Genomic DNA, 49,848 nt, shown 5'->3' on the forward strand with positions numbered 1-49,848 from the left:
TAAAGTTTCACTTGTTATTATGGGATAAATTTCGAAGGTGGGATATTGTGCTTCGTAGAAATGGAAGTGGGTCGTCCCACCTAAATAGTGCCTCAACTTTTTTCCCCTTCAACCCTTCAATCCATTTTCCAAAAGTCATTTCTCCCCTACTTCGCTTTTGAAGAAATGAGATGAAATCACGAACTAGATACACCCATTTGACACCTTCCCATTGACTAGTGACAGGTGTTGGATTTTGTCCTGTAAGAGACAGATAATACAAGTAAGCTAAATCTACGCCACACGCGATTGATAACCGCTGAGTTAGTCCAATTCGAGAATTAATCTCTATAAACTTCAACTCTCCATCCCTTTGATCTCTTTTGAATTCCGTAATGGCCAAGCCTTTAAATTGAAGTTGTGAGAGGAAAGATACAGCCTTTTGAATCACTTCTTCATCTCTTACACTTACGACCATTGCTGAGGAACCATAGTCTGGAGGGAATTGATGGATTTTTTGATTCATATAAACGCCTATCAAATTCATTTGTTCATCAAAAAATGTTTTGACTGAGTAAATGCAAGTCTCATCTCCAGGAATGATTTCCTGGATCATCAATTCACCATACGGCAGGTAAGTAAGGTATTTTTCCCGTAATTCTGATGCCTTCTCCACTACAATCGCTTTCTTGTACAGTCGATGACTGATTCGCTTACGGAAAGCTGAAGAATTGATAGGTTTTAAAATACATGGAAAGCTAATATCATCGATGATTTCTTCAAGATACTCCTCATCATATATCGTGAAAACTTTAGGGCATGGAACGTTATTTTTTGCGGCGAGATCATATGTCAGCCTTTTATCCAATACTGCGTCTACTAGTGATTTCGCTGGAAGTAAGAAGCGGTAATACCGGGACAATATATTTCTATGATTCGATATGAAATGGACAAAGTCATCTGACCCTGCATAAAGTACCGGACTTTCACTGAATTTCTCACCGAGCTGGATAAGGAATTTCAATAATTCTTTTCTTTCTGTGATGGGGTTCGGACAAATACCACAATTGGCATGACGGGTTTTGCCAATTGCATATTTCCCTTCCACATCGTACGCAAAGACATTAATCTTTTTTTCTTTCAAACTTCTCACGATTCCAATGCCAGTTGCACTTAAATCAAGAACAACAGCGTGAATATCATGTCTCATCCTTTCGCCCCCTTAAGAAAAGAATGATAAATCGCTTCGATTCGTGTAACCATTGTTGAACTCCGTAAATTCTTTTCGGCATAACTCGTAGCATTTGCAGCTATTCTTTCTCTTAACGCCGGGTCGCCAAGAAGGGATAGAATTTTTTCAGCTAATTGCTTCGAATTCCCAGGATCAGTTAGTAATCCGGTATGGTTATTTTGAATAATTTCCGGAATGCCGCCAATTTTCGTTGAAATAATTGCCTTATTTGCAAACATCGCTTCGATAATTGCAAGCGGCAGTGTATCGCTCGTAGTCGGTAATATGAAAATATCGGACTGACTTAATAGCTTATTTATATCTTTTCTTTCGCCAAGAAATTTGACTTCTTTTAAATTCAAAGCTTCCACTTGATCTTCCAGTTCTTCTCTTACTTCTCCATCACCAACAATCCATACTTCAACATTTGTTAATTTGCCTTTTATTGAGGCAAGCGCCTCAAACAGGTATTTATGGCCCTTGCGTGGACGAAGACGAGAAATACAAGTGATAACGGTTTTATCCTTTTTTGTTATTTTTGATGTTTTTTTAGTTTCCAATTTAACATCGATACCCGTGTAAACCGTTGTAATTTTGTCATCCTTGGCCCCTAATTTCTTCAATACGGGGCGGAAGACTTCACAAAGTGTAATGACTTTGTCCGAAACTTCTATAGCTTTTCGATCCAATGATAAGAAATATGTCTCTTCCACCGTTCCTTGTTCAAGCATCCCTAAATCGAGTCTTCGTTGTGTCATAAAACCATGTGGAGTAAATAGTAGCGGCTTTTTGTACTCTTCGTTTACTCTCCCTACTACAATTGCTGTAAAACGATCCTGTGCGTGGAAAATATCATATTTCTCTAAATCCAGTTCCCTTAAGTTCATCTCGTAAAGAGAAAGTCGACAATTTTCCTTTACGATCTTGTTACTGTAGGTTTGATAACGATTCTTGTAAAATCGTTTGGTCTCCTCGGTAATTCTCTTTCTCAGTCCCTTTGAGTTATCTGAAAAACTATTCGAAGAAAAAACATCAACAATATGGCCTAACTTTTCTAAGCCTTTTTTAAGCGTTGTTATATAATTTTGAAGACCACCGACAACTGGGTAATCCCAGTATGTCGTTAGTAAAATCCGTAGTTTTTTTTGTTTCCCACTTTCGAACTTTTTCCTGTTTTTCTTCTTGTTCCTTATCTGTTTTCCATCATCGCTAAAAGTCACGCCATAGTATTTATCAGTTGCAACAACAAGGTAAGGATACGGAATCGACATTGAATCGATATCGGTCATTTCCATACTCTCCTAATGATTTCAAATGCTTCAGCATACTCGACTCCGATGGTCATGCCACGCATTCGGGCTAAATATTCGACACCTTTATAAGATCGCGGATGGGGAAACAGCCTCATTTCAACATCATAAAACTTTAGAGCCTCTATTTTTTTATCAATGGTATCTGTAATGTCGACAAAATAAGTCGGTTTAAAATTCTTGTTATCCGACTGTTGACCCCATTCACTGGAGGAGACTGTTTCGAAACAAATAAGTTCAACAGGTTTTTTTCCTGGTAACGGCCGGGTTGCCGTTAGGACAGCTTGGAACAGGATTTGGTGATCCCTGTTCACATCGCCATAATGATGGGTGAAAATTATTGAAGGATCATATTTTTCGATTAACTCTTCGATATCTTTAGTAAGAACATGTAATGGCATCATTTCTAACAATAGATTTGGATGTTCAAGAAATATTACTTCGTCTATCCCTATGTGTTTATTTGCATTTAACACAATCTGATCCATATGATGTTCTTCTTCCTTACGTCCTTTGGCAACAATAACGGTGATAACGTTATATCCTTCATTCATTAATTTCTTCAATGTTCCACCGCTCCCGAGTAGCTCGTCATCAGGGTGTGCTGCTATGACTAATACATTTCCTTTCATTTTTTTCACCTCTCAATATGATTCACTCATTTCTCAACTCCTTTTATGTATATGAAACTACTTTCTTGTTCCGATAGACAGAAGCGGATTCTGCTAAAATGAAGTGGCATCAAAGTGGTTCTACATACCAAAAAACCTCCTAACCATCGCTGAAATGTGATCATCACATTACACGAAAAAGGTTAGAAGGCGTGTCCGACGCATACCTGTAGGTTTTGATGAAAAATTCCTTTCAATCTAGGAGCTTAAATTCAAAGGTTTTGTAAATAATCTACAAAAAGTGAATTCTACTTAATAATTATCCAAGTGTACCTTCTTCAAAGTGTGGAAGAACCCTTTTAGCTTCGAACTTATATTGTTGGACTTGTAATACTTTTAAATATAGATCCATGACGATTTTTTCCCTTAGTCTATTGAAACTTGCCTCTGGGCCCACCGCAACCGGTGAAAAATCAAGTTCATAGAAGTTAGCACCAAGTAGCTCGCCATATGGTTGCTCGTTGTATTTCACTTGGTTCTGGAAGAAATACTTATCTAAACGCGGAACCGTTTCGTTATGATCGTTAAGGAATTGCGCTTTACTACTATCGGAAATTCCAATTACAGGATAAACGAGAAAGTCATCCTTAGTAAGTTCGGTAAATCCTGAGAATCCTACATCTGCAATTCGATCACGGATCGCTCCATTGCAACTGCTGGAAGAGTATTCAATATTCTTGCGGATGTACCCAGATACATACAACTTGGCTTTTCTTACTTCGAAATAGCCTGTATCCCCAATCTCCTTGAATTTGACCGGAACCAGTTTTACCTGATCCAAGAATACGTTCTTGGTGACCCGCTTAATTTCCGTTGCGGCTGGAGTCAACAAAATGTCGGATTCTAAAACAATTTGAATCTTCCTTTCCGCTAAAACAACGGGTACTTTAATCGTTGGATGACGGGTATCTTTTCTAAAATCTATATCATCATCGTGAAAAGGTATTTGTTGATAGGATGTCACCTCACAGGCAGGGACAACAGGCAATTGTTCAGAGTTACCGCTCATTAAAGATCATCTCCTTGAATATTTGTAACTTACATTACTACATTATGCTTGCTCGACACCCTGGTACGGGCAAACTGGCATATTAGCATGTATTTACAGACATTCTTATGGATGTCGATTTATCCAAGGAGATTTCTGTTTTTGATAGAGGATTAGGTGAATTGCGGAATTTATTTGTTTCACCGAACAATGACAATTTTGGAATCCAGATGTCTTCTTGCTCACTTCTATTTCAACATTCTAGGCTTATACATTTTTGCGGTGCTAGATTTCCCTACAATTCACTTGAATTCCCTGTTCCTGCAAGAGCTGGACAACCAATTCTATTGTCATTATTTCATGTAATAGATTCCCTGTTCTTTTTTGAGAACTCTCGTTTCCATTTGATATCGCAGTATACTCGATATTTTGTACGATAAGTCCTTCTATTAATAGCATTCCATTGGTGACTAAACGAGTCCCTTCCTCTTGCGCTTTAGCATATCGGTTTGGGATAAAATCGCAATTTGTTAAGACAACATCTTTGGAGACTTCTTTAATTCTAACAGCCTCATCTCCAAACAAAACCTCTTCTTCTATACATATCTCGATTTTATATTCTCCCACTACAACCGGGACTCTAATCTTAATGGACTCATGAGGTTGTTTTGATTTCCTTTTTTTAGCTGAACGGTGTAAAGGATCAATTGAAGATTTGGCGATAGTAGTATTTTTTCGGGATCGATAGCCTGCAGATTTTTTTGTTAAATAAACGATCTCATGGATGGTAGATTTTATTAGCTGGCAAGTAGGCTTATGCGGGTAATAGGCGGTCGTACTTATGAATTTTGAATCAATTTCAAAACTTTGTGCTTTCGGGTCGTGAAACTCAATTGTATTTTGGCTGACTTCACCAGATAGAGGTACATGCAGAAAATCATCAATTTCTATATAGGTTGAAAACGGAGTTTCAGTAACCTTACGAAAAACACTGTCGTCTTCCGAAAACAGATCTGCGTCATCCGACGTTCCTTGCCCATCGACTTCGTCCCTTTCCAATCTTTCATTTGAATTATCAATTGTATCTGGGGTTAAAAATTGCTCTGTTTCTGATTTTGGTTGATCAATCTTATTAGATGCCTCTATTAGATTGCTTTGGACTTTCGTCAATAGATTTACCAACTGAACGATACCGTCTTGTTTGGCAACCCGATTTCTTTCTTTTAGATTAATACTGCTGAGAATATCAGCTTCTTCAAGAATTTTTTTCTCTTTGTCCAATTCAATTTGACTAGAAGCAGCGTCAATTACATGAATCTCCCCCATCTCGTGATCGTTGAATGCAACAGGTTCATGATTCATCTCAGTAGCTGGAGCCTCTTCAATTTTCGGCAATTCAGGAACAAGTGATAACTCAAATGGAAGATTCGACCGGATTTCTTCTACCAGTTGAGATAGGCCGAACTTTATGAACACCTCCCTATCCTTTTTCAGGCCTATACATTTTGTGATGTCTAAATTACCCGGTAAATCGGTTTTAGATTTATACTCTATATAGTAATTGGCGATAGTGGATTGCGAGCGAATCGCTGAATTTAATTCTTCCACGATTTGATGAATCGTTTCTCTATTCATTTCATCAGGTATGTTAGGAAGATCTTGCTGGGTTCCAATTGAATTGCCAATCTTCGGTTTTACTTCATTTGGATCAGCAGGACTAGGAGATGCATCTAATTTGCTGTAATCACAATCTGTTTCTGTTTGTATAGCTTCGTTTGTACCTTTAGATTGTAGTTTACTTCGTTCGAAAGGCGAGGTGAAAGAAAATGTGGTCTGTCGCTTTCGATCAAATTGATCGATCCCCTTATAATTAATCCACGGAGTTTTCATAACATTCACTCCCAATTAAACTAATATCTATAGTAATTTATGCAATTTTTTCGGTATGGGTGACCATTGCCGTCGCATTATGTCTAGACTCCCGCACAATTAAAAAATAAAATAGAAAGCAAACAGATAAACCTTCAGTTAACTCAGCGTATTCAATAGATAAATCTCCATATTCAATAGATAACCCACCTATCCCAACAAAAAAACCGGTGAGCCGGCCACCCCACATCTAATCGACTCACCGCTCTACTTATATAATTAACAAATTAACATTTCATTTCCCTTCCACAGCTTCCCAAATCCTGGCTTCCAACTCTCCCCAATGCATTTCCTTTTCCTCAGCCGTCCACCCCATAATGACCGACATGTACTCGACGACTTCTTGTTTCCATTTATTCACCCAATCGATATCAAAGAATACAGCCCCTGTTCGCCGTATGAAAAAGTCGACTGGAGTCACGGCCATTTCGTAGTCAATCGCATATTGCAAGACGAGTTTGATAGATAGAGGCAACGGCGAGTCTGATAGTACATTATCCACCAAGCCGGCAATAATCCGTGTATTGGTTCCGTACATAGCTGCAATGCTTGTAGCATCCTCTAATGAAATTTCAAGTTTAGAGAGCTTATTTGACTCATCTATTATGAAACTTTTATAGTCGCGCGGATCACGAAAATCACCTCCGGACAATCGAAGTTCTTTTGTAACAGAGTTCTTGCTGCTGATTCCTTCAGTTCGTAATTGTTCACATAATAGATCCGTGATTGTTTCGGCCATTTTTCGATAGCCGGTCAGCTTGCCGCCTGCGATGGTGATCAGGCCGGTTTCAGAAGTCCAGATTTCATCTTTTCGCGAAATTTCGGATGGGCCTTTCCCTTCCTGGCGGATGAGCGGTCTGACGCCAGCCCATGTTGACTCCACATCTTGTCTTCCTACTCGAACTTGCGGGAACATGAAGTGGATGCTGTCGAGTAAATAGTTAATGTCCTCTTCAGTTGCCTGTGGTAGTTGAAGATCTCCTTTATATTCCGTATCCGTTGTTCCAATATATGCTTTACCGTTCCGCGGGATAGCAAATACCATTCGTCCATCGGGTGTATCGAAATAGATTGCTTGCTGTAGCGGGAATTTGCTTCCATCTATAACGATATGGACACCTTTGGAATGAAACAGGCTCTTCCCTTCAATTTTGCGGTCCATGCCAATGACGCTCTCCACCCAAGGTCCAGTCGCATTGACAATCCTACTCCCCCTCACTCGGTATTTCGATCCAGAAACCAGATCTTTGAAATAAAGGCCATTCACCTTGCCAGAAGCATCGTATGTGAAGGATTCAGCTTTTGCATAATTAATTAATGCAGCTCCATGTTCGAAAGCTTTCTTCGCCACTTCAATTGTTAGCCGCGCATCATCGGTACGATATTCGACATAATATCCGCTGCCGATTAAACCTGTCTTGTTCAGCAACGGCTCCCGCTGTACCGTTTGTTTACGGTCTAGCATTTTGCGGCGCTCATTCTTTTTGACGCCAGCCAAGAAATCATATACTTTCAAGCCAACTGAAGTGGAATACTTGCCAAAAGTCCCTTTTTTGTAAATCGGAAGCAGCATCCATTCAGGATGTGTCACATGGGGAGCATTCCGATAGACAACTTCCCTTTCTTTGCCGACTTCTGCCACCATGCCAACTTCAAATTGCTTTAAATAACGTAAGCCCCCGTGCACCAACTTTGTGGATCGACTTGAAGTGCCCGCAGCGAAGTCCTGCATTTCAACAAGGACGGTTTTCAACCCTCTTGTGACACAGTCCAGCGCAATCCCGACGCCCGTAATCCCCCCTCCAACGATGACAACATCATAGTGTTGGTCGTCCAACTTTTGTAAAATGACTTCACGATCTGTAAAAGAAAAAGTCTTCATTAGTAACACTCCTCCATAGAAAATGGCCATTACAAGAGCCCTGCATAGTTGCAGGGGTTGCAATGGCCTTCTCTGTGATCTCTGACCTTATTAATTATATTTTTTCGCACTTTCCTTGTGGTAGTATAGATTTATGTGACGTACTAGAAAGGATGAACAAAATGAAGTTAGTCGATATGGTCGAATCTCAAATGATAGCCTCTGTAAAAAGCGAAGCAGACTTACAACCCGCCCTAAATTCCAATGCAAATATCGTTTTTCTCTTGACTGGTAATCTGATGACAATCGCTGATTATATTCAACAGCTTCGCGCTGCGGACAAGCATGTATTTCTCCATCTCGACTTTATTGACGGGCTTTCCAATTCCAAAAATGCGCTTAACTATGTCGCAGAATACTGGAATCCGACAGGTATCATCACAACGAAAAGCCATATTGTGAAAATGGCCAATGAAGTTGGCTTAAAAACGATTCAGCGGATTTTCCTGCTGGATTGGGGCGCTATTAATAAAGGAATCGAAATGGTTAAATCGTGCAAGCCGGATGCAGTGGAAATCCTGCCTGGCATCATGCCGAAAATAATTGATCAGTTATCGCGGGAGCTTGACTTCCCAATCATTGCCGGAGGGCTCATCACCGATATTTCAGAAGTCCATGCTGCCCTTGAAGCGGGCGCATTGGCCGTCTCTTCAGGCAACCCCGACATGTGGAACTTTGATTTATAAGGAAGCGATATCTTTTACGCTCTCCAAGACAAAGTCGGGTTGATGTGCAGCACTTTCCAACATTCCTTCAGTCGTAATGCCTGACAGGACAAGGACTGAATGGATTCCAGCATCGTTTGCCATTTTAATATCCGTTTCCAAACGATCACCTACCATATAACATTGATCCGCCTTCATACCTAACACATTGCCCAAGACGTATTCAGCCATTAAGGATGAAGGTTTTCCAGTAATCATTTTCACTTGTTCACCAGTAGCTCCTTCAAGGGCACCAATCATAGCGCCGCAATCCGGGATTTCACCATCCTTGACCGGACAAGTCCGGTCAGGGTTGGTCGCCAGAATTTCGGCCCCATTTCGCCATGCTTGGAAGGCATTATTCAATTTGTCATACGTGAATTGCCGATCCCATCCCAATACAACATGAGTGGCGCTGGCGGGATTATCCGCCAGCTTTATATTTTCATTCGCCAGTTCTTCGAATAAAGGGCCTTCGCCGATTACGTAGACGGAATCGTTCTCGTCCATAACTGTTTTTAAATAATGTGCAGTAATGTAATTGGAATTAATGACTTCGCTAAGCTCGACGTTAATCCCCATAAGATTCAATTTCTCAACATACTCTTTACGATTCGCAATTGATTTATTCGTCAGGAAAACCACTTTATCCCCACGCTCTTTCAGCGTTTTTATCGCTTCCGAGGCTCCATCGATAATATGATCGTCAAGATATATCGTTCCATCCAAGTCAAAGATAAAACCTTTCAACACCCTCACCCCAAGTCAATTATGCCAAAACATAAGTTGTTCTGAACTTTCTCTTCGCTCTTTAAATTAAAGCCGTTGTTTTTTCCCAATCAGATTGGCAATACCTTGTAAGATCAGCACCAAAGCGACGAGAACGACAGACATCGCTGCTGCTGAATAGTACTCTGCCCGAAGAATGTTTTGGAAGATCGCCAAACTCATCGGCGCCCATTCAGGCGGTGCAAGCAAGATCGAAACACTCGCCTCTTTAATGACCGTAATGAATACGAGAACGGATCCCGCTGCAATTCCCGGCAGCATTAACGGTCCTACAATGGTTATTGCCGCAGTCAAAGGGGTAGCCCCGAGATTCACTGCTGCTTCTTCAATATCCTGTTTGATTGCCCGCATCGATCCCATTGTCGAGCGGACCATATAAGGAAGTCGTCGAATTGTATAAGCGATGATCAGTAGCACAGCAGTCCCTGTCAATTGTAGAGGTGCCGTATTGAAAGTTTGGATTAACGCAATCCCGAAAGCGATGCCCGGGACGACTAATGGAATAGAAGCGACGAAATCCAATTTCGCGGAATTCTGTCGGACAACAAAATACGATACGAACGTTGCGACAATAACACTTAACACCAATGCGCCCGTTGCGAGCATAATACTGTTTTGAATATTACCCATGGACGTTGAAAAGATTGTTTTATAGTGGTTCAATGTATAGCCGCTCGGCAATAAGTCTTTCCCCCATGTTGTTGCAACGGATTGAAGTGCTACAGAAAGCATCGCCAACACCGGAATTAAGACGACAATAAGGGAATAGCCAGATAGGACACGCGTCAATAATTTATTTTCAATCAATTTCTGCTGCTTTGGCTTTCCGGAAACGGAGCCATAGTTTTTCCCTTTCGTAAACAAGTGCTGGAGATAGAAAAAGAATGCAGCCACTATGACCATTACAACAGTAAGAATTGCCGCCCCGCCCCAGTTGAAGAAACCTGATATTTCTCGATACGCTTCAACTACAAGCAAATTCAATTCTTTTGGTGCAAGAACGATCGGGCTTCCGAAATCCGAGAAGCTTACCGTAAAGATGAGCAATGCACTCGATATGACGCCTGGCAATGCAAGCGGGAACGTCACAAAGATAAAGGTGAACCAGTTTTTCGCCCCCAGATTCTGAGAGGCCTCTTCCAAACTGATATCACTCACTTTGAACGCTGCCACTAACGGCCATAATGCATAAGGGAAAAAGAAGAATACTTGCACGGCAACGACCCCCGCCATCGAATAGGGGTTCAATAGCATGCCTTCCCCGCCTAGCGCGTTATAGATTTGTGTCACCCATCCGGCCCGGCCGAACATGATGATAAACGCATATGCAGAAATGAAAGTCGGTACGATCAATGGAATCATGCATAGTGCAGATATCGTCTTTTTGAACGGCATTTTCGTCCTTGCAATCCCATATGCAAGGGGAATACAAATAAGGATGATGATGATTGTAACCGTAAACGCCAACACAAGGCTGTTTTTCAAAGCATAAAAGTAGCCAGCCCCCGAGAAAATCCTTTTATAATTATCCATTGAAATGTTCTTGAACTTTTCTAGTGTTGAATTAAAAATCGCTGGATCTGTCAAGGAGCCTAGTAGATTGGTCGGTTCACCGGTAAAACTAACAACGAAAACAGAAAAAAGCGGAAGCAACATGAACAGACCGAAGAATGCATAAATGAGGACTTTTACGACCGTCAAACCACTGAAGCTGTTTTTAATGCGGTTCATATTAACAGCACCCTCTCGTGATCTACAGTTAACTTGACTTTCTTCCCTTCCTCAAAAATATTAGCGCCTGAGGAATAAGTTGTATCGACAATTAATTGATAAGAACCGACTTGAACATCGTATCGGACAATCGATCCTAAATACGTAGACATGATGACAGTTCCTTCAATTACATTCGTATGTGCATGATCAATCACACTGTCCGCGGCTTCCACTTTCACGTGCTCCGGGCGGATGATGACATCGACTTCTTGTTTCTTCGCTTTATTTGAAGAACGGAGTAAAAACCCTTCTCCTTTGACGATAGTGAATCCACTCTCTTCTCCTTCGACAGTACCTTTCAAAATATTTGAAGTACCTACGAAATTCGCGATGAATGGCGTAGAAGGATTACTGTATAGATCTGTCGGCGTGCCGATTTGAACAATATGGCCTTTATCCATAACCGCAACCCGGTCCGCCATACTCATCGCCTCTTCTTGATCGTGCGTGACGAAAATCGTTGTGATGCCTAAATCCTGTTGGATCGATCGAATCGTGTTCCTCATAGAGTGACGCAATTTCTGATCCAAGTTGGATAACGGCTCATCCATGAGAAGTACAGCGGGCTCCATGACTAAAGCCCTTGCCAAGGCTACCCTTTGCTGCTGGCCGCCCGATAACTCGCTCGTCAGACGATCCGCATGATTTTCCAATTCAACATACTTTAATATTTCCATCACTTTGTTTTTCAGTTCGACCGGATACTTTCCAAAACGCCTCGTCAACAGACGTGTGTATATCCCCATTTGTTTAATCGGATTGCTCGCATTGAGTTCCTTGATATTCAAACTGTAAGCAACGTTTTCAAACACATTCATATGTGGAAACAGTGCATAGCTTTGAAAGACCATACCGCAATTCCGACGATTTGCCGGAATCTTTTCCACTTCACGATTCCCTATGTAAATGGATCCCGACGAAGGATTTTCAAATCCTGCGATACACCGCATCGTTGTCGTTTTCCCACATCCCGAAGGACCGAGAAGAGCGAAAAATTCGCCCTCCTCGATATCAAGGTTAATGTCGTGAAGAGCAGTAAAGTCCCCAAACGTCTTTGTCATATTTTCAATTTTTACTGACCCCATACATATCACCCTTACTTATTGAAATTTGTCTTTCCATTCGTTACGAACGCGATCGTAGTTTTCATTCACCCAATCGATATCTAAATCCACCGCGTGTTCTTTTACCTTTTCAAGCGTCAATGGAGTTTTCGACTCTACTTTCGGATTGATTGGAATATGGTACCAATCTGCCATGATTTGTTGAGCTTCCTCGGACAAAAGGAAATCGATGAACTTCTTACCGCCTTCAGCATTCGGGCCACCTTCAATCAATGTTGCAGGGTTGACGAGCACCGGTGTCTTATCAGGTACGACGAAGTCTACAGTTTCACCTTTCGCTTTTTGCTCATATGCCATGAAGTCGAATCCGATGCCGATATGCGCTTCACCCATCGCTACCGCTTTTGTAGGCGCAGAGCCTGAGTCAGGAATCGAGTTCGCTTGCTTCACGAGCTTCTCAAAATACTCCCAAGCTTCCTCTTCACCTTGCTGCATCATCTGATCCATAACCATTAGAGTGGCTGTACCGGACGCTGCAGGATTCGGGAACTGGATCTTCCCTTCCCATTTCGGATCAAGCAAGTCTGCCCACGTCTTAGGAGCTTCCTCTTCAGTAACCAAATCCGTGTTATAAGAGAAACCTAATACGAATAGTTCAACGCCGACATATTTACCATCTTCATGCTTCAATTTAATACCGTTCTCTACAACATCCCAGTCCGCCGCAAAATCCGGTATGTAAGAAGCTAGGATTCCACGATCTACTGCAGCTTCAAACGGCAGAATGCCTCCTCCGCCATACCAAACATCCGCTTGAGGGTTGTCCTTCTCAGCCATCATCCGATTGACAAGGATATTCGTTCCCGCGTATTGTACGTCGACTTTCTCATCGTACAATTCCTCATATTTCTGAGCCAATTCCTTCGTGAAATCAGGTGTTTCCGGTGAATAAAGAGTAATCCTGTCCCCTTTTCCACTTCCGCCTTCTGATGCTCCCCCTGCACAACCGGCCAACAATCCTGTTGCCAATAAGATACTAGCAGCTATTCCACCAAATCTTTTCATGAAAATCCCCCTAATATTTTTTTAGGCAAGAAAAAAGAGAAGAACGCCAAATGAACCCCTTTTTCAAGAAAGGGCTTACATTTTAGGCTTTCATCTCATCGTCTCTGCCTATATTTAACTATCCATAGTATACAGTAGATTCGTATAATTGCAATAGATTATTTTGTTTTTCAACCTACTATTTGCATCGTTCATTCATTTTCTTCTTTTCTATTACCTCTGAGACTGTCACCCTAGTAGGCAAATTAGTTCATAGGAAATGGATATTGTTGTGATTCAGGTAGAAAAGAATTGTTTTTACTCCTTTCCAATATTATAACCTTCAAATAATTTTAAAAACATGTATACTTCTAACCGATTGCTTTCTAGATTGCTAGAGTGGCGGTCTAATTCGAAAGGGGGAATTGGGATGATATACGGTAAAAACAGATTTACAAAGTGGGTCATCATTGGCGTTGTCGCAATAACGGCAGGCATAAGCTATTTGGTCGGCACATGCAATGTGGCGAGTGCGGAACAGACAGTGCTTGTCGAAGAAGATTTTGAGCAATTGGAAGGCGTGATGCCAGAGGGATGGAAAGTCATTCAAGGAGAAGCATCAATCGAGGATGGAGCACTGAAGTTAACCTCGCCCTCGTCCGCTTTACCGGCGAGAGTGCTTGTGCCACTCCCTGATAAGAACGGAAACATCGTTTTCGAGGCAGATATGACTTTCGTTTCCGCAGTCGAAGATACTCGATGGGCATCGATGATGTTCCGTGTGCAATCAGCTGATTACCCGTACTATCAATTCGCAATTCGTAGAGGAACGACAGCATTGAATGGGGCGGAATTTGCAGAACGGAATGCTCAAAACAAATGGGTCGTACCAGAAGCGACATTCTTCACGGAAAAGTTCGAGTACAACAAGCCTTACCGCATTAAAATCATAGCAAGTAATAATCGCGTCCAGCAGTTCATCAACAACAAGCTTGTCATCAATACAGACCAAGCATCCAGTTTACTGAACGGCGACATCGGTTTCCAAGCGAACGGAGCCACTGTCCTATACGATAATGTAAAAGTCTCAACTCTCGAGCAGGAATTGCCACCAGTTGAAAATGCAGGTGTGTTCCTTCCAGAAGAACCGCAAACAACTATTGTAAACGCTCCTACACTTATCGGGCAAAACCTGTCTGCTGCCGAATCTTCAAATACGGCATCTGTCCTACTAAAAGTTGAACAAAATAGCGCAGGTGAGTTAACGACGAACGGCTTGCCATTACATGATGCGCTCGCCAATGTCAAAAACAAGCATATTCCAATCTTGCAAATTGAAACCAAAGGCATTGAAGAAGCAATCATAGATATCTTGGATGCAGCACAGACGGTCGATGTACATATTGTCTCCTCTCATCCGGAAATCGTAAAAACAATCACTAACCTCATGCCGACAGCTAGAGGGGGAATCGTTTACACAAAGAATTCATTCAACAAGCATGACCTGAACGAGTTAGCCCAAACAGTCCACTCAAGCAATGCAAAAGTTGCTTTGATTCCTGAAAAACTAATTGATGCTGAAAAAGTCCACTTCTTGCATACAAGAATGGTGGCCGTATGGGGATTCGGTGCCATAGATGAAAACGGGGCGCATGCACTCATCCATACTGGAGCAGATGGCATCATTACGACGAATCCTGTTGCTTCCATAGAGGCGCTCGGAAAGTACCCTGCAAATACAATCGTTAAACGACCAATCGTCGCCGCTCACCGTGGAGTACCTTCGCTCGCCCCTGAAAACACAATGGCAGGATACCGACTAGCATACGAGCTTGGCGCGGACCAAATCGAAACGGATTTACAATTGACGAAAGACGGTCACCTTATCATCATGCATGATACGACGGTAAACCGGACAACCAACGGGACAGGCGCAGTCAGTGATCTGACATTCGAAGAAATCCGTCAGCTTGATGCAGGCATCAAGTTCAGTGATGAATTCACGGGCGAGCAAGTGCCGACGTTCAAAGAATTTCTTAAAGAATTCAAAGGAAAAGACGTCATCCTTCTCGTTGAATTAAAAGGCGTCGGCATTGAACAACAGGTGATCAAAGAAATTGAAGATGAAGAAATGGTAGACCAAGTTGTCATGCAAAGCTTCGACTTAGGCAGTATGATTGATTCGGTTGAATTAAAACCGGAAATCCCTGCTGGCTATTTGTATTCCGCATCAGTGCCAGGAACAACAGACGCAAAGATTAAAAACGCCCAAAAGATGATGGATTATGGAACATCTCATAATGTCACATTGAATGCAAGCTACGGCAGCACATACGAGGAATTCATCACATATATGCGCCAACGCGGCATGCTGACAATGCACTGGACATTCCGCGATGAAGAGCCTTTCCGCGATAAACTCGCACAAGGACTCGTCGGCCCGATCACCGACTATATGCAATGGCTGACAGATGCACCGATCAGGCTCGAAACACCCATCAAGAAAATCAATCTGAAGCCAGGAAAAACATCCACTGTACAAGCCAAAGCCTTTGTCAATTACCGTACAGCGAAAAAGGAAAATATCGCCTCAGAACTTTTCGTTGCGGAAAACAATGGTGTCGTCAGGCTAAATGGCAACACGATCGAAGCTGTTTCACCGGGAACAGCCCAAGTGTTTGTGAAACACACATTCACAATGCTTGGAACGGAATGGAATATTGTCGGAGAGCCGATTGAAGTGAATGTGAAGTAGAATGGATGCCTGTGCAAGACACATTTAAGTTTATAAACAAACACTATTTGTATATAAACATCAGCCCTCATCTTTCAGTGGACGAGGGCTTTAGGTCTTGTTGCGACTGGGTGTACTTCATTTTAGGAATCCGATCTGCCTGTGTACATAATCACTAATATCCATAATAGCCTGCGTTGGATTCTTGATAGATTCTTCCGTTTCCTCTTCGAACATGATCCAGCCGGTATAACCTGCTTTCACTAGTTCCTTTACAATTCCAGGGAAATCCACTTCACCTGTCCCCATCTTTCTCCATTCAGGCGTAGCTACGGCATCTTTAATATGTACGTGCCTGATTGCGTGCATGTACTTCTTGAATATTTTCATTACATCCATGCCTCCATAGGCAATGTGGCCTGCATCTGGTGTATAGCCGATGTATTCTGTAGCCAATCCGGCAAACAGGACTTCGTAATCTTCCTCTGTCCTGAAGAAGGACGTCGGAGGGGAACTTGGATGGAAAGAGCAGATGATGCCATGATCGCTCGCCCTTTTCCCTAATGCATTTGCGCAAGTAATGATTTCTTTTTGCCTCTGTACTAAATGATTGCGGTTATTTCCAACGCGGGGTGCTACGTTCATAATAGCGTCCGGGAAGTGTTTCAAGTAGTCGATATAGTGTCTTGATAATGCAATTTCCTCTTCTGTTTCTTGTTGACCGCTCCAACTAAATGGGATTGTCAAGGCTGCAAGTTCGAGACCTCTGTTATCCAGTTCCTCTTTTAGCCGCTCGGGGGCTTGTTTAAATCTCCCTAATAACGAAACTTGAACATCGATACCTTGGAATCCACTATTTTGAACGACATCCATAATCCCCACTAAGTTATCGGTTTCTTTATCATAGTCAAGCTCCCATGTCGATCCGTGGCATCCGTATTTCATGTCCATCCATCCTCCTTAACCGAAAAGACGATCTCCCACCGTGCGGAACATCGTCTAATCATTCTCTATTCTTTTGTATAAAAATAATAATTCTACTGCAGTTCTTTTACGATATTCGGTGGTGTCTGACCTGTGACGCCGGCCACTAAATTCTCCGCAGCCTTCATAGCCATATCGAACCGAGTATCCTCTGTACAAGAACCGATATGTGGCAGTGTAATGACATTATCCATTTTCAACAGTGGGTTATTGTTTAGTACAGGCTCGATTTCAAATACATCTAGACCCGCAGCAAGAATTTCCTTGTTTTCCAAAGCAGCAATCAAAGCGACTTCATCCACCACTTGCCCTCTTGAGCAATTGATGAAAACGGCATCGCGTTTCATGGACTTGAACTGTTCTTGGCCGATTGCATGGTAAGTCGCCTCCGTTAAAGGCAACATCACCACAACGAAATCGGATTCTTCCAATAAAGCGTTCATATCACGGTACAGAACGCCATACTCCTCTTCCAATTCCAACTTCCGTGATCTGTTGTGATAAAGAACATTCATCCCAAAACCCAACTTCGCTCTTCTTACCACTTTTTCACCGATACGCCCCAATCCGATAATGCCCAAAGTGGCATGATGGACATCTTTTCCGAAAAACTCCTGGCTGTCTAAATGATGATTCCACTTACCTTCTTTTACATACTGATTAAACTCCACAATTCTTCTGGATGTAGCAAGGATCAGCCCAAATACCAGATCTGCAACAGAATCGTCAAGTACGTACGGCGTATGCGTACCAATAACGTTTCTTGCCTTCATCGCCTCAATATCAAAGCCATCGTAACCAACGGCAATATTGCTGACCACTTTTAACTTAGGAGCATGACCTAGAAAGTCTTCTGTTATCATGCCTTTCGGTGTCATGATCCCTTCCACATCCGCTATTTCCTTCCACAATTCACTCTCCGGAATCGGTCCGTTCCCCTTCCAGATTTTATAGTCGCAATGCTCGGCTATGAAGTCTTCAACCTCTTGCGGAATCGGCTTCGCTATAAATACTTTTGGTTTCATATACATCCCCCTCAAGTTTACCAGTTACCATTCAGCAATACTGCCATCCTTATGTCTCCAAACAGGATTCTTCCAATTATGTCCTTCCTTCGCTTTCTCTCTGACATAATCTTCATCAATCTCAATTCCGAGACCAGGTCCGTGCGGAATGGCGACGTAGCCATCTTTATAGTCAAATACGGATTTGTCTGTAATATAGTCTAATAGATCGCTGCCTTGATTGTAGTGGATTCCTAAGCTTTGCTCTTGGATAAATGCGTTATGTGAAGTGGCATCCACTTGCAAACAAGCGGCGAGTGCGATTGGACCTAGTGGACAGTGAGGAGCTAATGCAACATCGTACGCTTCCGCCATGCTCGCTATTTTCTTCACTTCTGTTATCCCGCCGGCATGGGACAGATCCGGTTGGACAATGTCCACATAACCGTCTTGAAGGATGTTTTTAAAATCCCAGCGAGAGAACATCCTTTCACCCGTCGCGATCGGGATGGACGTATGATTGGAAATTTCTCTAAACGCCTCTGCATTTTCGGATAATACCGGTTCTTCTATGAACATCGGTCTAAACTGCTCCAATTCCTTCGCCAAAACTTTCGCCATCGGTTTATGTACACGCCCATGAAAATCAATGCCAATTCCGACATACTCCCCTACCGATTCCCGCACCGCTGCGACTCTTTCAAGTGTCTGGTCAATCTTTTCAAACGTATCAATGTATTGAAGCTCTTCCGTTCCGTTCATCTTCACGGCAGTAAATCCGGCGTCGACGACTGATTTGGCAGCCGCACCAACATCTGTCGGTCGATCGCCGCCAATCCACGAATAGACTTTGATAGAATCGCGGCATGCGCCTCCCATCAGTTGATAGATTGGAGTATTAAAATACTTTCCTTTAATATCCCATAACGCCTGGTCGATTCCGGAAATCGCACTCATTAAAATAGGCCCACCCCTATAGAAACCGGATCGATAAAGCATATTCCAATGATCCTCGATCCTCATTGGATCCTTGCCAATCATGTATTCCATCAATTCTTCAACACAAGCTTTTACTGTATGTGCCCTGCCCTCTACGACGGGCTCCCCCCAACCAACGATTCCTTCGTCGGTTTCTATTTTCAAGAACAGCCATCTTGGAGGTACCAGGAATAATTCATAGCCAGTAATTTTCATCATGCTGCCCCCTTAAGAATTCTTCATGATTTTTTTCGTGAACAGTGGTGTGAACAAAGTGATGACCGCGATTGATAACAAGACGACAGTAATCGGCCTCGTATAGAAGATGCTTAAATCACCTTGAGACATCACTAACGCTCTTCTTAGATTACTTTCCATCATCGGTCCTAAAATCAGCCCTAAAATGACAGGCGAGGCTGGAATTTCAAACTTTTTAAAGAAATATCCGACTACCCCTGCAATAAACATGACAACTACATCGAAATAATTATTTCCCAGAGAATAAGCACCAACAACACAAAGCATTATGATAAGCGGCGTCAAAATCGTTTTAGGGATAAGCAGGACCTTTGTAAAGAAACGGATTCCCAATAGCCCGAAAACCAATAACAACACGTTTGCCAAGAGCATTCCGACAAATAATGTGTAGACGATAGGACCATTGGATTCAAATAGCATCGGTCCCGGTTGAAGACCTTGAACCATTAAAGCTCCAAGCAGGACAGCCGTTACAGCATCGCCCGGGATGCCCAATGTTAAAAGTGGAATCATCGCACCGCCTGTCACACTGTTCCCCGCGGCTTCTGGCGCTGCAACTCCACGCATGTCCCCTTTGCCAAATTCATCTTTATTTTTCGCAAAGCGTTTTGCTTCATTATAGGCGACGAAAGCAGCAATATCTGCACCTGCACCCGGAATCATTCCTGTGAACGTCCCAATTCCTGCAGAACGAAGAATTGTGCCAATCAATCCTTTAAACTCTACCCACTTCAGCTTCACTTTTTCAATAACAACGTTGACCCTCTTTTCAACGAAGATATCTTCCATTGATTTAAAAGCCTCCGAAAGCGCAAAGAGACCGATCATGATCGGAATAAAACCGATGCCAGTCGTCATTTCAGGCATCCCAAAGGTGAATCGGGGAAAGCCTCCAATCGGATCCAACCCGATTGTCGCAATTAACAGCCCTAATGTACCGGCCATCAAGCCTTTGACGATTGACTTTCCAGCGATACTTGACACGATTGATAGCCCGAACAATGCCAAAGCAAAGGATTCCGGCGCGCTGAACTTCAATGCAAAACTAGCTAATTGAGGTGCAACTAAAATTAATACAAGAACACTTATTATTCCGCCGATAGCACACGACAAAGTGGAAATGGTCAACGCTTTATGCGCCTGCCCTTTCTGGGTCAGCGGATAGCCATCCATCACAGTAGCAGCAGAAGCGGGGGTTCCTGGTGTATTGATCAATATTGCGGTCAAAGATCCCCCGTACACCGATCCGAAATAGACGCCGATCAGCAATAAGATTCCTGGCACAGGTTCCATTCCAAACGTTAACGGCAACATGAGAGCCACTCCCATTGTTGACGTCAAGCCGGGCAGAGAGCCGATGATGATTCCCAATATGGTCCCGAAAGTTAGGAATAACAGTACTTCCCACTGAAATACATTAACTAGCCCTTCTAGTAATAAATTCATCTCTGTCCCCTCCCGACTATAAGAATAATGAACCACTTGGAATTTGAACTTTTAACAGCAACTCGAAAACTACGTAGACAAAAAGTAAAGCGCCTACAGGAACACTGACCAAAGTCAGGATACTGCGTATTTTAGAAAACAGCAAAAGCGCTACTAGCGTCAACGCAGTGGATATGTAAAAACCGACATACGGCATCACGACAATATAGAGACAAACAATTCCCATCGACAGTAAAGCGAACAAGAATGTTTTCTCCTTTTTAACTTCCTTATTTTTGTCAAGAATCCCCTGGATAAAGAGAATCAATCCGAATACTACTAACAGTCCGCAATAAATTCTCGGTAAAAATGCCGGACCAGTTTCAGTATTGTTCAGTTTCGGAAAGTCCATTGTCAAAAAGTAAAAGAACCCGCCTATGAAAATTGAAACGATTCCACTCGTAATATGCGGAACTTTCATCGGTTACACCCCTTTTTCATTTTAACGATGTTGAAAAAATAAAGATTGGGAAATCCCAATCTTTATTTTCGATCTTTATTTGCCGCTTAAGCCTAATTCTGCGAACATTTCTTTATAGTAATTGTAGTTTTCATCCATAAAGGAAGTAAACTCTTTGGAACTTTTCAACTCAATGCCAAGACCGTTGCTGCTCATGAATTTCTGGAAGTTCTCTTCTTTAGCCGCTTTGAGGAAAGCATCTTCTAAAATTGCTACAATTTCATCCGGTGTATCTTTAGGTACCGTAATTCCTCTCCATGTTGCAATTGTTTCACTTTCAAGTCCCGCTTCTGTAAACGTTGGAACATCCGGAATGATGTCAGATCGTTTGTCAGACATAACTGCAAGTGTCTTCAGAGTCCCTGCATCCAAATGTGTTTTCACTTCTGCAGGACTCACTGTAACTGCGTCAACATGACCACCAACTAAAGCTGTTACAGCTGGTGCTGCCCCTTCAAATGGAACATGGTTCAATTCGATACCTGCATTTTTCGCCAAGCTTTCAGCTGCCACGTGCCAAATAGATCCTGAACCAGCATTACCGACGTTCAATTCGCCTGGATGTGCTTTTGCGTAAGCGATGAAGCCATCCAACGTATCATAAGGTGCATCAGCAGGAACTGTTAATGCAGCAGGATCCAAGTTGATCATCGCTACCGCTTTCATTTGATCTTGATTTAGTGAAGAAACGCCCATATGCTCCAACATTGTCAACTCCGCAATAACCATTGTAGCTGTGTAACCATCCGGATTCGCATTCGCGCCTTCAGTCATACCAACTGACCCGCTTCCGCCCGGTTTATTTACAACACCGACTGGTTGCCCCAAATGCTTTTCAACATCTGCAGCTAACGCTCTAGCAGCTGCATCCGTTCCGCCGCCAGCTGAAGTAGGTGAAATCAGTGTAATCGCTTTTTTAGGGAATTCATCTTTCCCACCTGCACCGTCAGAGTTGTCTTTTCCACATCCTGCAATTGCTAAAAGCAAAACAGCAACGATTGCAAATGCGCTATATTTCATATACTTTTTCATCATAGTTCCTCCTTGAATTCTAATGATCTTTGTAGTTCCCTACTAGTTTTTGAACATTTTCTTGGCAATTTCTTGCGCGCCAATCACGAGCGAGTATTCAACTTGCAAGTCATCAGCCTCTATCACTGACCATTTCGTGCTCATTTGATTCAACAGATATGCAAAAGATTGTCTCAATGGATTGGTTCCACCAACTACAATCCATTCAACATCCCCAATTCCTTCAACACTGCCCAGAAGCGCTTGGATATCATCATAGATGACTGAACCGACAAAGTAGTTAGCCCTTTCATTATCCGTCAGATCTGCAAACAGCTGTAGCAATCGAATGTGATAGAAGCTTCTTGTCAGTCCATACTTTTTGGCAGCTTCAAACCCTTTGATAAGCATATCTTTATCAACTGACTGAACTAATTTCGGACTGATGGAATCAGAAAGTATCGTTTCTTTCTGCATGGCCATAAGTGTCTCTCCACCTAAAGTGGATAGGCAAGAAGATAGTGACTGATCCCGATCAACAATGACAAATTTTGTATGGGATCCTGGCAAGACTAAAATCCCTTTGCCATGCAAATCCAATTGTTTCATTAAGCCGATGGATTCCACTTCTTCCCCGCGCATAACATCAAATTGATTGATCATTTCAACTGGATGATCATCCGTTACGCCATTTCTCATTCCTGGAACAAAAATACAAGGTATGTCGTAAAACTCTTTCAATGCAACAACCTTGGAGTTTCTTACAAAATCCTCTACTGCCACGGGGGCTAAAATATGAGGTATTTCGTAAAGCCCCAAATTTGACGTTATCATACCGGAAGCGACTATATATTCTATATCTGAAGCTTCGAGATGATTTCGTTTTAGCAAATATCCTAATCCGGTGTGCAGATGACTTTTCAGCTCGTCATTATGGCCATCAATCGCAGTATTCCTGACGCCTATCCGCACTTTCTCGATATCTTTAATTTGATTTGTTCCCTTGTCGATCAATCTGATTCTTGAATTGGTCGTACCAGAGTCAATAAGTATGGCAAACACTCTATCACCGCATTTCTGTTTTTCATCTGGATGTACGCGCATTAGTGGCAATTTCAACAAAGTGGAATGCACGCCGTTCAATTTCTTCAAAATTTCCCTTTTTAACCACTTCGTCATCGACTAACGAGCTTCCTACACCGAGCGATGTAGCGCCAGCTTCCAAATAATCCTTCGCATTCTCCAGCGAGATGCCGCCAACAGCCATGGTTTGAATGAAAGGCAATGGACCTTTAAGGTCTGTCAGAAATGCGGGACCAAGTTTACGAATCGGAAATATTTTAACCATTTTAGCTCCATATTCATAGGCAGTTAATGCCTCAGTCGGAGTGAAAACCCCAGGAATTAAAGGCACATCATATCGATTAGCTGCTTCGATTGTCTTTCGGTTCAACGTAGGTGCTAGCAAAAAGCTTGCTCCTGCCATAATTGAGAGAACTGCCGTTTCGGAATCCAATACGGTACCCGCCCCAATTATCAAATCGGGGTAAAGCGCTTTCAACTCCTCTATACCTTTCAACGCTCCAGGCGTATTCATCGTCACTTCAACCATGCGAATTCCGCCTTTGTATAAGCTGTTGACGGTAGAAAGTAAGTTCTCCGTAGATTCTGCACGAATAATGGAAACAATCTTTTCTTCGGAAATCCTGTCTATGACCGATTTCAAATTTTCACCCCTCTCGTTCCTTAATGAGGAACGCCGTTTCATTAATAGTGCATTTTTTAGTCGTTCCTTAATAAGGAACGACGTTCCATTACAATGCATGTCTTAATTATAAGGCGAAAACAAAAACAAAGTCAATTCAAGATTTACACTTAGAGAGCCTTTCCGCCCAACATTTTAGAAATTTCCAGGGAAGTATGTAAAACTTCTGCAGCCATAGCGCTTAGCTTCTCTTCAGTTACTCTCATAATCGGGCCTGCAACACTGATACCTGCAACAACCTCACCCTTTGCGTTCAAGATGGGAGCAGCCGCACATTTAATGCCCAATTCATGTTCTTCATCATCAATCGAATACCCTCTGTTTCGGATTTCTTCCAGATGAGGCAATAGGGTCTCAATATCAACGATCGTCTTATGGGTGAAACCTACCAAACCTTTATCCTCAACAATTTCAAGAATGTCTTGTTCCGGTAAATATGCAAGAATCGCTTTACCGACCCCTGTGCAATGCATCGGGGCACGTTTTCCAATATTGGAGAACATGCGGATTGTAGCAGAGCTTTCAATTTTATCGATATAGACGATCTCACTTTTTTCTCGAATGACTAAATGGGCCGTTTCTCCCGTCTTTTCAGCCAATTGTCGAAGATGGCTTGACGCTACATCGCGTAAGTCGATATGATCGGATACCGTTTGACCGAACTCGATCAATTTCAGACCTAACCGATATTTTTGGTTCTCCGAATCTTGTTGAACAAACCCTTTCTTCAATAGCGACATTAATAACCGGTGGATTGTGCTTTTAGAGACATTTAATTCAGCAGCTAACTCAGTAACTCCTAAACCCTTTGGCTCCTCTTTTAAAATCTCTAGTATGATCAATGCACGATCTACCGATTGGACCGTGACAACTTCATTTTTCATTCAAACCCTCCCACTGTTCCGTAGTACAGAACATTGTTCTTTAGGTTGATTATACTAAAGTTTTACACAAAAACAACAAGCAGCAGTTATATGGGAGTTGTGAAACCAAACGTTGCCTCTCGGTCAATATAAAACGATGTCAGACACTCTTATATCTTAAACTTCCGTATCAATCCATTCAGGTTTTCGGCTAAGTTGGCCAATGCCACAGAACTTGCCGTGACCTCTTCCATCGAACTGCTAATTTGTTGTGAAGATGCCGATGTCTGTTCAACCCCTGCAGCTGATTCCTCTGAAATAGCAGCCATCTCGGTAATCGATTCATTCATCTCTTTACTGTTCGATGCAATATGGCTCAACTTATCTGATACGCTATTGATATCTCCTGCCATTTCTGTGATCGCAGCATTAATTTGACTGAAGGTTTCTTGCGTAGACTGGATCTGCTCAGACCCTTGATCGACTTCCTTGGCAACATCTCGCAATGAAGCCGAAACGATGCCGGATTCTGTTTTAATCCCTTCCACTATTCCTGTGATGTCCAGTATGGATGACGAAACTTGTTCAGCAAGCTTTTTAACTTCGTTAGCAACGACTGCGAAACCTTTTCCTTGTTCTCCAGCCCTTGCTGCCTCGATTGCTGCATTTAACGCCAACAAGTTAGTTTGACTCGCGATATCCTGTATCACGGACACTAATTTCGAGATTTCTTGAGACTGTTCATCCAGCCCTTGCACTTTCCCCACGGCCTCTAAAACGAGATGGTCGATCTTGGTCATTTGGTTGTTCGACATGACCATCAATTGATTTCCTTTGCCCGCCATCTCCAAAACGGTCGCAGAAGCATGACCAATCTTTTCTCCATTTGTAGAAGCTTCTATTACAGTTGAAGCAAAAGAACGCATGCCTGAAGCTAAATCTCCGGAATTCCTAGCTTGTACTTCCGTACCGCTTGCCAATTCTTGCATTGTGGAGGCAATTTGCTGTGATCCCGCACTTACTTCATTTGCCGATTGCGTCAATTCCTCGCTTTGCCCAGTCAATGATTCAGAAACACCGTTAATTTCTTCAAGTAATTGACGTATGTTATGATTCATTTCATTCGTTGCCAAAACGAGCTGCCCAACCTCATCTTTTGTAGTGCTACTCAACGGTTCACTACTTAAATCGCCTTCCGCCATCTGTTTCATGCGATTCATTATGCGAATGATCGGCTTCGTAATGACACTTGCCGTCAGAAAAGCAATGCCAACACAAAGAATAGCGCCTATTACTGAAATAAACAGAGATATGTTCACTGCTTTCGATCCACTATCGATGATGTCTTTGCCAGTTTCGGTAATTAACGCTTCTCGTTCGCTCGCCAATTCCTCATAGCCTGCCATAACCGACGTAGTTGTTGAACTAATATGATTTTGGTTCGAAATTGCTTGTTCCTTCTCACCTCGATCATATACCTCGAAAACCTGTCCCCTCACATATTTTACCCAATCCTTTTCCCTTGCTATCAGCACCTCAAGTTTCTGATTGGCCCCCTGCTCCAAGACGAACTGGTAATATTCCTCACTTTTTTCAGTGTATTCGTCGAATTGCTTTTTGAAATCAGCATCCCCACTCAATAGATATCCACGGAGCAATCCCATTCGAGTTGCCATATTCGCCATCAATTGCTCTTCAGCGATAAGAACTGGCAATTCTGTTTCCGTAATATTTTTCACCTGTTCATTTACCGTTTTCGTTCCTGAAATATTGTAAATACTGGATAAAAGGAAAATCGCAATAACAAATGAGAAACCAAAGATCATTTTTCCTCTTATTGTTTTAAATTGAAATACTTTTTTAGATCGAATCGGCTTTTTCGATTGTGTTACCTTTTCAGATTGAATCGGTCTTTTAAATCGAAAAAACTTTTTAAATTGAAACAATCTCTTCATATTCCGCCCCTCTTTTACGAATGTAGTAGCTTACTGATCATGCATTTTGCCCCTCCAGCAAATTTCAATAAAACAGTCTCACATCCAAAGCACCCCCCAACTTTATACAGCGACTTTTTTACCATGGCTATTATACCTTGATAATAAGTATAAAGATAGGCATTCATTTTACTATTTAGGTTCAAGGTAACGAACCCCATAGAATGGTGCCTGTGCAAGACACATTTATGACAATTCACTTGAAAGCATGAAAATACAGTTGAAAGTTTGATATGCTCGTTGTAGGTGTCTTTTAATGCACTTATATACAATTGTAGTGAATAAACTGAATTGAACCGGTGCCTGTGCACGGTGCATTTATGACAATTCATTCCTATACATATAAATACACAAAAAAGCCAATCAAATATTGAATCGATTGGCTTTGTGTTTTTCATTTATGCAATTGTAGTTAATAAACTGAATAGTCCGCTGCACAGGCACCAAAAAGAGGGCGTCTTTAACGATTCTTACATTGATTCGAGCTCACTCCCATACCATTTATCTCCTCAATTAACCTAATAATCTTTGCTGTTTCCTCTAGAGGGACCTTCGTCTCCCCAGTTTGAAAAAAGCCGATCATTTCCTCTAGTAAATTTGCGTAGTAAGGTCTTTCATCGTTCCATAACTGAAATGCCTCTGTCCGATTACCAAAATGTAAAATGCCTCCAAATCGATCATGCCAACTATAATCTCCTCTCACTAACAGTTCTTCCGTCCCGTTACGCAATAGTCTCAGGGTTTCGAAACGCTCAGTTTTTTCTCTATGCATGACCTGTAAATTACCGCCAAGCAATGAAACGATTAGTTCGATCGTATGAACACCGTACCAAAAGTATCCAGGCATGGCTTTTTGCATAGGTAAAGGACCGTAAAAATAACCACTTTCAAACTTCTCCATACCAAGATTCTTTAACCTTTCGACTGAGTCTGCAAAACGTAACGAAGAACTGCTCATGACTGGAGTATTATATCGCTTTGCCAATTCAATGATCTGATCAACCTCACGATCACTCATTGCAATCGGTTTATCAATAAACACCGGTTTCTTGTAAGATACGACTTTCTTAAACCAATGCAAATGATTTCTTCCGTCCACAGTACCGATAATTACTGCATCCACGTTATCCATTAATACATCAACTTCAGTAACGATAATAACGTCATATCGTCTTTCTACAATATCCCGGTATTTTGGATACCGTTCAAAACTGATTGGAAGATCCTCTGAATAGATTGGCATGGCATGTGTAATCAATCCGCCCGGGACATGATGAGTTGCTGATCTATCATTCAAAAGGCTAGTAAATATTTCACTATGTGACGTGTCTAAACCAATCATACCAATCCGCACCTACATCCCTCCTACTCTTTGATCGCAAAAACTTGCCTTGGTCTTCCTCTTGTAGTCATCTTTTCAGTTCCGATGACTTCGATGATTTTCCCATCCAACCAAGACTGCAAAATTCGATGGGCGCTTCGATTTGTAATCCCCAATATTTCAGCGACTTCCTGAGCCGAAAATTTATTGTCCTTTTTCCTCTTCAACATCGAGAGGGTCTTTTCCAAATACACAGCACTCGTTCCGATATCCGCGGCTTTTTCTATCAACTTTTGGTCAGTAACGGACAATGGATATTTAATAGGCGCATCAAGCTCAAGCGGACCAAACACTTCCCGGTCCTCGCGAACTATGAAGCCGCAGTTGCCTCCAAAGTTTTTCGCTTGGAAAACTGCTGTTCTTGCATTCCCACCCGCTTGAAATGCAGTCTCTCCAAATCCTATTCCGATAGACAACCTTATATCCAATCCTTTTTTCGCCTCATCAAGTATGGGCAAAGACTTATATCCTTCCGTAATCCTCTCAAAAGCCCCTCGATTTGTTACAAATAAATATTCATGCTCGTGCAAAGAAGTTAGGAACCCATCAAACTGTTCGACAAAATCAAACAGCATACTATATATTTTGTGATTTCTCGTTTGAAGTTGCTTCTCGGTCTTGAAATCTTTCATGAACGAGGTATCGTCAATATAAATTCGCCCAAAGACGATTTGCATTTCTTTATGTTTACGTTGAGTCGTAGCCAACAACAACCTTTCCAAAATCACAATCATATCCTCTTCAGTCGGAATGAGCCATTCACTTGTAATTCCTTCCTTTTTAAGCTGTTCATGTACTATTTTCAAACTAGTCACAGCAACACAATGTTCCTTCACTTTATGTACCTCTTTATGAAAATGAACAATGCACTCGAAACTGTTGGGCAGAACCGGTTCCTCGAAAACGGTATATGTGAAGCTCTCCGACAAAGATTTTTTGACCGAATCAATAAAAGGTATTTGTATTCCGTCAAAACTAATATGTGACATTTCCTTTCTTCCTTTCAGAAGATAGAGTGCACGGTATAGGCCCGCCCCTTTTAACGGAATATAAAAAGCTGAAAGATGATCAGGGATACTCTCTTTTGCAACCAAGTATGGCACTCGCCCGGAATACAGCAAACAATCCACCTGAGAAGAAAGTTCCCTAGTTATTTCACTTGCGTCCGACAAACAATCCGACAGTCTGAAAATTGGACTTAGAGACGGAAAAAGATCAAAGCATCTCTGAAGGGATTCCTGGATCCACAATGGCCCTACAACACCAACTTTAATCTGAATTGTCATCCAATCAATCCCATCCTTATGTTTAAAAGACACATCCGGGTGAATGTGTCTTCTATACGTTATACATGACTTACATTGTTTAAAAATGATTTAACAAATTTCACATCATTCAATTCCGGGTATTCTTCTTCAACGCGTGTAATCTCTTCGCTCTGCCCTTCACTCAACACTTCGTGATCTGCCAGACACCAATTTCCTTGCAGAAGCCCTTGCCGTCTCAGTACTTCATTGATTCCTGCAATACTTCCCTTAAACTGATGTTTCGAATCAAAAAAGGCGGCATTAGCATCTGTCACATTTTGAGCGACTTTCAACCACTTCAGCTCTATTGTTTCCTTATTTCTCGCTTCTTTGATCTTCTTGAACATTTGAACAGCATTTTCCGTCCAGACAGACCAATGCCCTAATAATCCTCCGACAATCTGTTTTTCAACCAATTTACCATCTATCCTGAATTTAAATGTTGTAAATAAGTCCAAGACTATATTATCGTCATTCCCGGTGTATAACGCAATTTCATCTTGTCGACCTGATTCACAAACAGCTCTTGCAACAGAAAGCGTTTCATACCGATCAAACGGTGCCATTTTTATCGCGAGTACATTATCGATGGCAGAAAAAGCTTTCCAAAAATCAAAACTTAACTGTCTTCCGCCTACAGCAGGTTGTAAATAGAATCCGAACACAGGGATGACCGTTGCAATTTTACGAGTCCGCTCAAGTAAATCTTCCTCTGTGTAATTTCCCAATCCTCCATTGCTTACTAGTACCATGTCATATCCGAGCCGTTTAGCCATTTTAGCTTCTTCGACTGCTTGATCGGTAGGACCACATACCCCAGCTATCATTAACAATTCATTAGTTACATTGAGATTTTCCACTTCATCAATTGCCAGACTCAACACTTTTTCATATAAATTAATTTCCGGATCCCTTATCTCGAATTGTGTTGTATGAACCCCAACAGCCAACCCGTTAACACCGGCTTCAATGTAATAGCGAGTAAGACGCCGCTGGGATTGCTCATCAAGACTTTTGTCATTGTGCAAAGCAAGCGGATGGGCCGGTATAAATGCACCTTCATACAATAACTTCTTCTTTTCGAAAGAAAGAACCATTTAAAACTGCCCCTTTCTTTCTTGGAAGTGTGTCGGCTTATCTATCGTTTCTCGCTCATTTGCTACCCAATCCGCAGTCCATTCAATCAATTCTCGAATCGAAACCCTTGGATACCCGAATAATTTGTGTGACTTACTTGCATTATTCAACAGCGCAGTTGGCTGTTCAATTCCGACAAATACGGGTTCCTTGCCAAATAACTTCCCGAACTCTTCTGCAACCCATCTGACTGGAAGGGTTTCCGGACCGGTGACGTTAATAATTTCAGGAGGCGTGTTCGCGATAAGCAGCGAGCGCAATGCGTATTCATTCGCATCCCCCTGCCAAATAACATTTACATGACCCATCGTTACATCAATTGGCTTTGATGCAAATACAGATTTTGCAATTTCGAGTAAAACTCCATATCGCATGTCGATCGCGTAATTCAATCGGAATATAGCCAAAGGTGTTTGGTTCTTGTGGGAGAAATACGTAAATACCCGTTCCCTGCCTAATGACGACTGTCCGTATTCACCAACCGGCTCTACCGGGTGGGACTCATCACAACCTCCTTGCAGTACCGGGACAAGCGGATAAACATTCCCCGTGGAGAAGGCGACAATTCGAGAATCCTTAAAATGCTCTGCAACTCTACCGGGCAAGTAACTATTCATAGCCCAAGTTACATGCTCATTACCTGTCGTACCAAATTTGTTTCCAGCCATATAGATGACATTTTTCTCTTTCGGCAATGAATGCAAATCTTCATCATTCATCAAATCGGCAGCAATCGTTTCGATACCATCATGTTCAAGCTCGTTTTGCAACGACCCCGAAGAGAATCTTGATACACCAATCACTTTTTTAGTGAGCCCCGCCTCATCAATTGCTCGCTTAGCCATTTTGGCCAAGGTAGGTCCCATTTTCCCACCTATGCCCAATATGAGTATATTTCCATCCATTTTCTTCATATCCTCAATAAGCTCACTTGATGGAACGGTCATAACCTCTTCTAACGTTTCAATATCCATCATTTTAAAACCACTCCTTGTTTATTATGAAAGAAATATATTCTTAAAGTTATTGAATGCTAAATATAATAGGACTAACAATCCGATAATTCCCAGTGCATTGCTTGTAAGTTTATTTTTCAAAGGCCCCATGATTTTCGAATCATTTGCAACCACTAAAATACAAATCGCAATGAATGGTACGACAAAAATAGTAATAGCCTGTGCAAAAACAATCAGGTTGACCGGAGCTGATCCAAAAATCATAGCAATTATTGAACCGAATAAGATAACAGCCATGATGGACAATTTCACTTTCATGCTAGACAGTTTTCTTCCAAATCCTAACCCGTCGGCTAGCATCGACCCTCCAATTGTCGCATTTCCGATAAGTGAAGAGTAGGATGCACCAAGAAGACCAATCATGAAAACAATCATAGCCCATGAACCAAAAATAGGTTCTAATGATTGACCCATTTCATTGGCATCATTCACCATCAAACCTTGCGGCTTCAAGATCGTTGCAGCCACCATCATGACTAGGAAAGAAATTAAGCCTAAAATAAAAATGCCAACATACGACTCACGTACGCTATACTTCGCGTCGCTAATTCCCCAACCCTTCTCCTGTACTAAATAGGATTGATAGACCGCACCAACAATTGAAAAGCTGGTTGCAAACAAAGCAATGATTAGCCCCATACTTCCATCTGGCACCGTCGGGATAAGACCTTTTGCTATCTCCCCAATTGATGGTTTAACAGCAATGAATGTAATTAGAAAAGCTCCTAACATTAGTAATACGAGACCTAGCATCAATTTTTCCAAAATTGAGTAGAAATGTTTAGCGAAAAGCAATATGATAGCACAAGCTGTCATAACAACAATCCATACATTCTCGTTTACCCCAGTCAATGCGTTTAAAGCGATCCCCGTGCCAATAGCATTTCCAGCCTGGAAAGATGCAGTAACAGCAAATGCCCCCAAACCTATCAAAACCGCAGCCACTCTTCCCCATTTCGAAAGCATAATTCCAATGAAACTATCTTTTCCAGCAAGACCAATCCTGGTACTCATTTCGGTATAGCTCATCATAAGTACAATTGCCGCGATGATTGACCAAACTAACTGAGATCCGTAAACCGCTCCAATTTTTGAAGATAACGTCAGGCTTCCCGGTCCCAACATCAATGCCGAAGTAATAAATGCCGGACCGATATACTTCAACAAAGACCCTTTACGCTTCACATCTGCCCCCACTTCACTTGAAAGCGCATTCTTCTCCATTCCCTTTCCCCCTTTTAATAAATATCTGAACCTTCCAATTTATTATACAATCAAGTTCTATTATTTGACATGTCTTTAATATGACCATAATTCAATCAAGCATATTCTAGAATCAACTTCATAAAATGGCGCCCCAACCGGTGCCTTCCAACCGGTGCCTGTGCAAGACACATTTATGACAATTCATTCTTATACATATAAATACAAAAAAACCAATCAAAAGTTGAATCGATTGGCTTCGCGTTTTCAAATTATGCAATTGTAGCTTATAAACTGAATAGTGCGCTGCACAGGCACCAAAAAGTATTACATTTCGTGTCACTTCAATTCACCACATATCTAACCAACCCAGTTGCATTGGCATATAACGCGGCGTGGGTTCTGTCTGCGAGTTCGAGCTTGGCGAGGACTTGGCTGACGTGCTTTTTTACGGTGTATTCGGTGATGTACATTTTTTGTGAGATTTCCTTATTTGAAAATCCTTTGCCCAGTTCCATTAATACTTCCAGCTCCTTAGGTGTCAGGACCTCAGCTTTTTTCTCCGCTTTATATGAAGTACTCGGCCTCATTACAAAATCGAGTACGCCTTGATCGTAATAGGTTCGGCCTTTATTGATCATGCGTAATGCATGCAGCATTTCTTCGGGTAATGCTTCTTTTAGTACATAGCCGTCTACTCCCAATTCTTTTGCCCGGGTGAAGTCCTCTTTTCCCCTTGAAGAGGTTAGCACAACAAATTTACAGACCGCCCCTTGCCTCCTCGCCTCTACAATCAAATCAAGTCCCGATTCGTCACCAAGCCGTACATCGACAATCGTTAAATCCGGCTTCAATGACTTCAATACAATCAACGCCTCCCGACTATTTGCTGCTTCACCAAGAATCTCTATATCATTTTCAAGTGAAAGGATTGCGGTTAATCCTTTCCGAACCAATGCATGATCGTCGACAATTACAATATTCATATTTATCATCTCCATTATTCGCCTAGTTTTGATCTTCGGAAATTCAATACGTACCGCAGTTCCTCATTCTTGCAAACATTTCACTCCATTTTCCTTACAAGCTATGAAGCGAATAAACGATGCCCATCAAGTTCATACTTTTCACCCAAAAATCCTCCCTCTAAAAATAAAAATCCCAATTAAACCGGACAGTCGTCCGCATTCAATCAGGTCGGTTGCACCATTCACTCCATACATCCCAGGTGCCCACATACAGGACGTATTTCATCGTTTCCATGATAATATTGTAGTATTACAAGTAGTATATCGAACCAAATTTGAATATTTTGTCATTACACGTAAGTAGTATAGTTCTATTTTTGCTTGAAAAGTTATTTTTTTGGCACTAAACGTCGAATACCTCAATTAATCAAAAAAGAGAATTGACCGGATAGATCAATTCTCCCAAAATCACTTTTTCGATTACTGAAAAGACGATGTAAATACATTAACCAATAACAAACTCTTTTCTCTTTCCAAGATCTTTATTTGCCCTCTCTGGCGCAGCAACTGTACTCGGCACATATGTGTACACACATAACACGTCTACGACAAGGTACATTTGGCTATGCTCATTTCCGTTTTCATAGAAAAAAATCGGCTGTTCGATTTCATCCGCAATTTTCAACATCGAGGTAAAAGAAGCGAATGGAACAATGGTCTTTCCTTCGACATCAATTTGTTTTGAGATTGGAATCACGCGCCTTCCATACTTCTTAGTTAGCTTTTCCGCTTCCGATGTAACGGCGTTCACTGGACCCTCGTCCAAATACACAAGCGAAAATAGGACGGACACTAAAAGAAGAAGGAATAGGGATGTACTACTAATCCGCACGAGAAGCAATGAAAAGGAGAATCCAAGGACGCTGAATGAAGTCGTCATCGTTTGATTTTCATTGGGCAGAATAGCTGTAGAAAAGACTTTCGCACTAGCAAGCTTGATTTCCTCAGATAAATAATTGAATAGGAGCCTGTCCTGGATGTCGATCTCCGTTAGCTTATCCGAGTATTGAAGTACTCCTTGAATAGTTGGAACGATTTCGAGTTCGTATTGAGATTGTCTAACCCCAGTTTCATTTTCCACCTGAAGAATAAACGTTTTCACTTGGGCCAAGTCGATTTCATAGGAGCTGTCGATAACAGATATATCCATCCCTTTCTCCACAAAGTTTTGTTTGTTTTGCAAAGAGAAGGCCCTCTCCCAATTATCCCCCGCTTTAATTAGTAGTTGTACCTCATAAGTTCCTTTGGCGAGCACTTCCTCCTCTGCACTTATGACGGACGTTACATCAAAAGGAATTGCGGTTGTAATTTTTGGATAAAGGGTATCGCCTACTTCAATCGTTCCTCCTTTAGGATGAAGAACGTTAGGTGCCACCACTGCTTGATAAGCATAGGTCGTTTCAATTCTAGGTGCACTGTCAACGGCTGGAAGAGTTGTCGTTTTCGGTCTAATCCAGGAGTAAACGGACAGACCGCCCATTACAATTAATAAAGACAGTAAGGATAGAAATAGTTTCTTATTGCTCTTTTTCAGTACAGTAGCCAAGATTCTATTCAGCACGACCACACCTCCCAGCTTCAATTAAGGGCTAGTATAACAAATGAAATAAGAACAATTCGTCGATTTGCGCGGTACGATCCATTCTATTTTTGTCGAATAACTGAATCATGCGTCAACAACGAGGAAAAAACAGTCCTATAGAAGAATAGAACTGTTTTCTGTATAATTTTATAGATTCGTCGGTACTTCTTCTGAAACCAGTTCTTCGTCTATCGTATTTTCCTCTTCCTCATTACTTCCATCCTCTTCAGGTGTATCACGTATTTCATCTTTTGATTCGACATCTTCCAACGGTATTTCTGACTCCTCATCGGTATCGGCATCAGGACCACTTTCTTCCTCCAGCTCCTGCTCCTCATCCACCTCTATCGTTCCATCCTCCGTCTCTCCGGCCCCTTCTGATTCTTCACCGTTACTCCCATCACTTTCAATGGATTCTTCTGGAGCAACCCCGTCTGGTATGGTGCCTTCCCCGCCTGTAGCAGGAGGGGAGATTGGCGGCGGAGGTACGATGATGGAGCTATCCAAATATGCCATCGCTTCCGCAAGAGCGGCATCCAAGTTCGCTATAATCTCCGCTTTCTCAGCAGTGAGATCGATATGCAACCCGCCAATCAGGTTTGCAGCGTACTCTTGAAGCATACTAAGGCGTAAAGCCGTCTCATCAGCTGTGAATTGCGCCAACTCTGCATCTGACTGCTGCATTTCCATTCTTATCGCTTCCCGTAATTCTTCCATGAGACGCTCTTTCTCACTTGTAATCGCTTCATCAATTTGATTGATTGAAGCGTCTCGTTTCGAATCAAACCAGCTCGTCAGCAAGCTTTGTATGTTTTGACCGGCTAATGCCTTATTCATTCCTGCGCCGAGTGCAATACTGAGCAACAATACAGCGCATATAGACAACACTTTTCTGAAGTTCGTCTCTGGAAGTTTCATATCTACTATCACTCCTATCAAGGTAAATAAGGACCCCAGTACAGCAGGTCCTTATTGTCATTAGGCAGATTTATTTATTGATACCGTCAACGATAGCTTGTAATTCACTCTCTGCTTTCAATAAAAGTGCTTTGGCGCCCATTGTAATGATTCTGTTTTGTTCAGCAATTAAAGCTTTATTCGTCGCCGTGATTTTTGTACGAAGTTCGCTGATTTTCGCATCAATAAGAGCTTTAATTTCTTCGATTGTCAATTCAGTGTTCTTGTCCAACTGGGCTTGAAGATCCTCTTTTGCATATTTAATAGTTTCCTCTAGATCTTTGATAGCATTCTTTGTAACCGCGTCTACATCTTCAACCATTTTTTTCTGTGCTTCGCTTCCAGCTGCATTTGCATGATTCTTTAAGTCTTCATTTGCATACTCCAATGCTTTCTTTCCGCTTTCATTAATCAAAGTTGCCGCGAAATTTTTCAAGTCTGTAAATTGTCCAGCAAGATAGCTTTCAATATGCGCCTTCTGTTCTTTGACAGCATCGATATGCTCTCCTGCCCTCTTATCAATGCCATCATTAGTAATATCTGTTACCTCTTGTCCTCTCGTGCTGATTTGAGTGGCAGCGTCTGTCTTCAGGCCGTTGTATTCCGCCACAAGCCCGTCAATCTTACCTTCACCATAATTGGCAATCTCTACTGCAATTCGATCACTCGACTTCCCAAACTGTGCATCGTACCAGGTTTTCAATTGTGCTCCAGCATCCGTCGCACCAAACGCAACCCCGACTCCTGATAATAAACCGAATGCGACTGTTCCTGCGATTACTTTTCCTTTAACTGTTTTCAACATGTAATTCTCTCCCTTTAGTATGTTTTTTAATGGTTTACTCATTTAATAGCTCTTCTAACATTTTTTCTACTTCCACCGTTAGTTCAGCTTCGATATTGAGCTCGTCCACATATTCATCGAAGTTATCCTGCTGTAAAGCTGCGACCGTTTCTTCTAGTTCATCGACCATCTCGGCATGTTGCATTTCAATACTCAATTGTACATCGCTCGTTTTTTCGTCAAACAAGACAGCAATCATAGCATCTAGCGATTTTTTCGATCCTGTAATGAACTGGTTAAACTCTGACAAACTAGTTACAAGTTCAACAGCCGTTAAAGACCCTACCAACCCGCTTTTCTGCTGAAACGCATCTTTGTACCAGTCAGACAAATTCTGTACTGAGTTTGACTTTGCATAAATCGTAGTTCCTGCCCCGACTAAAAATAATGCCAGAATGCCAATGATAAAAATTCTTCTCATCACTTTGCACCTCTTTAACAGATTTCCATCTCCTCCGTTCGAATGAGTGTTATATGTTTTTCGAACTATCTTAAGTATAGGTATATGTAGGTGGTACAACCTCCCTCCAAGGTGTACTCTTGAATGGCAATTTCGTTTACTACGACATACTACTTCAGTGTAAGAACCTTGACGGGTACCACTACCTTGGCAGATGCCTGTGCAAGGCACATTTATGACAATTCATTCGTATGGATAATTAAACGTAAAAAAGTCGTCTCAAATATGCAATTGTAGCTAATAAACTGAATTGTATGCTGCACAGGCACCTGTTTTTCATTCGGGCTTGGCGTAGACAATGTAGCGTTGGGGTGCGTTTCCGATATAGCGGAAGGGGTAGCATGTGGATAATGTTAGCATTTCTTCCGGAGCTGTTGATCGGATGACGGTTGTATCATTTTCGTCCACAATTTCCGTATCCACTATGGTGTAGGTAAAAGTGCCATGAAGCATTTTCACGATAATCGTGTCGCCATTTTTCAGTTTGTCCAGTCCTGTAAAGACAGTGTCCCGATGTCCTGATAATAGAATTTGATCTTTTTGCCCCGGATACACAGTGCTCGTATAATGACCGACGCCTTGCTTCAAAGCATCCTCGTCCGTCCCTTCTACAATCGGCAGCTCTTTATTGATACCTGGAATTTCTAGGATGCCAATCGTTTGTCCAATCTGAAAAGACAGCTCCGGATCGGAAGTATCTAAATCCGTTTTAGCTGTTGGGATGATTACTTCCGAATAGTCATTGCCTTGGATTTCGTTCAAAAACGCTTTTGCCTCCGCTACAGCCAGCTTTTCAGATTGCTTTATGTTCCATAACTGCAAACCTGCGTATCCGATGATGAATAAGCCAACTGCCAGAGAAAATAGAGCTACTTTTTTCAGCAAAACGTATCAGCTCCTGAAGATGTGTTGGATGAAAACAGAAAAGCCGCCGCTCCATAATCGAATCTGAGCAAGCAACTTTTCCATTTCTCACTTACGGTTTTCTATTTTTGTACTAGCTTTAACCGTCTATAATGCATCACGAGCATTAAAACAATCCCAAAAGTCACAAAAACAGATCCGAACAATACTAGATTAAATATATTTGTAGACGTGGCTGGTAGGATTGATGTTGTAGGCTTCTTCGCTGTAGAGTTGCTGTCTGACGCACCAGGCAAATTAGGTAGCATACTGGTAGATGATGACTCTGGTGGGTCAGTTTTAGTTGACGACTCAGGCGGAATGGAATCAGAATCGCTTGACGGCTCGTCTGGCGTTGTGGAACCAGGTTTGTCATCTGTTGGATCGGGAGTGGTTTCAGGTGTTTTCTCACCACCGCCGTTCCCTACTTCTCCTGGAATCGTGACAGATTCCGAATCGCCATCTTTTCCTTCAGCCGTAAAAATGAAAGCGAACAGTGAGTCAGTCCCTTGAAAGTCATTACCTAAATGCTCTGGAAAACGAATCGTGATATCTAAATTCTCCGTGCTCCCCTTTGCAAGTTTTCTTGCAGGCAATGAAGTAAATGCAGCCAATTTCCCTCGATACAATTCCTTTTCGCCGACACTGATTTCCAACATCAACTCATTGAATAGCTTTTTTTTACCATTATTTTGCACACTCATTTGGTAAACAAAATCTTTGCTGCCGGAATTTTTGACGGCAAGCGTACGTGGTGCCCAGTCCCCCGGCTTCATATCGTTGATAGCAAATAAAATATCTTGTGGCGCAAGAGTGATGTCTATTTCCTTTTGACCCGTATCATTTCCACCATCCGCAAACACACTAGTCACGGGATAGAAACAGATTCCGCTACTCAATAAAAGAAGCGGGAAAAGCAGCAATAACTTTTTCATTGCAGTGCCTCCTCGTATACTTGTAGCGATTGATTCAGGAAGAACTTTTTCCTCCGTCTCCTCCCAAAACTTCTGCTTGCTTTTTTTGAGGCAATTCGATTTGAGACAGTGCTCTCCATATTGTAAAAGCGGAATAGATCAGCAATAGGAAACCAGGGATCAGCAACAGAAATGCCCCATTCTTCGATTGCGAAAAGTTAATAAAATAACCGACATAAGGCAATGTGAAACCGGTGTACTCCGCGACTACATTGTCAGATAGAACGGGATTCATGTCCTCGGCATTATTATTGTCACCCTTTGTCCGGTAGAGGACGTTATCTCCGCTTTTAACAACCTCAGTAATCCTGTGGGTAATCAAAATATCTTCTTCCATGAACGTGATGACGTCGCCTTCTTTAAAATTGGTTTTATCTTCGGCCTTTTGCACTGCAATGATCGAGCCAGTTTTGATTCCCGGCTCCATGGACCCGGACAGTACCGTTTTTAATTGGTAACCGAAAATTTGCGGCTCCCCACCGGATGCTTTTGAAATGACCACTACAGAGGCAACACCAATCAGCAAGATCATCAGTATGGTAGATACAATGCTATTAATCCACTTCATTAGTTTTTTCGTTTTCATTTGGATCCGCCCCTGCTTTCATTATGTTTTGTTGTTGTTCTTCAGGTATACTCATCTCTTCCTCTTCCTTTATTTCAGAGCCGTCAGAACTACTTTCTATAGAAGGCTTTTCTTCAGTTTCCTTTATAGATTCATCTTGATCTTCCGGTTGTGTTTGAATGTCTTCTTCAGGGTTTTCTTGTTCTTCCTCTCCGTCGAGACCCAATTCTTCGTTGTCCTCTGTATCCTCTGCATCACTTGGCTTTTCAGTTTCCTGATCGGTTGCACTTTCATCTTCTACCGTTTCATCCGTTTTGGTTTCATCCGAGGTATTCTCGTCGATGTCGCCGCAGTCAGCAGTGGTGTCGACGATTTCAGTTTCTTCTTCAGTTTCAATTTCAGCCTCAATTTCAGCCTCAATTTCGTCATCACCACAATCAGCAATGATGTCATCGCTTAATTCTGCGTCTTTCTTATCGGACTCGCCAACTTGGTCTCCGCAGTCGACGTCATCAGCTTCGCCTGTCACCACATCGTTTTCGTCCTCTTCCTGAGGCAGGCCTTCTTCGTCTTCGCCACCGACAGATGGTTCTTCGTCTAATGATGCACCGCTTCCGACTTCTTCCTGTGGTGCTTCAACTTGTTCTTCGCCACTGCCTGGTGTTTCGTCACCTAATAATCCGTCGCTTCCGCTTTCTTCTTGTGGCGTACCAATCTGGCCTCCACCGCCGACAGGTGTTTTTCCACCTGATGATACGGCACTTCCAGTTTCTGCTTGGGGTGCATCGACTTGTTCCTTACCTCCGACAGGTGTTTCATCGCCTCCAGCTTCTCCACCTGGCTCTTGGTCTTCGCTATCAACAGGTTCACCCGGAACACTATCACTTTCAACAAACTCAGATTCCTCTTCAAGTCCAATTTCTTCCGCGCATTCCCCCGTAGCCGGAATCCATATACCTGCTGCGATCATCTGGGAAACTACTACCTGGCTACTAAGATAGGCAGATGTGTTGGATGTCATATAACTAGCGCTAAAAATTACTAAATAACATATGAGTGCCATTTTTATAGACAGAAATAGTCCATGATTCTTTTTCCTACGAGTATGTCTTCGCCTGGTTCTCAAACGGATTCCGCCTTTCAAGTTTTTATCAATGCAATCTCCTTACCTATATTCCTCAAAACATAAAAAGAGTTATATGTTGAGAAATATACATAAAGAACAAATCTGGCTGCTTAGCTTAAAAAATATAAATGAGGGAGGAGAAGGTCTCTCCTCCCGAAATATTATTTCTCTTCACCTTTTGTTTGCTTCGCATCAAATGTCCATTTCAGTTCTAAAGAATCCCCTTGGAATTCGTTTTGATCTTCTCCATTATCGACAAATTCGAATTGAACAGACAGCGTGTCAGAATCGCCAGCTTTTAAACCTCCTTTTTCTTCCAAATACGGAACAAAGATTTTATTGGCAACAGCATCTGGTGACATACCCTGTAATTGATCGAGTGTTGTATAGTAAATCACCTGGTCTAACCCAGTCCAAGGTCCTGTAATTGATTTATCATGGTTCCACATGAAGTTAACGCGGATGTGTTTTCCGAAGTCCTCTACGTTATTACCATCTGCATCTGCTACGGTGTACTCTGTTTTAAGCTCGATCTTTGAGATATCGAGTGTGCCATCATTGTTCAAAGTAAAATCTCGATTCATCCAGTCGCCCGGTTTAATGTTTGTTACATTTATAATCTCTTGAGGGCTTAGTGAAAGATCCAACGTACCTGCAGCGAACGTATTCGTGCTAGTTTCAACATCATTGAAATACGCATACGTCCCCCCGCCAATCATACTTACAGCCAAAGCGCCAGTTGCGATACCCATTGCCAATTTCTTTTTAAGACCCATTTAAAATTCCTCCAATGATTTTCATTTTTCACTTGCGATTTTGTTTTTTCGTGCAGATAAATTTGATTCTTAGAGCAGATTTGAATCAATGAACCATCTTCATAGTTTGGCAGTTGTTTTAGCTTCGAATGTTTCACTTTTTTACTGGAGTGGTTTTGAATGAATTATTTTTGCATATTTCACACCCAATCTGGGATCAGAAGTAGAATGCAATCTTCATTTATCAAAAACTCATTTCCAGTTTTGAGTGAAACTTTGTACAATCCATCTCCTCCTTTTGACCTCGCTTTATTCACTATGAAATTGGAACTGTGTTCAGTATAGACCGAGAAAAACAATTCATCCCCCCGCAAACGAGTGATTTTTGGCGCACCGGCATTCTACTTTAGGGTGATTTCTATGTTGCACTTTCGTGTCATTCAATTTTACGTTTCATTTGATAGAATGTTTGTACTAGTTCGTTTATGGAGTTTAAGTAGTATAAATCCGCTTACGCGGAACGCTCTTTTACAATAGGTGAGGAGGCTATGGAGTGATGAGAATTGTAGTGGTGGATGACCAAACGCTCGTCCGTAAAGGGGTGATTTCGATACTTTCATTGCAAGAGACGATGGAAGTATCCGGAGAAGCAAAAAACAAACAAGAAGCGCTTGTCCTCATTCAAAGTGAAAAACCGGATTTGGCTATTGTTGATTTCCATTTGGGAAAGGGTTGTGGATTGGAGGTAATTATTGAGGCAAGACAAGTAGGAGCCACCTGTAAGTTTGCGATCCTGACCTATTCAAAAGATCCAATGTCCTTCGAGCGTGCGAAGGAGCTGGATGTGGACGGTTATATCTCATTGAATGCACAACCCGAAGAACTCATCTATGCCATCCATGTGATTCAAAAAGGAAGGAAATACTACGATCCCGATATCGTCGACCTGCTTATGCAAACACAGAAAAAACCGCAAGTAGATAACAATCTTGTAGAAAAGCTCACCTCTAAGGAAAGGGAAGTTTTGAAAAAACTCGGAATGGGATTCTCGAATCGACAAATTTCCGAGAGTCTATTCATTACGGAGAATACAGTGAAAAAGCATGTCAGCCATGTCCTATCGAAATTAAACCTCGGCGATCGCACACAAGCCGCACTCTATGCAAACCAAGTAGGATTGGTATGATAGAAGCATATGTGTTATGTGACGGAAACTATAAACCATAGAATAATTGAAATCCTTCGAATCAAAAATCCGCCCACGTCTTACTGTTGTGGGCGGATCTTTCCTATTCCATTAAACATAACATCTCTGTCCGGTTATTTGGCTGAGACAGTTGAGTCAGACGTGCTTAACACGCCCCCGGTTTTTCAATCTTCTCTGAAACCATCATTCCTATTGTTTAACCGTAATCCGACCCTCCGGCTGTAAATCAAGTGTCGCTAATGTCTTCACATACTCGGTAAATATTTCAACGTCTGTCTTGGCATTCGACTCGTTGACAAGTATTTTATCATTTGTAAACATTGTATACCCGTCTCCACCAGCAAAAATGAAGTTAGGCAGTGCAACTTTATACGTCTTTTTATAATCAAGAGGTTCATCTCCTACATAGATGGAAAGAACTCGCTCACCAATCGGTTTTGAAGGTTCATATGCATAAGACAACCCAGCAACTTGTAAAAAGCCACCCCCTAACTCTTTTGATACGCCATTCTCCAATGCTAATTTAATATTTTCACCTTTAATTTCAGCTAATACCGGTTTGTTGCCAAATGGAAGAACGGAGTGTGCGTCCTTCAAGGTTAGATTCCCGGATTCAATGCTGGCACGGATTCCTCCACCGTTCATCAATCCGATATCAGCATCATAATGGTTCCTAAAGCTATCAGCGATCAGATTCCCAATATTGGTTTCTTGAAAGCGCGATTCATGATTTGCTCCATAATCCAGCTTTGTTGTCACAGTCGCAATGGTTTGTCCTAATTCCTTTTCAAGCTGTGCCTGATACTTATTCGCCATCTTCTGTAATCCCTCATGCGGTTTTACCGTTTCATTAACCTTCAAAAACTTCGTTTCAAGGGTAATTTTATCGTTCTCTTTCGTAATATCCAGTTGAATGACGGACCCTAGATTCCCTTCTGCTTTGGCTACAAAACGGTCTTCCATTTGGTAAAGAGTCGACATGTTTTCAAACTCTTCTTCCGAAAAGACGTACGAGATTTCCGGAACTTGTACTAGCAGTTCCTTGTCTTTTGTTAGTGGCTGCTGCGTATATGCGACAATCACATCGACTTCCGCCTCTTCCTGAATCGCCTCGACTGCCTGCTTAGCAGATTCAATGAGGTCAGCTTGGATCACCTCATCCGTCTGTACCGTAGTATGCATGCTGTCTGTCAAAGCAATCATTCCAATTACAATTCCATTTCGCTCTTCAATTACAAATGACGGCACATTGGCAAAAGGCTTCCCATTTGCATCAATTAAATTAGAGCTTACCCATTGGAATTCAGACTGCTCTACAAGTTCCTTGGCATTCCCGACACCTGCATCAAAATCATGCTGTCCGAAGTTTGCATAATTTATTTTCATCTCATTAAAGGCTTCTACCATTGGAAAGCCCTTGAAGACTCCCCCAAACAACGTACCTCCACCCAAATCACCACCAAATGCCACGATGGGATCACCTTTCTCTGCTCTGACAGATTCAAGGACAGTCATCAGGCGAGCAACCCCTCCCCGGTCTCCATATTGATTCACAACCGGGCTGATTTCATGGCCATCATTAAAATACAAAATTGTTGCTGATTTACGTTCATTTTTCTCTAGTGGTAGATCGGAGAAGGATGCACTGACATGGGGAACTTGACGAATCGAGAACAACAAGAGAACAGCTAAAAGTATTCGCGAAAGCATTCTTTTTCTTTTCATTTTCATAACCTCCTAGATTTTTAACCATCATAGCTCAAATACTTCTAAAGTTAAATGAAATTTACAATAACTTAACGTCAAATATAATAATAATTAAACCGGTGCCTGTGCTAGACACATTTATGACAATTCATCAAGAAACATGAATATACAAATAAAAACCAGTCATTAGCAATTATGACTGGCTTTTCTCTTTGAAAATATACAGTTATAGTTAATAAACTGAATTGCGTGCTGCACAGGCACAGGATTTACCGGTTTTACGAAACGGCATCTGCTGTATTTTCCCTTTTCAATTCGGTCATTTGATAGGGATTGAGCAGGGTGTTTATTTCATCGATTGTGAGGACTTGGTAATGAAGGCATAGCTCCTTGACCGGGATGCCCGTTTCAAATGATTCGCGCGCTATCTTCGATGACATTTCATAGCCGATGTATGGAGTGAGCGCTGTTATTGTACCAATGCTTTTATTAACGTTCTCTTGCATTTGATCGATGTTTGCAGTAATGCCACTTAGGCAATATTCCCGGAATACTTGAATACCGTTTTTCATGATTGTTAATGACTGCAATAAATTGTAAACAAGGACAGGTTCCATTACATTCAATTCAAATTGGCCAGCCTCCGATGCGAGACTGATGGTATGATCGTTGCCGATAACTTGGAAGGCAATTTGATTGAGCACTTCGGCCATGACTGGATTTACCTTACCAGGCATGATGGAGGAGCCAGGTTGTCTGGACGGAAGATTTAATTCCCCCAGACCGGCTCTTGGTCCAGATGCCATAAGCCGTAAATCATTTGCCATTTTCGAAAGATTGATCATGCATATTTTCAAAGCCGAAGATAGTTCGGTATAACTATCAGTATTTTGTGTGGAGTCAACTAGATTATCGGCGGATTTCAAGGGCAGGCCGCTAATCAAGCAAAGCTGCTCTACAACAGTTTCAATGTATCTTACATTCGCATTCAGCCCTGTACCGATTGCCGTGGCACCCATATTGACTTCGGACAGATGCGTTCTTGTTCTCCCAATACGCTCGATATCTCGTTCGATTACTCTTCGATACGCACCGAATTCTTGGCCAAGTCTTATTGGAACAGCATCCTGTAAGTGCGTCCTTCCCATTTTAATAATCCCGTCAAATTCTTTTTCCTTCACCTTTAGTTGATCCACAAGCAGTTCCATCGTATCTAGCAGCTGATTAACCAATTTATGTGTTGCAATTTTAATTGCTGTAGGGAAAGCATCATTTGTCGATTGGGACATGTTCACATGATTATTCGGACTTATCATCGTATAATTGCCTTTTTCGTGCCCCATGATTTCAAGTGCGCGGTTAGCAATAACTTCATTCGCATTCATGTTGAATGAAGTGCCTGCACCCCCTTGGATCGGATCGACGATAAACTGATCAAGCAATTCTCCATTGATTATCTCGTTTGCAGCTTCGATGATTGCCGCTCCCACATCTTCGGGCAAATCATTGACAAGAATATTCGAGGTAGCCGCGGCTTTTTTCACGATTCCTATTGCACGAATTAATTCGGGATGGATTCGCTCTTTCGTGATTGGGAAATTTTCCGTTGCTCGCATAGTTTGAATTCCATAATAAACATGATCTGGAACTTCTTTTTCTCCTAAAAAATCTTTCTCGACTCTCCCAAGAAATACGCTCATTTTTCCTTATCCTTTCCTTGCATCGTCGCCTCTTTAGTATTACTTCACAAAATTACACATAGCCAATGCCATGATGTTCATTCCAAAATTCCCCTTAACGTTTCGCGAGCAATGGCTCACTCGTTTTCCCACAACCAAGAAGACCTAAAACTGTCAGTAAAATTTTTTGCGCACCGAAATGAGCATCCGTCGGGTCAAAGTATTCTTCTAGCGTATGGAATCCTCCTGCGTCTCCTCCGCCGCCAAGTGTAACGGCTGGGATACCAAGATTAATTGGCACATTCGAATCCGTACTGGAAGCACTCTCCAAAGTTGGTTCAAATCCTAGTTCAGTTGCGGCAGCCATCGATGTCTGTACAATGTCTGCCTCAGGGCTTTGGCTGCCTGCAGGTCGATTTCCAACCAATTCGATATCCACGGTCACTTCGCCAGACTTTTCTCTAAATGAATTCTCATCAGCTGCCGCCTGCCGTAGTATGCTAAGCACCTTTCCATCAAGTATCGCTAACTCCTCTTCCGAATTGGAACGGAGGTCTATGATCATTTTTGCTGACTCCGATATCGTGTTTACCGAAGTTCCACCACTGATGACACCGACATTATACGTAGTTTTCGGCTCGGCAGGCGTCTCTAGAACAGAAATACCCGCAATCGCTCTTCCAAGCGCATGAACTGGATTCGCTGTACCAAAGCTGCCGAAGCTATGGCCACCTGGTCCCTTATATGTGACAGAATACCGTTTACTCCCCGTTGCCAAATAGGTGATCCTTTCAGGAGTCCCGGGTTCTATGGAAATGAAGCCATCGATATCATCGCGTGCAGCAAATAAGTGCTTCACCCCGCGTAAATCTCCCAGTCCTTCCTCCCCGACTGTCGCTCCAATAATCAAATCACCTTTCATTTCCAAGTCTGCAAAATTCAGCGCACGAAGGATCGTTAGGACAACTGCCAGCCCACGACCGTCATCCGCAATACCCGGTGCATAAACCTTTCCATCAATCCACTTCGCTTTAACATCGGTTCCTGCAGGAAAAACTGTATCGAGATGCGCGCAAAGTACAAGCGAAGGACCTTTCCCAGTTCCTTTGCGTATGCCGAACACATTTCCGACTTCATCCACCTGGATCTCCTGAACACCCAATTGCTGAAGTTTTTCCTTATATGCCTTTCCTCTGGTCCATTCATCAAATGTAGGTGCTTCAATTCCTGTTAACTCAATTTGCTCATTTGTCGTCGCATCATTATCTGTTTTCAAAAAATCGAGCGCTTCTTTCACTTTTTCATCTTTTGCTAGCTCTTTGACTGTCTCAACGATTTCCAATTTCAATGCATTCATAGTGACAAGTCCCCCACTTGTGAAGTATTTAGGTGATGATCAAAAACTCAACTGTATTCGTTGTCATGAAGTTAACAAGTCACCAATAAATGCTTATTGAAAAACTCTACAACTTTTGTGTTCAGCGTAATATGATTTTCAAGTTTATCTGTTTGATGACCTTCATCTTCAAAAATAAATAGCTCAACGTCTTTTTTCATTTCAAGCATTTCTTTTGTCAGTTGTTCCGCTTCACTAACTGGCACGCGCGTATCGTTCCGTCCGTGAAACACGAGTAAAGGTGCTTGTATCTTTGATAAATGATTCATTGGCGCTATTTCTTCAAAGAAATCATCGTCTTCTCCTAAATAACCATATTCGCATTCTCTTAATCTGCGACGCCAAGGGCCCGTATTTTCAAGGAATGATTTAAAGTGTGAGATTCCTACGATATTAACTCCCGCCGCCCAAAGTTCTGGGTAATGGGTTATAGCTGCAAGTACCATAAATCCACCATAGCTTCTTCCCATAATTCCAATGTTATTTCTTTCAATTCCTTTATTTGTTACAAGATCTTCTACTAAGCTTGCAAGATCAGCAACCGAGTCCATTCGCTTTCTTCGATCATCCAATTGTAAATAGGTGCGGCCATATCCCATACTGCCTCTGACATTAGGAGCAACAACTGCGAATCCTTCTGAAACTAAATATTGAATGACAGGGTTAAAGTCTTGTTTGATTTGGCTTTCGGGACCTCCATGTACATATACAACTGTCGCTTTAGGTTTTTCCTCATTTGTGTAATAAAAATAGGGAACCTCTAGACCGTCATGGGACTTGAACGTACAGATTTCAGGCTTCGTCCAAAAATGTTCGATTTCTTTCGACACGCCAAGATAAGTGGCACGTACTGCTTCCGCTTTGTCGATTGAGTAGATGAAAATATCGCCGGGCATAACAGGGCTTTTCAAGCCGAAAACAAAACGATTCTTATCTAACCAAGATATTGAATTGATAACTCCTTCAGGTACATTTTTCAATTCAGAAATCGTTTTATCTGCGATAGTATACATTTTCAGAACTGACGTCCCACCTACATTCACACTATAGACCAATGCTTCCTCATTCGGAGCAAGTGAAATTTCTTCAATATCCCATTTGGGCTCATCAACGAGCTTTTCCAGAATTTCTGGTTGATCAATCTTATATTTATAAATCGCCAGCGTATCATTTTCAAAATCGGATAAAACAAAAGAAGCCCTTTCTTGTTTCGATAATACAACCGACTTATATCGAGCAGAGACATCAGCTGGACCAATCTTGCTTTTTTCACCTGTATCGATATTTAAAATGTAAAGTGCGTTGTCAATATTTGTTTTTTGAATACTTATAATGACTTCATTGTCGCTATTGGCAACCCAACAAATCGGATTACAATTTCCGTCATATTCAAAAACCGCTTTCTCTTCCCTTGTCGCAAGATCCAGCGTAAAGATATCAAAGCATCCGCTATGGCGGCGATTACTTGAATACACTATTTTACTTTCATCTGTCGACCATCCACCGAAATTATGAAAGTATTCCGGGGAGACAACAAGTCCTTCCTGATTTCCGTCCTCGTCAATCAAATAAAATTGTTGTTTTTCATTTCCTTGAGTATCCATTCCTACGATGGAGCTCTTTCCAGATGGGGAATGAAAGACCGAGAGTATCCGATCTTCAAATTCACCAAATGGCTTGAT

At 41.9% G+C, this 49,848-nt stretch carries 42 protein-coding genes and 1 riboswitch; of the genes, 3 read left to right on the top strand and 39 right to left on the bottom strand.

Annotated elements, in window-relative coordinates:
• Window positions 1-7: 7 nt before the first annotated feature.
• The 6 genes from AWV70_RS11910 to AWV70_RS11935 all read right to left on the bottom strand — a co-directional run bounded on the left by AWV70_RS11910 (window position 8) and on the right by AWV70_RS11935 (window position 7,990).
• On the bottom strand, window positions 8-1,189 hold the full coding sequence (locus tag AWV70_RS11910) for an ATP-grasp domain-containing protein (RefSeq protein ID WP_060207330.1): 1,182 nt from the start codon (window positions 1,187-1,189) through the stop codon (window positions 8-10).
• Window positions 1,186-2,499 carry a glycosyltransferase family 4 protein gene (locus AWV70_RS11915; RefSeq protein ID WP_060207331.1) on the bottom strand — a complete coding sequence of 438 codons (1,314 nt, stop codon included), beginning with the start codon at window positions 2,497-2,499 and terminating at the stop codon, window positions 1,186-1,188. Before AWV70_RS11915 ends, AWV70_RS11910 begins: the two co-directional genes overlap by 4 nt.
• Entirely contained in the window at window positions 2,496-3,152 is a 657-nt protein-coding gene (locus AWV70_RS11920; protein WP_060207332.1) for a PIG-L deacetylase family protein, read from the bottom strand. The genes AWV70_RS11915 and AWV70_RS11920 overlap by 4 nt, the downstream gene beginning before the upstream one ends.
• Before the next feature lie 298 nt (window positions 3,153-3,450).
• Window positions 3,451-4,200 carry a CsxC family protein gene (locus AWV70_RS11925; protein ID WP_060207334.1) on the bottom strand — a complete coding sequence of 250 codons (750 nt, stop codon included), beginning with the start codon at window positions 4,198-4,200 and terminating at the stop codon, window positions 3,451-3,453.
• A 264-nt stretch (window positions 4,201-4,464) separates the two neighbouring features.
• The gene (locus tag AWV70_RS11930; protein WP_060207335.1) at window positions 4,465-6,069 is read right to left on the bottom strand and encodes a BC_2427 family protein; all 1,605 of its coding nucleotides are present in this window, start codon (window positions 6,067-6,069) and stop codon (window positions 4,465-4,467) included.
• A 274-nt stretch (window positions 6,070-6,343) separates the two neighbouring features.
• A complete protein-coding gene (locus AWV70_RS11935) occupies window positions 6,344-7,990 on the bottom strand; it encodes a glycerol-3-phosphate dehydrogenase/oxidase (RefSeq protein WP_060207337.1) in 1,647 nt (548 codons plus the stop codon).
• Between the two features lie 161 nt (window positions 7,991-8,151).
• Between AWV70_RS11935 and AWV70_RS11940 the strand changes: the two genes are divergently transcribed.
• Entirely contained in the window at window positions 8,152-8,715 is a 564-nt protein-coding gene (locus AWV70_RS11940) for a glycerol-3-phosphate responsive antiterminator (protein WP_060207339.1), read from the top strand.
• On the opposite strand, the gene AWV70_RS11945 is transcribed toward AWV70_RS11940, so the two are convergent.
• The 4 genes from AWV70_RS11945 to AWV70_RS11960 form a co-directional block, all read right to left on the bottom strand.
• Window positions 8,710-9,486, bottom strand: a complete 777-nt coding sequence (locus AWV70_RS11945) for an HAD-IIA family hydrolase (RefSeq protein ID WP_060207341.1) — start codon at window positions 9,484-9,486, stop codon at window positions 8,710-8,712. The two genes, AWV70_RS11940 and AWV70_RS11945, sit on opposite strands and share 6 nt — an antisense overlap.
• A gap of 63 nt (window positions 9,487-9,549) precedes the next feature.
• Entirely contained in the window at window positions 9,550-11,253 is a 1,704-nt protein-coding gene (locus tag AWV70_RS11950) for an ABC transporter permease (protein WP_060207343.1), read from the bottom strand.
• Complete coding sequence (locus AWV70_RS11955) at window positions 11,250-12,380, bottom strand: ABC transporter ATP-binding protein (protein WP_060207344.1); 1,131 nt, start codon at window positions 12,378-12,380, stop codon at window positions 11,250-11,252. Before AWV70_RS11955 ends, AWV70_RS11950 begins: the two co-directional genes overlap by 4 nt.
• Window positions 12,381-12,395: 15 nt before the next feature.
• The gene (locus AWV70_RS11960; protein WP_060207345.1) at window positions 12,396-13,424 is read right to left on the bottom strand and encodes an ABC transporter substrate-binding protein; all 1,029 of its coding nucleotides are present in this window, start codon (window positions 13,422-13,424) and stop codon (window positions 12,396-12,398) included.
• A 409-nt stretch (window positions 13,425-13,833) separates the two neighbouring features.
• Between AWV70_RS11960 and AWV70_RS11965 the strand changes: the two genes are divergently transcribed.
• The gene (locus AWV70_RS11965; RefSeq protein ID WP_060207346.1) at window positions 13,834-16,158 is read left to right on the top strand and encodes a glycerophosphodiester phosphodiesterase family protein; all 2,325 of its coding nucleotides are present in this window, start codon (window positions 13,834-13,836) and stop codon (window positions 16,156-16,158) included.
• A gap of 117 nt (window positions 16,159-16,275) precedes the next feature.
• On the opposite strand, the gene AWV70_RS11970 is transcribed toward AWV70_RS11965, so the two are convergent.
• The 25 genes from AWV70_RS11970 to AWV70_RS12090 all read right to left on the bottom strand — a co-directional run bounded on the left by AWV70_RS11970 (window position 16,276) and on the right by AWV70_RS12090 (window position 42,198).
• A complete protein-coding gene (locus AWV70_RS11970; protein ID WP_160327658.1) occupies window positions 16,276-17,082 on the bottom strand; it encodes a sugar phosphate isomerase/epimerase family protein in 807 nt (268 codons plus the stop codon).
• Window positions 17,083-17,174: 92 nt separating this feature from the next.
• Window positions 17,175-18,146, bottom strand: coding sequence for a 2-hydroxyacid dehydrogenase (locus tag AWV70_RS11975; protein ID WP_060207349.1), 972 nt, complete (start codon window positions 18,144-18,146; stop codon window positions 17,175-17,177).
• 24 nt (window positions 18,147-18,170) lie between these two features.
• Window positions 18,171-19,319 carry a galactonate dehydratase gene (dgoD, locus tag AWV70_RS11980; RefSeq protein WP_060207351.1) on the bottom strand — a complete coding sequence of 383 codons (1,149 nt, stop codon included), beginning with the start codon at window positions 19,317-19,319 and terminating at the stop codon, window positions 18,171-18,173.
• Window positions 19,320-19,331: 12 nt separating this feature from the next.
• Window positions 19,332-20,807, bottom strand: coding sequence for a tripartite tricarboxylate transporter permease (locus AWV70_RS11985; RefSeq protein WP_060207353.1), 1,476 nt, complete (start codon window positions 20,805-20,807; stop codon window positions 19,332-19,334).
• A gap of 16 nt (window positions 20,808-20,823) precedes the next feature.
• A complete protein-coding gene (locus AWV70_RS11990) occupies window positions 20,824-21,267 on the bottom strand; it encodes a tripartite tricarboxylate transporter TctB family protein (RefSeq protein WP_060207355.1) in 444 nt (147 codons plus the stop codon).
• 75 nt (window positions 21,268-21,342) lie between these two features.
• Window positions 21,343-22,338 (bottom strand): Bug family tripartite tricarboxylate transporter substrate binding protein, encoded by a 996-nt coding sequence (locus AWV70_RS11995; protein WP_153009975.1) that lies wholly within the window; start codon window positions 22,336-22,338, stop codon window positions 21,343-21,345.
• 42 nt (window positions 22,339-22,380) lie between these two features.
• Window positions 22,381-23,496 (bottom strand): 2-dehydro-3-deoxygalactonokinase, encoded by a 1,116-nt coding sequence (locus tag AWV70_RS12000; protein WP_082713593.1) that lies wholly within the window; start codon window positions 23,494-23,496, stop codon window positions 22,381-22,383.
• Window positions 23,402-24,043: a bifunctional 4-hydroxy-2-oxoglutarate aldolase/2-dehydro-3-deoxy-phosphogluconate aldolase gene (locus AWV70_RS12005; protein WP_235588642.1), complete on the bottom strand. Its 642-nt coding sequence runs from the start codon at window positions 24,041-24,043 to the stop codon at window positions 23,402-23,404. The genes AWV70_RS12000 and AWV70_RS12005 overlap by 95 nt, the downstream gene beginning before the upstream one ends.
• A gap of 149 nt (window positions 24,044-24,192) precedes the next feature.
• The gene (locus AWV70_RS12010) at window positions 24,193-24,966 is read right to left on the bottom strand and encodes an IclR family transcriptional regulator (RefSeq protein ID WP_060207364.1); all 774 of its coding nucleotides are present in this window, start codon (window positions 24,964-24,966) and stop codon (window positions 24,193-24,195) included.
• A gap of 149 nt (window positions 24,967-25,115) precedes the next feature.
• On the bottom strand, window positions 25,116-26,900 hold the full coding sequence (locus AWV70_RS12015) for a methyl-accepting chemotaxis protein (protein ID WP_082713594.1): 1,785 nt from the start codon (window positions 26,898-26,900) through the stop codon (window positions 25,116-25,118).
• 499 nt (window positions 26,901-27,399) lie between these two features.
• On the bottom strand, window positions 27,400-28,293 hold the full coding sequence (locus tag AWV70_RS12020; protein ID WP_060207365.1) for a Gfo/Idh/MocA family oxidoreductase: 894 nt from the start codon (window positions 28,291-28,293) through the stop codon (window positions 27,400-27,402).
• Window positions 28,294-28,304: 11 nt separating this feature from the next.
• On the bottom strand, window positions 28,305-29,156 hold the full coding sequence (locus AWV70_RS12025) for a hypothetical protein (RefSeq protein ID WP_153009976.1): 852 nt from the start codon (window positions 29,154-29,156) through the stop codon (window positions 28,305-28,307).
• 509 nt (window positions 29,157-29,665) lie between these two features.
• Window positions 29,666-30,724 carry a dihydrodipicolinate synthase family protein gene (locus tag AWV70_RS12030; protein WP_060207367.1) on the bottom strand — a complete coding sequence of 353 codons (1,059 nt, stop codon included), beginning with the start codon at window positions 30,722-30,724 and terminating at the stop codon, window positions 29,666-29,668.
• Complete coding sequence (locus AWV70_RS12035) at window positions 30,725-31,741, bottom strand: NAD-dependent epimerase/dehydratase family protein (RefSeq protein WP_060207369.1); 1,017 nt, start codon at window positions 31,739-31,741, stop codon at window positions 30,725-30,727.
• 21 nt (window positions 31,742-31,762) lie between these two features.
• On the bottom strand, window positions 31,763-33,004 hold the full coding sequence (locus tag AWV70_RS12040; RefSeq protein ID WP_060207371.1) for an Nramp family divalent metal transporter: 1,242 nt from the start codon (window positions 33,002-33,004) through the stop codon (window positions 31,763-31,765).
• Window positions 33,005-33,327: 323 nt separating this feature from the next.
• Window positions 33,328-33,969 (bottom strand): response regulator, encoded by a 642-nt coding sequence (locus tag AWV70_RS12045; protein WP_060207373.1) that lies wholly within the window; start codon window positions 33,967-33,969, stop codon window positions 33,328-33,330.
• 201 nt (window positions 33,970-34,170) lie between these two features.
• Window positions 34,171-34,253: riboswitch (cyclic di-GMP riboswitch) on the bottom strand.
• A 203-nt stretch (window positions 34,254-34,456) separates the two neighbouring features.
• Window positions 34,457-35,572 (bottom strand): DUF5305 family protein, encoded by a 1,116-nt coding sequence (locus AWV70_RS23850; RefSeq protein ID WP_060207375.1) that lies wholly within the window; start codon window positions 35,570-35,572, stop codon window positions 34,457-34,459.
• A gap of 168 nt (window positions 35,573-35,740) precedes the next feature.
• Window positions 35,741-36,511 carry a hypothetical protein gene (locus tag AWV70_RS12055; protein WP_060207377.1) on the bottom strand — a complete coding sequence of 257 codons (771 nt, stop codon included), beginning with the start codon at window positions 36,509-36,511 and terminating at the stop codon, window positions 35,741-35,743.
• 70 nt (window positions 36,512-36,581) lie between these two features.
• Complete coding sequence (locus tag AWV70_RS12060; protein WP_060207379.1) at window positions 36,582-37,355, bottom strand: hypothetical protein; 774 nt, start codon at window positions 37,353-37,355, stop codon at window positions 36,582-36,584.
• Window positions 37,356-37,389: 34 nt separating this feature from the next.
• Complete coding sequence (locus AWV70_RS12065) at window positions 37,390-37,815, bottom strand: hypothetical protein (protein WP_060207382.1); 426 nt, start codon at window positions 37,813-37,815, stop codon at window positions 37,390-37,392.
• Between the two features lie 315 nt (window positions 37,816-38,130).
• A complete protein-coding gene (locus tag AWV70_RS12070; protein ID WP_060207384.1) occupies window positions 38,131-38,739 on the bottom strand; it encodes a class D sortase in 609 nt (202 codons plus the stop codon).
• 101 nt (window positions 38,740-38,840) lie between these two features.
• Window positions 38,841-39,692, bottom strand: a complete 852-nt coding sequence (locus AWV70_RS12075) for a hypothetical protein (RefSeq protein ID WP_060207386.1) — start codon at window positions 39,690-39,692, stop codon at window positions 38,841-38,843.
• A gap of 34 nt (window positions 39,693-39,726) precedes the next feature.
• Window positions 39,727-40,317: a signal peptidase I SipW gene (gene sipW / locus AWV70_RS12080; RefSeq protein WP_060207388.1), complete on the bottom strand. Its 591-nt coding sequence runs from the start codon at window positions 40,315-40,317 to the stop codon at window positions 39,727-39,729.
• Window positions 40,286-41,266 carry a hypothetical protein gene (locus tag AWV70_RS12085; protein WP_060207389.1) on the bottom strand — a complete coding sequence of 327 codons (981 nt, stop codon included), beginning with the start codon at window positions 41,264-41,266 and terminating at the stop codon, window positions 40,286-40,288. The genes sipW and AWV70_RS12085 overlap by 32 nt, the downstream gene beginning before the upstream one ends.
• 317 nt (window positions 41,267-41,583) lie before the next feature.
• Window positions 41,584-42,198 (bottom strand): CalY family protein, encoded by a 615-nt coding sequence (locus AWV70_RS12090; protein ID WP_060207391.1) that lies wholly within the window; start codon window positions 42,196-42,198, stop codon window positions 41,584-41,586.
• A gap of 535 nt (window positions 42,199-42,733) precedes the next feature.
• Between AWV70_RS12090 and AWV70_RS12095 the strand changes: the two genes are divergently transcribed.
• Window positions 42,734-43,363 carry a LuxR C-terminal-related transcriptional regulator gene (locus AWV70_RS12095; protein ID WP_060207394.1) on the top strand — a complete coding sequence of 210 codons (630 nt, stop codon included), beginning with the start codon at window positions 42,734-42,736 and terminating at the stop codon, window positions 43,361-43,363.
• Window positions 43,364-43,573: 210 nt separating this feature from the next.
• On the opposite strand, the gene AWV70_RS12100 is transcribed toward AWV70_RS12095, so the two are convergent.
• The 4 genes from AWV70_RS12100 to AWV70_RS12115 form a co-directional block, all read right to left on the bottom strand.
• Complete coding sequence (locus AWV70_RS12100; RefSeq protein ID WP_060207396.1) at window positions 43,574-45,109, bottom strand: bifunctional metallophosphatase/5'-nucleotidase; 1,536 nt, start codon at window positions 45,107-45,109, stop codon at window positions 43,574-43,576.
• Between the two features lie 260 nt (window positions 45,110-45,369).
• Window positions 45,370-46,791, bottom strand: a complete 1,422-nt coding sequence (gene aspA / locus AWV70_RS12105; protein WP_060207398.1) for an aspartate ammonia-lyase — start codon at window positions 46,789-46,791, stop codon at window positions 45,370-45,372.
• 94 nt (window positions 46,792-46,885) lie between these two features.
• On the bottom strand, window positions 46,886-48,127 hold the full coding sequence (locus AWV70_RS12110; protein ID WP_060207400.1) for a M20/M25/M40 family metallo-hydrolase: 1,242 nt from the start codon (window positions 48,125-48,127) through the stop codon (window positions 46,886-46,888).
• A gap of 71 nt (window positions 48,128-48,198) precedes the next feature.
• Window positions 48,199-49,770: a S9 family peptidase gene (locus AWV70_RS12115; protein ID WP_060207402.1), complete on the bottom strand. Its 1,572-nt coding sequence runs from the start codon at window positions 49,768-49,770 to the stop codon at window positions 48,199-48,201.
• Between the last annotated feature and the right edge of the window lie 78 nt (window positions 49,771-49,848).

Source organism: Sporosarcina koreensis (assembly GCF_001531445.1).
In the GTDB taxonomy this organism is placed as follows: domain Bacteria; phylum Bacillota; class Bacilli; order Bacillales_A; family Planococcaceae; genus Sporosarcina; species Sporosarcina koreensis_C.

Bases quoted from the DNA above. Each gene is read 5' to 3' on its own strand.
- AWV70_RS11910 (WP_060207330.1), bottom strand. From the start codon at position 1,189: ATGAGACATGATATTCACGCTGTTGTTCTTGATTTAAGTGCAACTGGC.
- AWV70_RS11915 (WP_060207331.1), bottom strand. From the start codon at position 2,499: ATGACCGATATCGATTCAATGTCGATTCCGTATCCTTACCTTGTTGTT.
- AWV70_RS11920 (WP_060207332.1), bottom strand. From the start codon at position 3,152: ATGAAAGGAAATGTATTAGTCATAGCAGCACACCCTGATGACGAGCTA.
- AWV70_RS11925 (WP_060207334.1), bottom strand. From the start codon at position 4,200: ATGAGCGGTAACTCTGAACAATTGCCTGTTGTCCCTGCCTGTGAGGTG.
- AWV70_RS11930 (WP_060207335.1), bottom strand. From the start codon at position 6,069: ATGAAAACTCCGTGGATTAATTATAAGGGGATCGATCAATTTGATCGA.
- AWV70_RS11935 (WP_060207337.1), bottom strand. From the start codon at position 7,990: ATGAAGACTTTTTCTTTTACAGATCGTGAAGTCATTTTACAAAAGTTG.
- AWV70_RS11940 (WP_060207339.1), top strand. From the start codon at position 8,152: ATGAAGTTAGTCGATATGGTCGAATCTCAAATGATAGCCTCTGTAAAA.
- AWV70_RS11950 (WP_060207343.1), bottom strand. From the start codon at position 11,253: ATGAACCGCATTAAAAACAGCTTCAGTGGTTTGACGGTCGTAAAAGTC.
- AWV70_RS11955 (WP_060207344.1), bottom strand. From the start codon at position 12,380: ATGGGGTCAGTAAAAATTGAAAATATGACAAAGACGTTTGGGGACTTT.
- AWV70_RS11960 (WP_060207345.1), bottom strand. From the start codon at position 13,424: ATGAAAAGATTTGGTGGAATAGCTGCTAGTATCTTATTGGCAACAGGA.
- AWV70_RS11965 (WP_060207346.1), top strand. From the start codon at position 13,834: ATGATATACGGTAAAAACAGATTTACAAAGTGGGTCATCATTGGCGTT.
- AWV70_RS11970 (WP_160327658.1), bottom strand. From the start codon at position 17,082: ATGAAATACGGATGCCACGGATCGACATGGGAGCTTGACTATGATAAA.
- AWV70_RS11975 (WP_060207349.1), bottom strand. From the start codon at position 18,146: ATGAAACCAAAAGTATTTATAGCGAAGCCGATTCCGCAAGAGGTTGAA.
- dgoD (WP_060207351.1), bottom strand. From the start codon at position 19,319: ATGAAAATTACTGGCTATGAATTATTCCTGGTACCTCCAAGATGGCTG.
- AWV70_RS11985 (WP_060207353.1), bottom strand. From the start codon at position 20,807: ATGAATTTATTACTAGAAGGGCTAGTTAATGTATTTCAGTGGGAAGTA.
- AWV70_RS11990 (WP_060207355.1), bottom strand. From the start codon at position 21,267: ATGAAAGTTCCGCATATTACGAGTGGAATCGTTTCAATTTTCATAGGC.
- AWV70_RS11995 (WP_153009975.1), bottom strand. From the start codon at position 22,338: ATGAAAAAGTATATGAAATATAGCGCATTTGCAATCGTTGCTGTTTTG.
- AWV70_RS12000 (WP_082713593.1), bottom strand. From the start codon at position 23,496: ATGACGAAGTGGTTAAAAAGGGAAATTTTGAAGAAATTGAACGGCGTG.
- AWV70_RS12010 (WP_060207364.1), bottom strand. From the start codon at position 24,966: ATGAAAAATGAAGTTGTCACGGTCCAATCGGTAGATCGTGCATTGATC.
- AWV70_RS12015 (WP_082713594.1), bottom strand. From the start codon at position 26,900: ATGAAGAGATTGTTTCAATTTAAAAAGTTTTTTCGATTTAAAAGACCG.
- AWV70_RS12030 (WP_060207367.1), bottom strand. From the start codon at position 30,724: ATGGTTCTTTCTTTCGAAAAGAAGAAGTTATTGTATGAAGGTGCATTT.
- AWV70_RS12035 (WP_060207369.1), bottom strand. From the start codon at position 31,741: ATGATGGATATTGAAACGTTAGAAGAGGTTATGACCGTTCCATCAAGT.
- AWV70_RS12040 (WP_060207371.1), bottom strand. From the start codon at position 33,004: ATGGAGAAGAATGCGCTTTCAAGTGAAGTGGGGGCAGATGTGAAGCGT.
- AWV70_RS12045 (WP_060207373.1), bottom strand. From the start codon at position 33,969: ATGAATATTGTAATTGTCGACGATCATGCATTGGTTCGGAAAGGATTA.
- AWV70_RS12055 (WP_060207377.1), bottom strand. From the start codon at position 36,511: ATGAAACTTCCAGAGACGAACTTCAGAAAAGTGTTGTCTATATGCGCT.
- AWV70_RS12060 (WP_060207379.1), bottom strand. From the start codon at position 37,355: ATGTTGAAAACAGTTAAAGGAAAAGTAATCGCAGGAACAGTCGCATTC.
- AWV70_RS12065 (WP_060207382.1), bottom strand. From the start codon at position 37,815: ATGAGAAGAATTTTTATCATTGGCATTCTGGCATTATTTTTAGTCGGG.
- AWV70_RS12075 (WP_060207386.1), bottom strand. From the start codon at position 39,692: ATGAAAAAGTTATTGCTGCTTTTCCCGCTTCTTTTATTGAGTAGCGGA.
- sipW (WP_060207388.1), bottom strand. From the start codon at position 40,317: ATGAAAACGAAAAAACTAATGAAGTGGATTAATAGCATTGTATCTACC.
- AWV70_RS12085 (WP_060207389.1), bottom strand. From the start codon at position 41,266: ATGATCGCAGCAGGTATATGGATTCCGGCTACGGGGGAATGCGCGGAA.
- AWV70_RS12090 (WP_060207391.1), bottom strand. From the start codon at position 42,198: ATGGGTCTTAAAAAGAAATTGGCAATGGGTATCGCAACTGGCGCTTTG.
- AWV70_RS12095 (WP_060207394.1), top strand. From the start codon at position 42,734: ATGAGAATTGTAGTGGTGGATGACCAAACGCTCGTCCGTAAAGGGGTG.
- AWV70_RS12100 (WP_060207396.1), bottom strand. From the start codon at position 45,109: ATGAAAAGAAAAAGAATGCTTTCGCGAATACTTTTAGCTGTTCTCTTG.
- aspA (WP_060207398.1), bottom strand. From the start codon at position 46,791: ATGAGCGTATTTCTTGGGAGAGTCGAGAAAGATTTTTTAGGAGAAAAA.
- AWV70_RS12110 (WP_060207400.1), bottom strand. From the start codon at position 48,127: ATGAATGCATTGAAATTGGAAATCGTTGAGACAGTCAAAGAGCTAGCA.
- AWV70_RS12115 (WP_060207402.1), bottom strand. From the start codon at position 49,770: ATGGATACTCAAGGAAATGAAAAACAACAATTTTATTTGATTGACGAG.